We start from the raw sequence: 55,270 nt of genomic DNA on the forward strand, positions 1-55,270 counted from the left end.
CTGATACGACGTCGACCCGTTGATGATCCGGATCAGCATCGCCATTCGCTGAAACCCCGCCGACGGCATGCCGTCGCTGCTGGCGAACACCTCGAGGGAGGCGAGGTGCAGCGCGTCGTAGGCGGTGAGGTCGTCGGGCAGCCGCTCCATGGCCTCGGCGATCAGATCGTCGAGGTCGTCGGTGATGGCCGCCACGACCGACACCTTGGTGGGGAAGTATCGGCTGAACGTGCGCGGCGAGACGTCGGCCGCGGCCGCGATCTGGTCGACGGTGGTGTTGTCGTACCCCTGGGTCAGGCACAGTTCGGCGGCGGCGTCGATCAGCGTCGCCCGGGTCCGCCTCTTCTTGCGCTCGCGCAGCCCGCCGGGCACGGTTCTGCTAGCCATGGGCGGCCGCCTCACACTGCAGACCACGGGCCATCAACGCCACCTGGGCGAGCGCCTCGTTCATCCGATCCAGCACGATCGTCGGTCCGAGCCGGACGGTGTCGGTGTCGTCGACCAGGTCGCCGCATGCCTCGATCACGGCGGCCGAGAAGACGACGTCGACCAGACGCACGCGCGGATCGTCTGCGGTCGTCCCCATCCGCCGGGCGAGCAGCTCGTAGGTCAGATCGGGCCGCAACTCGAAGGCCGATTTCTTCAGCGACTCCGAGGCGTTGATCACCCGAAGCGTCAGCACGATGCGCTCGGAGGTCAGTCGGCCGGCCCGGCGGGTCGCGACGCGCGTCAACACCGACGCGTGGGCCTGGCGCAACGCCTCCAGGGGGCCGACATCGCCGTCGACCGCCGTCAATTCGATGGCGACCTCGTGAAGGTAGTCGTCGAGCAGGGTCATGAAGACCGCGTCCTTGGTCGGGAAGTAGCGGCTGAAGGTGCGCGCGGACACGTCGGCCGAGGCGGCGATCTGCTCGACGGTGGTCTGCTGGTACCCGTGCTTGAGGCAAAGGTCCACGGCGGCGTCGATGAGCACGGCGCGCGTCCGAAGCTTCTTGCGCTCACGAAGGCTGAGCGTCCCGTGCGTCACGTCGACCACCACAAGATGCTAGCCTGCCGAACTCGTGCGTTGGGTCGTAGCGAACTCAAACGCGGTAGCGAACGAACGCGGGCACCAGCAGTGCGGCGATCGCGACGCCGACCACCACGAGTGCGCCCCCGCCCGCGGCGGCCACCGTCGTGCCGACGACGGCCGCTGACGCACCGTGGACGGTGTCAGCCAACCGCGGCCCACCGGCGACGACCACGGTGAACACACCCTGCAGCCTGCCGCGCACGTCGTCGGAGGCCGCCTGCTGCAGGATCGTCGACCTGAACGCCGAGGACACCATGTCGGCGGCTCCGCCGATGGCCAGGAACGTCAAGGCAATCCACAGCAACGCACCGGCATGCCCGCCGGCCAGACCGGACGCCAACCCGAATCCGATCATCGCCACGCCCCACACCACGATGGCGACCACCACGGCCAGACCCTGTCGGCTCACCCGTGGCAACCATCCCGAGAACACACCGCCCAGCACCGCACCGACTGCGATCGCCGCCGACAGGTAGGCCATCGCGCTGCCACCCTCGACCGGACCGCCGAAGCTCTGGTGCGCCATCTCCGGGAACAGCGCGCGCGGCATTCCGAAGATCATCGCGATCAGGTCCACGACGAACGACATCAGCACGACCCGGTTTCCGGCCAGGTACCGGAAGCCGTCGAGGACGGCCGCGACACCCCACTTCGAGGCACCCTGAGCGGTGCCGGTCGGTGGCATCTTCGCCAACCGCCACGTCGCGACGATCGGGGCAATGCACGTCAGCGCGTCGATGGCATACAACGTGGACAGGTCGACGAAGTGCAGCAGCACACCCGCGAGCAGCGGCCCGACGATGGCGCCGAATTGCATCACCGTCATGTTCAGCGAGTTGGCCGCCGGCAGCTGCTCCTCGGGCACCATCCGCGGAATGGCGGCCGACCGGGTGGGGCTGTTGACCGCGAAGAACGCCTGCTGCACCGACAGCAGGCACAGCACGACCCACACGTTGTTCAGCCCGAGCGCGGCCTGCGCCCACAGCAGCACCGACGACACGGCCAGCCCGATGGAGGCGATGACGAGCAGCAGCCTGCGGTCCATCGCGTCGGCCCAGGCGCCGCCCCACAGACCGAACACGACGAGGGGAACCAGGGCGAACAACCCCGACAGCCCCACGTAGGCCGAGTTCTGCGTCAGCGCGTACAGCTGAACCGGGACGGCGAAGATCGTGAGGTTGCCGCCGATGACGGTGACGATGCCGGCGAGCCACAACCGCCGGAAGTCCGGTGAACGAAGCGGTGTGGTGTCGGCGAAGAAGTTCGCCACCCCTAGGGCTGCAGACGCTCGACGAGCGCCCCGCTCACTCGGATCCGGTTGTGTACCCGGTTCTCTCGGCCCTGCCAGAACTCCACGACCTCCGGGGCGACGAGGTATCCACCCCAGTTCGGCGGCACGGGGACCGACTCGTCCCCGGCGAAGCGTGCGGTCACCTCGGCGAGCTGGCGTCGCAGGGCTTCCCGGGAGGCGACGGGGTGGGACTGATGCGACGCCCAGGCTCCGAGCTGAGAACCCCGGGGGCGCTTGGCCCAGTAGGCGGCCGTCACTTCGGGCGCGACCTTGGCGACGGGTCCGCGCACGTGCACCTGACGTCCGAGGGCGTAGAGGGGGAAGGTCGCCGACGCGTACGCCGAGGCGGCCAACTGTTGCCCCTTGTCGGAGTCGTAGTTGGTGTAGAAGGTGATGCCGGTCTCGTCCACGCCCTTGCACAACACCGTCCGGGTGGACGGCCTTCCCCGAGCGTCGACCGTGCCGACGACGATGGCGTTGGGCTCCATGATTCCGGCCTCTTCGGCGTCGGCCAACCACCTGCGCAGCAGCACCGTCCACCCGTCGGCCAACCAGTCGGCGTCGAGGTCGGCACTGCCGTCCTTTTCGGGCGATCCGTACTCCACGCGCATGCGAGCCAGATGCTCGTCACCGTTGGCAACCACCCGTCCGACGCTACGCCCAGCGCCTCGGCACCTGGTTACCAACCGGCAGCAACCGTCGGTGGCCGTGGTGCGAGAATCTGCTCATGACCGACGCGTCCAACATTCCCGACGGTTTCGTAGAAGGCCTCGAAGGCGTCGTCGCCTTCACCACGCAGATCGCCGAGCCCGACAAGGACGGGGGCGCGCTGCGCTACCGCGGCGTCGACGTCGAGGATCTGGTGGCCAAGCGCGTCACCTTCGGCGACGTGTGGTCACTGCTGGTCGACGGCTCGTTCGGTCGCGGCCTGACGCCGGCCGAGCCGTTCCCGCTGCCCATCCACACCGGGGACGTCAGGGTCGACGTGCAGGCCGGACTGGCGATGCTCGCACCGATCTGGGGCTATCAGCCGCTGCTGGACATCGACGAGGAGACCGCCCGCAACCAGTTGGCCCGCGCCTCGGTGATGGCGCTGTCCTACGTCGCGCAGTCGGCCCGCGGCATCCATCGCCCCGCGGTCGGGCAGCGGACCATCGACGAGTGTTCCACCGTGACAGAACGTTTCATGACCCGCTGGAAGGGTGATCCCGATCCCCGGCACGTCGAGGCCATCGACGCCTACTGGGTCACCGCCGCCGAACACGGCATGAACGCGTCCACCTTCACCGCGCGGGTGATCGCGTCGACCGGCGCCGACGTCGCGGCGGCGCTGTCGGGCGCGGTTGGTGCGATGAGCGGACCGCTGCACGGCGGCGCACCGGCACGAGTGCTGCCGATGATCGAGGAGGTCGAGCGTTCCGGCGACGCCCGCGCCGTGGTCAAGGCGATCCTGGACGGCAACGAGAAGTTGATGGGCTTCGGGCACCGCGTGTACCGCGCCGAGGATCCGCGGGCCCGCGTACTGCGCGCGACCGCCGAACGACTGCAGGCACCGCGCTTCGAGGTGGCCAGCGCACTCGAGCAGGCCGCCCTCGCCGAACTGCGCGAGCGCCGCCCGGACCGCGCCATCGAGACCAACGTCGAGTTCTGGGCGGCGGTCATACTCGACTTCGCGGGGATGCCCCCGACGATGATGCCCGCGATGTTCACGTGCGGGCGTACCGCCGGGTGGTGCGCACACATCATGGAGCAGAAGCGACTCGGCAAACTGGTGCGCCCGGCCGCGATCTACGTTGGCCCGCCGCCGCGAAGCCCCGAATCGGTCGAGGGCTGGGACTCCATCACGACGTCGTGAAAACGGCCTTCCGTTCCGCGGCAACGGCCTTCGCCGCGCTGGTCCACCAGATCCCCGAATCCGCCTGGGAGGGGCCGGGTCTCGGGGAGTGGGACCTGCGGGCGTTGGTCGGCCATGCGTCGCGGTCGATGATCACCGTCAGCGCCTACCTTCGGGTACCCGCCGAGCGGGTGGACGTGACGAGCGCCGCCGACTACTACGCGATGGTGCGCGACCACCTCGCGACCGCAGACCCGTCGGCGATCGTCGAACGAGGCCGCCAGGCTGGTCGCGAACTCGGCGAGAACCCGGCCGCCGCGGTCGACGCCCTCGTCGAACGCGCGCTCGCCGACGTGGAGCACGTGGAGGATCCGCTCATCACGGTGATAGGCGGCCTGGGCATTCGACTGACCGACTATCTGCCGACGCGGGTCTTCGAGCTCGCGGTGCACGGCCTCGACGTCGCCAGGGCCGCCGGGCTGGACTTCGTCCTGCCCGAGGACGTGCTCGCCGAGGCGACCGAACTGGCGGCCCGGATCAGCGTGCGCCTCGGCACCGCCACGCCGGTGCTGCTGGCCTTGACCGGGCGCGACCACCTGCCCCCCTCGTTCTCCGTAGTGTAGCCGGGGCACGTGTCCCACCCCGCCTCCCCTCTGATGAGAAATGGGGCGACGGCTGGTCGGTAGTAGTGACCCACCCACGTCGAGAGGAACCACCATGGCAATCGAAGTACAACCGGCCGTCTCCCCGTACCTGGTCGTCGACGACGCCGCTGCGGCAATCGACTTCTACGTGGCGGCGTTCGGGGCCGAGGAGCTCGGGCGAGTGCCCCGACCGGACGGCAAGATCGTGAATGCCGCGCTGCGGATCAACGGTTCGATCGTGATGCTCAACGACGACTTCCCCGAGGCCTGCGGCGGAAAGTCCATGACCCCCAAGTCACTTGGCGGTACTCCGGTGACGATCCACCTCACCGTGACCGACGTCGAGTCTCAGTTCCGGCGGGCCGTGGACGCCGGTGGCACCGTCGTCACTCCCCTCGAGGACATGTTCTGGGGCGACCGATACGGGGTCATCCGCGATCCGTTCGGGCACGTGTGGTCACTCGGACAGCCCATGCGCGAGGTCACCAACGAGGAGATCGCCGCGGCCATGGGCGGCTGACCTTCCCGTCGCCGGCTCCCGGATCTGGTGCAGCCCGCCGAGGGCGCACCCGCTTCATCCGGCCTTCTACCGGCCCCCCGAACCGAACAGGTAAGCCGCCAACAGGGCGGTGGGAAGAGCGTTGGCCTTGGTGATCTGGCTGATCGCCGAGATGCTCGCCGGCTTCGGGGTGCGTTCGAGTTCATCGGTGGTGGGGTCGGAGCCATACAGCCCGAACTGCAGGCCGTAGCCCTCGGCCCACTCGAGGTTGTCGACGAACGACCAGTACGTATAGCCGAGGATCGGCGTGTCGTGGGCGACCATGTCCTGCACGACCGCGATGTGGTTGACGATGTAGGGCGGGCGCTTGGAGTCACCTGCGTCGGCGATGCCATTCTCGGTCACCCACAACGGCTTTCCGTATGCGGCCGCGAACTCGAGCACCTCCCGGAAGCCGCCGGGATCGGTCGGCTGGTTGAAGTCGCTGCACGTTGGCGACGGCGTGCAGCGCACCGGCAGGCCGCGAAGGAACGGGAACCCAGGGATGGGCGCGACGCCGAAACCCTGCATCGGTTGGGAACCGTAGTACTGGACGCCGATCCAGTCGGCCTTGTTCGTGAACTCGGGATGCACTTCGTCGGCGGTCTTGACGCCGTCGAAGTTGGCGTCGACCCAGCCGTCGACCACGGCGTTGGGGAACCATCCGTCGTAGAAGGCGTTCCAGGCGTCGGCGGCCTGCACGTCGAGCGGGTTGACCGGATTCGCCGGTCGCGCCGGGATCATGTTGTTGGTGAAGCCGACGAAGGCCGCCGCTTTTTGAACGGTTGCAGAGGTGTTGTCCCACATGTGAATCGCATCGTAGGCGGCCACGTGTCCCCTGGCCTCGTTGACCAGGAACGTCGATGCGAGGTCGGGTCGGATGACGCCGGGCGGCCACGCGGGTACGAGGCCGGGGATGGCGAGGAACTGGGTGAGCACCGGCGAGAACGGCTCGTTGAGGGTGGCCCAGTCGTCCACCTGGTCGCCGTACTTCCACGCGACGTAGGCGGCGAACTTCTCGAACTCGGCCGGCGTGGTGGGAGTCAGCCACCCGGCGTCCGGTGCGGGCAGGCCGAGCTGGATCAGCGGTCGCGCCGTGACCGGATCGTCGACCCACGACGGCAACGTGAAGTGGTTGACCGTGACCAACGGCTCGAGGCCGTGGGCGCGCAGAGACGCGAACACCGCTCGGTAGTGCGCCACCTCGTCCTGGTTGGCCAGCTGATCCAGGGCCTGCAGGTCGGCCAGGCTGACGGTGCCGCCCTCATCCGAGACGTTGACCACCGCAGTCGAAGTGGGGAAGATCCGACTCCACTCGATGCCCATCCGGAACGTGTTCATCCCCAGGTCGTCGCGCGCCAGCGCGGCATCGGTGTCGTAGGAGACGTAGGTCCCGGGACCGTTCTCGGGCACGCCGTGGGTGAGGCCGAGGAACTGGTTGAGCGGATCGTGCACCCACCGGTACCAGTCGGAGTTGGGGTCGACCGGCGAACCCGGCCCTCCCTCGGCCTGGAACCCGGCATGGGCGACACCCCAGCGGGCAGCGACAGGTCGACACCGTCGACCGGGGTGACGGTGACGGTGACGGTCGTAGCAACCCGATGCCCCGCACCAGGATCGAGGAAGCTGCCGAGGATCGGCACGAACTGCAACAGCCCCATCGGTCCGTGGAGGTGGAAGCCCGCGGCCTCGTCGCTGACGACGACGGTGAACTGGTCAGTCCCGCCGACGGCCGCCATCGCGTTCATGGGTCGGTAGGTGAAGTCGCCGTTCGCGTCGACGGACACGGTGCCACCGTTGAGCGGCCGACCGACGAGGGTGTAGCTCAGCGCGTCGCCGTCGGCGTCGGCGGCACCCACGTTGCCCCGGACGACGACGTCGCCGTCGAGGCCGAGGCTCTGCGTCTGCGGCCGGGTGGTGACCGTGGGCGAGGAGTCGAACAGCTCGCGGCGGACCCACGCCAGCAGCGCCCACGGCGACGGATCCGACGGCAGGGCCGGGGCACCCGCGGCGAACGGGCTGAGCAGGGCGTTGACGACGCTGGACACCAGACCGGTGACGTAGGTGACCGCCGTGATCGGGTCGAACGCGGTGGGCCACGGCCGCAGCGACGGTACGACGGGCTCCGGTGAACGCTGCGCCGCCACCGTCGCCGCCGTCGTCACGGCCGCGGACCGCTGGGTCGTCGCGACCGGTTCGTCGGTCACCCCGGTCACATCGGTGACCGACGCGGCTGACGCGGCCGTCTGCACCTCGTCGGCGCTGAGTTTGCTCCGCGGTGTCGAGCTGGGCTCGGCGACCGCCGCCGGCGACTTCTTGGTCTTGGGCGTGGCCGCCGGTTCGTCCTCGGCATTGGACTCGTCGGCGACGTCGGTGTCGGTGTCGGTCTCGGTGTCGTCCGCACGGACGGTCACGGTCGACGCGCTCACCGTCGACGTCGGGGCGTCCGTCACGGCGGACGGCGTCGCGGCGTTGGGCGAGGAGTTCGTCGTCGGGCTCGGAGTCTCGGCGTCACCCGAGTCCGACGGCGACGACGCGGAGGCCGGCGCAAAATCCGATGATTCCGAGGGCGAATCAGCCCAGGCCGTCCCCGCACTCGCGAACACCGCCGTCCCGGTGCACACCGCGGCACCGACGCCGAGCGCGACCGCCAACTCCCCGACCCGACCGACGAACGCCCCAGCTGTCATGCAATGGGCTTACGCCCGCGATGGGACGCCTGCGCCCGTTTTGGGAAAATGGTCGGGTCGTACGACCTACAGCCGCAGCCCCGACAGGAGACGCCGACCCAACGACGGGGTGGGCGCCGTGGCCGCGGCGGCCAGCATGTCGGGGACCGCGGTGAACTTGTCCCGCGGACGGTCCGGGCCGCCGCGCGCGATCTCGGCGCGGTCGATCGCCCGCCAGCCCGCCGCGTTCACCAGGTCCGGCTGCCGGTCGCGGATCAACTTCTCCAGCGCCGCGGGCCGAGCGGCGGGATCGGTCAGGAGTCCCGCGTCGTAGTCCGCGACGAGGTTGTGCACCGTCTCCGCCGCGCAGGACTTGTTGGTGCCGATGAAGCCCGTCGGGCCACGCTTGATCCAGCCGGCCACGTACACACCGGATGCCCCGGCGACGCGGCCACCGTCGTTCGGCACGACCGCGGCGTCATCGTCGAACGGCAGGTCGCGAATGGGCTTGCCGCGGTAGCCAATCGACGTCAGCACCATGGCCGCCGCGAGCTCGCGCACCTCGTCGGTGCCGGTGACGGTGAAGGCGAGGCCCTCGACCCGGTCCTGGCCCAGCACTCGCAGCGGGGTCAGGCCATATGCCAGCCGGATGCGGGGACGGCCGATCGGCGCCGACGCGTCCCCCAGCTTGGCCAGCAGTTCGAGCTTGCCAAGGGTCAGCGGGTCGGTCTCGGTCGACAGGTCTCGACGAACAAGGTCGTGGTCCTCGGCCGACAGCACCACGTCATGGGTGTTGGTCAACCCGATCAGCTCCGGCAGCGTGAACGCCGACGCGGCCGGGCCACGTCGCGCGGCCACCACGACCTCGCGCACCCGTGAGTCGCGCAACGCGGCGAGGGCGTGGTCGGAGACGTCGGTGCGGGCCAGCGCGTCGGGATCGGTGGTGAGGATCCGCGCCACGTCGAGGGCGACGTTGCCGTTGCCGACCACCACGACGCATTCGGCGCTCAGGTCCACCGGCAGGTCGACGTAGTCGGGATGACCGTTGATCCAGGCCACCATCTCCGTGGCGGTGTTGGTGCCCGGCAGGTCCATGCCCTCGACGTCGAGGCGACGATCGGTCGGGGCGCCGACGGCGTACAGCACGGCGTGGTGATGCTCGGCGAGTTCGGCCAGGGACAGATGACGCCCCACCTCCACGTTGAGGTAGAAGGTGAAGCCGCGCTGCCGCGCGATGCGGTCGAAGAGGGCGGTGACGCGCTTGGTGGTCTGATGGTCGGGCGCCACACCCGAGCGCACCAAACCGTATGGCGTGGGCAACTTCTCGAATACGTTGACCCGCACGCCCTGCTGGGTCAGCAGTTCGTCGGCGGCATACATCGCGGCGGGGCCAGAGCCGACGATGGCGACGGTGAGGGGCCCGCCGGCCCGCGGGCGGACGACCGGGGCCTCGGCCACCGGCGCCAGCTTCGACGTCGGAGGCAGCTTGCCCTCACGCTTCGGGTAGAACGCCGCGTTGAGTTCGACGAATATCTGCTGACCGTCGTCGAGCTTGGTGTCGGGCAGGATGGCGCCCACCGGGCACGCCGAGACGCACGCGCCGCAGTCGACGCACGCGACCGGGTCGATGTGAAGCATCTCGGCCGTCGCGAAGCCCGGTTCGTCGGGCGACGGATGGATGCAGTTGACCGGACAGGCGTAGACGCAGGACCCGTCGCTACAGCACGACTGGGTGATCACATGGGGCACGAGCGGCTACGCGACGGAGACCAGATGCTGACGCTGCGGCTCGCTGCGGTAGCGGCTGGCGTCGCCGTCGATGCGGCAGATGCGCCAGATCAGCTTCGCGAACGGGTTCATCAAGCCGGTCTCCTTGCACAGCATCCGGACGTCGCCGAACATGTCGCGCAACATCTTTCGCGATTCGGGAGACTTGAAGAAGATCTCCTTGCGCACCGAACGCGGAATGTCGAATTCCTTCCAGAAGGCGCGCGGCGGCACGATGATCGCCGAGCACAGCACGCGCATCACGACCGGCACGTACAGCGAGAGCCAGAAGCGCTTGGCGCGAGGAAGATTCGGCACCCGCTTGCGGAGGTACTCGTGCGCGAACGAGATGTGCCGCGCCTCCTCGGCGACGTGGATGGCCATCACGCGTTCCATGATCGGGTGCAGGGCCTTGCCCTCGCGAAGGACGCTCTTCTGAGTGTGGTCGATGGGCTCCTCGCCGGCGAGGATGCCGAACCAGAACGGGATGGGCAGCGGTCCGGCGACCAGCGGGATGACGGGCTGGACCCACTTGAGCATCTTCGGCATGCCGGGGACGTCGGCGCCGATGCGGTTGACCATCTCCTGGAACATCAGGGTGTGGTTGCACTCCTCGACCGCCTCGTGCAGGCAGTACCGGTACTCGGGTGAGTTGTTCGGCGTCCAGAACGCGTACTCCATCAGGCCGCGGATGAGGATCGACTCGAAGTGCAGGCCGACCTTCGCGACGTTGGCCTGACGCCACATGCCGATCTCGATCTGGCGTTCCTTGGACTGCGACTGATACCAGGGGTGCTTGCCGATGGGGTCGGTGGCCGGCAGGATCCAGCGCTCATCGCCCTCGGTGACGGCAAACTCCGGGGTGTCCCAGTCGATGTCGGTGTAGGGGTTGAAGTTGCGACGCACGGATCCCTCCGACAAAGTCCGCAGCGTGTCCGCGTACGAGGTGTCGTCGAGTACGTCCATGTTCTTGCGCCAGCGGCGGATGATGCGCGTGCGAGCGGTCTTGGTAGCCATTCGAAGCCTCCTATGAGGTTTACATTCGTCATCCCGGTGTCCAAGACGGTACCGAAGGTCCCACGAATTGAACAGGCCATTTTCCTGACTGTGGGCTGAACGGGTTACTTCGGTCACATGTGACGCAGATCTCTCCCGCGACCCGCGCGCACCAGTCCGCGGCTCCTGACGGACGACCAGCGGACCGCCCTCACTAGGCTGGCCTGCATGGCCGACCTCGTGATTCCCGCCGACCTCAAGCCCAAGGACGGACGCTTCGGCTCCGGCCCGTCGAAGGTGCGGCCCGAGCAACTGCAGGCATTGACCGCCGCCAGCCACCTCTTCGGCACGTCCCACCGACAGGCGCCGGTGAAGGACTTGGTCGGCCGGGTCCGCGACGGCGTCCGGCAGCTGTTCTCGGTACCGGACGGCTACGAGGTCATCCTCGGAAACGGCGGGTCGACGGCCTTCTGGGACGCCGCCGCGTTCGGCCTCATCGACCAGCGCTCGCTGCACCTGACGTTCGGCGAGTTCAGCGCCAAGTTCGCCTCGGCCGTCGCGGCCAACCCGTTCGTGGGCGACCCCATCGTCGTCAAGGCGGACCCGGGGAGCGCCCCCGAACCGCAGTCGGACCCCAGCGTCGACGTCGTCGCCTGGGCCCACAACGAGACCTCGACCGGCGTCGCCGTACCGGTCCGGCGGCCCGCCGGTGACGCACTGGTCGTCATCGACGCCACGTCGGCGGCCGGCGGTCTGCCCGTCGACGTCGCCGACACCGACGCCTACTACTTCGCCCCCCAGAAGAACTTCGCCTCCGACGGTGGTCTGTGGTTGGCGATCATGAGCCCCGCCGCGCTGGCGCGCGTCGAGAAGATCGCGGCGTCGGGTCGCTGGGTGCCGGACTTCCTCTCGCTGCCGATCGCCGTGGACAACAGCTTTAAGAACCAGACGTACAACACCCCCGCGATCGGCACGCTGGTGCTGATGGCAAACCAGCTCGACTGGCTCAACGGCAACGGCGGCCTGGACTGGGCCGTCGCCCGCACCGCCGACTCCTCGGGCCGGCTGTACGCGTGGGCCGAGTCCACCCCGTACACCACGCCGTTCGTCGCGGACCCGGCCCTGCGGTCGCAGGTCGTCGGCACGGTCGACTTCACCGACGAGGTCGACGCCGCCGCCGTGGCCAAGGTGCTGCGGGCCAACGGCGTCGTGGACACCGAGCCATATCGCAAATTGGGCCGCAACCAGCTGCGCGTCGCGATGTTCCCGGCCGTCGACCCCGACGACGTGAGCGCCCTGACCGCCTGCGTCGACTGGGTCGTCGAGCGCCTCTAGCCGAGCCGAGCGTGTCAGCGCGGTTACGGGGCGATAACGAAGTAGGGTGACCGCTGAGCTGCCCGGGAGGTCGCACATGCGAGAACTAAAGGTCGTCGGACTCGACTTCAGCGACGGTCGGGGCGGCACGCGCATCGTCTGCGAGACGGCCGAGGGCTCCGAGAAGTTCGTCCTTCGCCCCGACGATCGCCTTCGAGCCGCCCTCAATGGCGACGCCTTACCCCCTCAAGCCGATTCCGAGGTATCGAACGTGCTGACGCCCAAGGAGATTCAGTCCAGGATCCGCGCCGGGGCGTCCGTCGAACAGGTGGCCGGAGCGGCCGGTGACGACGTCGCCCGGGTCGAACGGTTCGCCCACCCCGTGCTGCTGGAACGCTCCCGCGCCGCCGAGCTCGCGACGGCGGCCCACCCGGTGCTCGCCGACGGCCCCGCGGTGCTGACGCTGTTGGAGACGGTCACCACGGCGCTCGTCGCCCGCGGGCTCGATCCGGATGCCACCGCCTGGGACGCGTGGCGCAACGAGGACGGCCGCTGGACGGTTCAGCTGACGTGGAAGGCGGGACGTTCGGACAACGCCGCCCACTTCCGCTTCACCCCCGGCGCGCACGGCGGCACGGCCACCGCGTTCGACGACGCCGCGGCCGAACTCATCGACCCCCACTACGACCGTCCGGCGCTGCGCTCGGTGGCACCCGTCCCGACGCTCGACCTCTCGCTGCCCGAGCCCACACCCGAGCCGGCGCCCGCACCAGCCCAGGAGCCCGCCAAGGCCGCCGCCCCGGCGAAGCCACGCACGCGCAAGCGCCGCCCGGAGGTGCCCGGCTGGGAGGACGTCCTGCTGGGCGTCCGGTCGGCCAACCAGCCCTGAGCTAGGCGATCGTCGCCTGGATCGCCATGCCCAGCAGGGCCAGCCACCCGGCGACCACTCCGACGGCACTGCCGAGCACGAACCACCGCCACACCGGGCGGCGTCGCCAACCCCACACCGTCGGGGCGAGTCCGCCGACGGCGACCAGGTTGAGTCCGACCGCAAGTATCGGCTGCACCCGGGTCAGCCCCAGGCTGAGCACCACGATCGCGCCTGCCGTCACGGCCGCGACGAACGCGGCCACGGTGAGGCCGGTCCCCCACGGCGTCGTCGCATCCTCGCTCATGGGGCGAGCCTAGCTCGCTCGTAGAAGGCCATCGCCGCAGCGGTGGCGACGTTCAGAGAGTCCGTTCCCCGAGCCATCGGGATCCGCACCCGGACGTCGCTGGCCCGCATCGTCCGCTCGTGCAGACCGGGCCCTTCGGCGCCCACGAGGATCGCCACCTTCGCGTCCTGCAGCGTCGGCATCGCCTCGGCCAGCGTGTGGGAGGCCGGGTTCGGCGTCATCGCCAGCACCCGGAAACCGTTGTCGCGCAACGTGTCCAACTCGCGGGGCCAGTCACCGGACCAGGCGTAGGGCACCAGCAGCGCGTGACCCATCGACACCCGCACCGCCCTTCGGTACAGCGGGTCGGCGCAGCCGAGACCGAAGACCACCGCGTCCACGCCCAGACCGGCGGCGTTGCGGAACACCGAGCCGAGATTCTCGTGGTCGTTGACGCCTTCGAGCACCGCGATGGTCCGTGCCCCGTCGAGCACCTGCGGTATCGACAGCTCGGCCGGACGTGGCGCCGCCGCCAACACGCCGCGGTTGAGGTGAAAGCCCACCACCTCGGCCATCACGTCGGCGGTGGCCAGGTAGAAGGGGGCGTCGGACACGACGAGGTCGTCGGCGAGTTCGGTCAGCCTGCGTTCGGTGCCCAGGAACGCCCGCGGCGTAAAGCGCGAGGCCAGCATGCGCTGCACCACCAGCACGCCCTCGGCGATCACCAGACCCTTGCCGCTGGGCAGGTCGGGTCTGCGGTCGATGCTGTTGAGATCGCGGAAGTCGTCGAGCCGGGGATCGGCGGGATCGTCGACCGCCACGACGTTGGGCTCGCTCAAGCGCCGCCGTCGTCCACGATCGCCAACATCAGGTCGGCCGCGGCCAGCAGGGTCTTGCGTTCTTCGGGCTGCAGTTCATTCAACCGCTGCTGCAGCCACTCCTGGCTGGCGCGGCGCTCGACGTCGAGCAGCTCCCGACCCGCGGCCGACGCCGACACCAACACCTGGCGCCCGTCGTCGGGATGGGCGACGCGGTCGACGAAACCGAGTTCGGCGAGCGAGGCGATCACCCGCGTCATCGACGGCGGGCGCACCCGCTCGCGGATGGCCAGCGCACCCGGGGTGATGGGGCCCTCCTTGGCCAGCGTGGACAGCGCCGAGAGCTGGGACAACGAGACCGGGGAGTCTGGGCGACGGAACCGCAACTGCCGGGCCAACCGCAAGACGGCCAGCCCAAGGTCGCTGGCCAGGCGGGCATCGGGGTCGGTCACGACGCAAAGAGTACCGACATCACGAGGACGGGTCGGCCGGGTTGGTCGGCTAGGTTCATCGGAATGGACGCCACGCCCACCGAACCCCAGCCGGCCCCTCCGCCGCTGCCGGAGATGCTGCTGCGGCCGTGGCCCGTGATCTACGTGATCGCGACCGGCTGGCTCGTCGCGGCCGTGCTGGCGTTCACCGTGCCCGGTCTGCACGACTGGCGCCCGGTGACCGTGGCCGGCCTCGGAGTGGGAGTGTTGGGCACGTCGATCTTCCTGTGGCAACGTAACGCCGTCCGACGCGGCGCCCGAGGAGCGCAGCGCGGCCTCGACTGACCCGCGGAGGAACACCCATGGCGCAACCCTTGCTTCACGCCCAGGTCGACGTCGACGCCCCACCGGCGAAGGTGTGGGCGCTGGTCTCCGACCTTCGGCTGATGCCTCGGTGGAGCCCTCAGTGCAGGCTGATGAAGCCGCTCGGGCCGCTGCGCCCCGGCACGAGGACCGTCAACGTCAACCGGCGCAACTTGCTGTTCTGGCCGACGACCAGCCGCATCACCGAAGTCGTCGCGGAGCGCAAGCTCGCGTTCCGCGTCAACGAGAACAACACCGTCTGGAGTTTCGAGCTCGAGCCGACGGCCACCGGAACCCGGCTGACCGAGACCCGGCACGCAGAGAACGGCGTCAAGCCGGTATCGAACTTGCTGGTCAACGCCGTGCTGGGCGGCGTGCCCAGCTTCGAACGCGAGCTGGTCGAGGGGATGAACGAGTCGCTGGGCCGCATCAAGGCCGCCGCAGAGGCTTAGCCCTCGGCGGGCTCGGGCTCGACGACCGGTTGGGTGAGGTCGATGACGCCGTCGTCGAACGGCTCGAACATCGGCGACCCGATCGTCGCCGGCTGCGGGGTGTCGGAGTGCGCGCCGCAGCCGTACTCGCTGGCGACGACGTGCCCGTCGGCAGACATCTCGTTGGCGCAGACACCAAACAGCGTGCCGAGCGAGCCGGTCAGCGGTAGGTAGTAGGCGCAGTCGCGGCACACCTTGCGGGTGGCCCGCGCCATCGCCGAGTCCGGGCCGTAGTCACCGTCGTTCCACCGTTCGGCGGCGTCGATGCGGCCCCACTGGCTGAGCACCTGGCGACGGCCGAAGCCGACCTCGGCCGCCAGCTCGTCGAGTTCCTCGTCGCCCGAGGACGCGTAGCCCGGCACCAGCCGTGGATCGTCGGTGGGGGTGGCCAGCAGGTCACCGGGGCTCAGGTCGCCCGGTTGGATGCGTTCCTGCCACGGCACCCACTGCGGCGCCAGCAGAGCCGTCGGGCCGGGCACCAGCACGACCTCGCTGATCGTGGCGTGATCGGCACCCGGGGAGGCGGCGACCACCACGGCCCACTGCCAGCCCTGGTAGCCGGGCATCGCGGCCAGGAATCGGTGCGTCGCAGCATTGGAATCCTCGAGCGCACCACCCAGGTACTCGCCCACCACGCCTACGGCCGTCTCGTTGCCTTCGAACTCGACGATCGCCGAGCGCGCGGCGTCGACCGCGCCCATGAGCACGGCGGTGAGTTCCGCCGACGGCTCCGGCCGTTCGGTCTCGAGGTCCTGAGCGGCCTGCTCGGCCGGTTCGATCATGCTGTCCATCGTGGTCAATACTGCCTGACGACCCCGGAGCAAAGCCACACCGGCTGCCCTGCGGGCGGCGCCCCCGTGCATGGGGAACAATCAATGGCGTGGATGACTCGCGAGACCCCCGCTACCATCCGCCGCGTCCACCCGGCGGTCATCGCGGTGAGCATCCCGGCATGGCGAACTACCCGAGCAGCCCCTCCACCCCCCGCCAGTCGAGCGCCAACAGGTGGCTGCCGCCCATCGAGGAGAGCCACCGTTCGCACGGCCGCGACGCCTACGAGCCCGGGCTCGGTCCGTCGGCGGACCGGCCGCGCGGCGCCGCCGGCCGCGGACGCGAGATGGGCTCGAAGATGTACGGCCTGTTCCAGAAGGCGGCCACCGCCGACGGCGCCGACAAGTCGGGACTCACGGCGCTGACCTATCCGGTGATGGCCAACTTCGCCGCGGACTCCGCGATGGCCGTGGCGCTGGCCAACACCCTGTTCTTCGCGGCCGCTTCCGGGGAGAGCAAGAGCAAGGTGGCGCTCTACCTCGTCATCACCATCGCGCCGTTCGCGGTCATCGCGCCGCTGATCGGTCCCGCGATCGATCGGCTGCAACACGGCCGCCGCGTCGCGCTGGCCGCCTCGTTCGCGATCCGTACCGCGCTCGCGGTCGTGCTCATCGCCAACTACGACCCCGCCACCGGCAGCTTCCCACCGTGGGTGCTCTACCCCTGCGCACTCGGAATGATGGTGCTGTCCAAGTCCTTCAGCGTGCTGCGCAGCGCCGTGACCCCGCGCGTGTTGCCGCCGAGCATCGACCTCGTCCGGGTCAACTCGCGGCTGACCATGTTCGGCCTGCTCGGCGGCACCATCGCCGGCGGCGCGGCCGCAGCGGGCGTCGAGTACCTGTTCGGCCTGTTCCGGCTGCCCGGCGCGCTGTACGTCATCGTCGCCGTCACGGTGGTGGGAGCGGTGCTGTCGATGCGGATCCCGAAGTGGGTCGAGGTGACCGAGGGTGAAGTGCCGACCACGCTGAGCTACCACGGTCCCACCGAGCAGTTCGACCGGATGCCGCCTGCGGCCGTCACCGGCAAGACCCGACAACCGTTGGGCCGCAACATCATCACCTCACTGTGGGGCAACTGCACCATCAAGGTGATGGTCGGCTTCCTGTTCCTCTACCCCGCCTTCGTCGCCAAGTCCCATGACGCCAGCGGCTGGGAGCAGCTACGCATCCTCGGCCTCATCGGCGCCGCCGCGGGCATCGGAAACTTCGCCGGAAACTTCACCGCGGCGCGTCTTCAACTCGGCAACCCCTCCCGTTTGGTGGTGCGGGCGGCGACCGCAGTGACGGTGATGTCGCTGGCGACGGCCGTGCTCGGCAACCTGTACGTCGCGGCCCTGGCCACGCTGGTCACCTCGGGCGCCAGCGCGATCGCGAAGGCCTCGCTCGATGCGTCCCTGCAGGACGACCTGCCCGAGCAGTCCCGGGCGTCGGCGTTCGGGCGTTCGGAGTCACTACTGCAATTGGCCTGGGTGGCCGGTGGCGCCATGGGCGTGCTTATCTACACCGACCTGTGGGTGGGGTTCACCGCGATCACCGCCCTGCTGATCCTCGGGTTGGCCCAGACGCTGGTGAGCAACGGGGGCGACTCCCTGATCCCCGGACTCGGCGGCAACCGGCCGGTGTTCGCCGAGCAGGAGAGCCGCGGCACGGCGTCGGCGGTGCGCGAATGAAGCGCGTCGCCGTCGTGCTCGCCTGCGTCACGCTGGTGGCCTCGGTGCTCACCGGCGCCCTGGTGTGGCATCTCAGCCGCACCCCCGCGCCCAAGCACCCGGAGATCAGCGCCTACACGCGCGAACAACTCGTGCGGGTGGGCCCCTATCGCTACTGCGACGTCTTCGTCATCACCGAATGCGACGTCCCGAAGACCGTCGGCACCCTGAAGGTGAGCTGGCGCAATCCCATTCAGCTGTCGGTGCCGCCTGCCATCGCTCGCGCGCCCTGGGTGCTGATCCGCGCGTACGACGACGGCGGCGATCCGGTCGTCTCGGAGTTCCGGCCCAACAGCACGCTCGCCGTCACCATTCCGACGGTCGACGCCCGCCGCGGGCGGCTGACCGGGTTCGCGGTGCAGTTGCCGACGCTCGTCCGCGACGCGCAGAACAACGAGTTCCCGTGGCCGCACGCGGAGTGGTCGATCGCGACGATCTGGCCCTAGCCGGCCCCGTGCCCGGCGGGAACCGTCTCGCCGTCGCGCGTCGGGCCGGGCGCCGTACCGTCGCCGAACGGCCTGCCGCCGAGTTCCTCGCGACCGTGGGGGGTGGCCCAGTTTGACAGGTCGGGCCCCTTGGGCACCACCTTGGTCGGGTTGATGTCCTCGTGCACCACGTAGTAGTGCCGCTTGATCTGGACGAAGTCGACCGTGTCGCCGAAGCCGGGGGTCTGGAACAGATCGCGCGCGTAGGCCCACAGCACCGGCATCTCGGCGAGCTTCTGCCGGTTGCACTTGAAGTGCCCGTGGTACACGGGGTCGAACCGGGCGAGCGTGGTGAACAGCCGGACGTCGGCCTCGGTGATGGTGTCGCCCACCAGGAACCGCTGCGTGGCAAGACGTTCAGACAGCCAGTCGAGTGCGGTGAACAGCCGGTCGTAGGCCTTCTCGTAGGCGTCCTGCGAGCCGGCGAACCCGCAGCGGTACACCCCGTTGTTCACCTCGGTGTAGATGCGTTGTGCGACCTCGTCGATCTCGGCGCGCAACGGCTCGGGGTACAGCTGCGGGGCGCCGCGGCGGTGGTACTCGGTCCACTGCATCGACAGGTCCAGCGTCATCTGCGGGAAGTCGTTGGTGACCACCTCGCCGGTGGGGACGTCGACGATGGCGGGCACGGTGATGCCCTTCTCGTAGTCCGGGAACCTCGCCAGGTAGGCGTCCCGTAGCCGCGGGATCTTCAGGACGGGGTCGACGCCGCCGGGGTCGAGGTCGAAGGTCCAGCTGCGCTCGTCGTGCGTCGGCCCGCAGAAGCCAATGGAGAGAACGTCTTCCAAGCCCAGCAGCCGCCGGACGATGATCGCGCGGTTGGCCCACGGGCACGCGCGGGCGACCACCAGCCGGTAGCGCCCCGGCTCCACCGGGTATCCGTCGCGGCCGTCGGCGGTGATCCGCGTCTCGATGTACTTGGTGTCGCGGTTGAATTCGCCGTCTTGGGCGGTATAGGAGGGCACGCTCGCGAGTTCCCCGTCGAGAGTGAAGTCATGCGCGAGATCCGGCCGGGAATTCGCCCACGAGTTCACTCTCGGCGCCGTCGACGGAACCGTCGGCGCCGTCCACCGCGTCGAACGGTGATGCGACCGTTCATCGGCACCGAGGCGCTGGCGGCCGGCACCGTCAACCGCTACCAATTGGCCACCCACCACGTGGCACTGCACCGCAACGTGTACGTGCCCAAGGGTGTGGAGCCGACGGCGGCGGACCGGGCGATCGCCGCCTGGCTGTGGTCGGGCCGCGTGGCGACCACCGCCGGCCTGTCCGCCGCGGCCCTGCACGGCTCGAAGTGGGTCGAGGCGAAGAAGCCCGCCGAACTCGTCCACACCAGCCGTCACCACACGCCGGGGATCGTGCTTCATTCCGATCGATTGGCCGACGACGAACGTTGCCGGATCGGCGGCATCGCGGCGACCACCCCGGTGCGCACCGCCTATGACGTGGGTCGACGCCCGGGCCTCACCGAGGCCGTCATCCACCTCGACGCATTGATCCAGGCAACGGGTCTCGCGGCGTCCGACCTGGCGCTGCTGGCCGACCGTCATCCCGGCGCCCGCGGCATCCGGCAACTGCGGCGCGCGATCACCCTGGCCGACACCGGCGCCGAATCACCGCAGGAGACCCGGACGCGCCTGATCCTCACCGCCGCGGGGCTACGCCCGACGCACACCCAGATCGAGGTTCACGATGCCTACGGCTGCTTCGTCGGCCGGATCGACGCGGGGTGGCGCGACTGGCTGGTCGGAGTGGAGTACGACGGCGCGCAGCACTGGACCGACCCGCGTCAGCGCCGACGCGACATCGACCGGATCGCCGAACTGGAGGCCCTGGGTTGGCGGATCGTGCGCGTCGGCTCCGACATGGTCCGGAATCGGCCGCACGTCATCGTCGACCGCACCCTGGCCGCGCTGCGAACCGCTGGCTACGACCCGCCGAACGTGAAGTCGTGCATGACTTTTCGCTGAACTGTCGCCCACGAGTTCACTCTCGGCGCAGGGAGACTAGGCGTCGAGCTCCTGCGCAACGGCCTTGACCACCTCGGAGATACGACGCGCGGTCTTGCGATCGGGATACTTTCCCTTGCGCAGCTCCGGCTGAACCGAACCCTCGAGCAGGGTGATCATGTCCTCGACCATGCCGTGCAACTCGTCGGGGGTGTGCTTGTGCTCGGGAGCGGCCGACTCGCGGCGGGCGCGAGCCACGCTGGGGGGCGGTTCGACGACCTTGAGGCTCAACGCCTGCGGGCCGCGGCGTCCGGCGGCGATGCCGAACTCGACCTTCTGCCCGGCCTTGAGCTCCTGTACCCCAGCCGGAAGCGCGGAGGACCCCACGTAGACGTCCTCACCCTCCTCCTGGGACACGAAGCCGAAGCCCTTCTCGGCGCTGTACCACTTCACCTTGCCGGTCGGCACTGGTCTCACCCGCTCGTTTCGCAATGAACGCGTCCCACTCGTGCGGGACGCGAATGACATGATCCTACAAGCAGGCCGCCTACGGCCGTCACTGCTCGACTCCGACCTGGCCGGCGCCGGTAGGCTGAGAGCCACCGCTGGAGGAGACATGCGCCTAATACTGAACGTCGTCTGGTTGATCTTCGGTGGCCTGTGGCTGGCGTTGGGCTACTTCCTCGCCGGCATCCTGTGCTTCATCCTCATCGTCACCATTCCGTTCGGCTTCGCGGCCTTCCGCATCGGGGTGTACGCCCTGTGGCCCTTCGGTCAGACCGTCGTCGACAAGCCCGGGGCAGGCGCGGGCGCGATGATCGGCAACGTCATCTGGGTCGTGCTCTGCGGCATCTGGCTGGCGATCGGCCACGTCATCACCGCGATCGCGATGGCGATCACCATCATCGGCATCCCCCTGGCGCTGGCCAACCTCAAGCTCATCCCGGTGTCGCTGTTCCCCCTCGGCAAGGAGATCGTGCCAACGAATCAGGGCGTCCTCGCGTGACCGTGACGCCGTTGGGCGTGCCACGGGTCCGACCGGTGGCGCGGCCCGGTGCACCCGCGCCCATCAGCGGACCTCTGCTGGACACCTTCGGCCGGGCCGCCACGGATCTGCGGGTGTCCCTCACCGACCGATGCAATCTGCGCTGTACGTATTGCATGCCCGCCGAAGGCTTGGACTGGCTGCCGGGCGACGACCTGCTGCGGCCCGAGGAACTCAGCCGTCTACTGGCCATCGCCGTCACCCGCCTGGGCATCACCGACGTCCGGTTCACCGGTGGTGAGCCGCTGCTGTCGCGCAACCTCGAGGGCGCCATCTCGGCGGCCACCTCGCTGCGACCGCGCCCGAAGACCGCCGTCACCACCAACGGCATCGGGTTGGTCCGCCGGGCGGCCGCGCTCAAGGCCGCCGGTCTGGACCGCGTCAACGTCTCCCTCGACACGGTGAACCCCGAGCACTTCGCGCGCATCACCCGCCGCGACCGCCTCGACGACGTGCTCGCCGGTTTGGCCGCGGCGGCCGACGCCGGGTTGTCACCGGTGAAGGTGAACGCCGTCCTGGATCCGGTCACCGGGCTCGACGACGCCGTGGCGCTGCTGCGGTTCTGTCTGGCCCACGACTACCAACTGCGGATCATCGAGCAGATGCCGCTGGACGCCGGTCACCAGTGGCAGCGCGACGAGACGATCAGCGCCGACCTCATCCTCTCGACGCTGCGACGCGAGTTCGACCTGGTGCCAGATCCCGCCCCGCGCGGTTCCGCACCCGCCCAGCTGTGGCGCGTCGACGGCGGTGTCGGCACGGTCGGGGTGATTGCGTCGGTGTCGGATGCCTTCTGCGGTGACTGCGACCGCACTCGGCTCACTGCCGACGGTCAGGTCCGCAGCTGTCTGTTCTCCAGTGAGGAGACCGACCTGCGACTGCTGATGCGTCGCGGCGCCGACGACGACGCCGTGGAGGCCGCCTGGCGCGCGGCGATGTGGGCCAAGCCGGCCGGGCACGGAATCAACGAACCCGGCTTCCGGCAGCCGGAGCGCCCCATGAGCGCCATCGGGGGCTGAGGAGTGGACGTGACGGTGCGCTACTTCGCCGCGGCGAGGGCCGCCGCGGGGGTGGACTCCGAGACGGTGTCGCTGGCACCGGGGTCGACGATCTCCGATCTGCTCGGCACCCTCCGCACGCGCGACGCGAAGTTGTCGGCCGTGCTGGACCGCTGCTCGTTCCTGTGTGACGAAATGGCCGTGCGCGACACCTCCAAGGCGCTCGCAACAAACCAGACCGTCGATGTATTACCGCCCTTCGCGGGCGGATGAGCGTGATTTGCATCACATCACGAAACGGTTACGAAGTGTCACACGCGCTGTTCACCGCACGAATTCCCTGGGTAAACGTGACGCCGTGCTGCCGTTTTAACGTTCTCACAAGATTTGCTGGGCAGGGAAACACCGACACCTGCCGAGGGTGCTGAAAGACGAAGTACCCGTTACCGTCCTATTCCAAGCCATTCGACCCCAATCGTGGCCCGCCATGCCCAGTTACGCCGAGCTCCATCCGTTGGGCATGGTCAAGACCTACCTCAGGGATGGAGGCGGGGGACCCACCGGTCCACCGATACACAAGGACTCCGGAATGTCGTGCGTCAGCGCGAGATTCCTTGGGGTGAAGCCAAGGCCGCGAGGCCGAGGCCGGGCGACCTCTCTAGCCCGAACCCGACAGCTGACCTCGTAGGCGTGGACGAGAGGACTTTCTACACCCATGAGTGGACGGCATCGCAAAACCCCCAGCTCGACCGTGAACGTCGCCAAGATCGCCTTCACCGGCGCCGTGCTCGGTACGGGCGGCCTCGCCCTTGCCGGTCACGCCAGTGCTGCGACCGACGGAGAGTGGGATCGAGTCGCCGGTTGTGAGTCCGGTGGAAACTGGGCCATCAACACCGGCAACGGGTACCAGGGCGGGCTTCAGTTCTCCCCGAGCACCTGGGCCGGCCACGGTGGTACCGAGTACGCCCCCGCTGCCTACCTCGCGTCCAAGGATGAGCAGATCGCCGTCGCCGAGCGCGTGTTGGCGGGTCAGGGCCGCGGGGCATGGCCCGTGTGCGGCACCGGGCTCTCCAGCGCCACCCCGCGCAACGTGGTCGCCGACGCCGCCCCGCTGGACAACCCCGACCTCGGCGGCGACGTCCCTCCGCCCCCGGCCGATGCCGCACCCCTGCCGCCCGCGCCGGACGCCGCTCCGCTCGACGCACCGCTTCCTCCCCCGCCGCCGGCCGACGAGCTTCCCCCGCCGCCGCCCGCACCCGACCAGGCCGTCCCGCTCGACGCCCCCCTGCCTCCCGCGCCGCCGGCCGACCAGCTGCCGCCGCCCCCTGCGCCGGACCAGACCGTGACGGTCGGATTCGACTCCCCGGCACCGCCCGCGCCCGCCGACGACGCCCCGCCGCCACCGCCGGTGGACGCCGCACCGCTTGACGCACCGATGCCTCCTCCGCTTCCGCCGGGTCTCGGCCCCCTCAAGCTCGACGAGGCGACCCCCGCCGTGACCGTCGCCGACTGGGACGTCGCTCCCGGTGGCGCCGCGCCCGCGACCGAGCCGCAGGCCTGGGCCCTGCACGGGGCACCGCTGCCGCAGGATCCGGTGCTGCCGGTTCCCGCGCCGCTCCCCCCGGCACCGGACGCCGGCGCACCCGCGCCCGACGCCCCCGTGCCCGGTGCGCCCGATGCACTCGCCGCCCCGGCTCCCGATCCAGAGGTGCTCCCGCCCAACGGCATTCCGCACCTCGCCAGCCCGGACGCCCCGCCGCCCGGGTCGACGATGGATCCCACCGCCGCCGGTCCCGTCGACAGCCCCAACGCCAGCTACCTCAAGGACCTCTGGCAAGCGGTCCAGAACCACGAGATCAGCGGCAAGGAAGCTCTCATCGTCGGTCTCTCGCAGCGCGGGATGAACACGCCGATCCCCGCTCAGGCGCCGGGACCGAACGTGCCTACCGGCCCCGCGCCAGTCGACCCGGCCGCGCCGGCTCCCGCACCGGCCCCGGCTCCTGGCGATCCCGCCCTGCTGGTGCCCGCCGCCGCACCGGTCAGCTAGACACCGGATCCCCCGAACGGGGATCTAGGCCGAGCCCACCCATTCGTCGGATCCGTCGACGAACAGTTGGTGCTTCCACACGGGTAAGCGCGCCTTGACGGTGTCCACCAGCAGCGCGCACGTCTCGAATGCGGCCTTGCGGTGGTCGGCTGCGACGGCGGCGACCAACGCCGCGTCGCCGATGTCCAGGATGCCCACGCGATGGCTGACGGCGATGGCCCGCACGCCCTGGCTGGCCTCGGCGATCTCGGCGGCCACCTCGGCAAGCGTCTGCGCCGCGGTGGGGTGCGCCGAGTACTCGAGCCTGGTGACCGATCGGCCGCCGTCGTGGTCGCGGACCGCACCCACGAAGCCGACGACGGCCCCGGCCGCGCGGTGGACCACCAGCGCTTCGTGCTCGGCGAGGTCGATCGCCCGGTCGCTCAGTTCGGCCCGCAGCACGATCGCACTCATGGGGTGTGGTCTCCTCCGCCAAGTTGATCGAGGGCGTGCTCGAGCACGTCGGCCAGCACCCCGAGTCCGTCCTTCACGCCGCCGGGGGATCCCGGCAGGTTGACGATGAGCGTGCCGTCGCGAACCCCGCAGACGCCGCGGGACAGCACCGAGGTCGGCACGTGTGGCAGACCCGATCGCCGAATCGCGTCGGCCAGTCCGGGAATCTGGAAGTCGACGATGGCGGCCGTCGCGTCGGCGGTCCCGTCGGTCGGCGAGATGCCGGTGCCCCCGGAGGTCAGAATGAGGTCGACGCCGTCACCGAGGGCATTCCAGAGCGCGCGGCTGACCGCCAGTCCGTCGGCCACCACCACCGGCGGGGCGACGTCGTAACCGCGAGCGCTCAGCCAGTCCACGATCACCGGCCCGGTGCGGTCCTCGTAGACCCCGTTGGCCGCCCGGGTGGACGCGATGATCACGCGGGCCGACCGCGTCACGTGCCGCCCTCGGCACCGGCAGGCGCCGGCGGCTCCCAGATTCCCGTCTTGCCGCCCTCCTTGCGCACGACGGCGAGGCCGTCGATGATCGCGGCCGGGTCGACGGCCTTGAGCATGTCGTAGAGCGTGAGCGCCGCGACGCTGACCGCGGTAAGCGCCTCCATCTCCACGCCGGTTCGATCGGTGGTCCGGACGGTGGCGGTGATCGCGACTTCCGTTGCCCCCACCTCGAATTCGACGTCCACACCGGTCAGCGCCAGCTGGTGGCACAGGGGGATCAGGTCGCTGGTGCGCTTGGCGGCGAGGATTCCGGCGATGCGGGCGGTCGCCAACGCGTCGCCCTTGGGCAGACCGCCCGTGGCGATGAGGTCGACGACGTCGGCGCGCGTGCGCAGCACACCGCTGGCGACGGCCGTGCGCGTGGTCGCGTCCTTCGCGGTCACGTCGACCATGCGGGCCGCGCCCGAGTCGTCCAGGTGCGACAGTCGACCAGCCGTCACGTCTACTTGTTGATGACGGTGACCGGGTGCGTGTACGGCAGATCTTCGACCGGCAGCGGGAACGTCAGTTCTCCGAAGGGCGACAGGGCGCCGGTGCGGTCGGCGGCGAGCTCGCTGACCGGGTGGTCACCGTCCTCGCTCACGGGCCAGCCGTTGTCGACGTAGTGGTTCTTCTGCGGTTTCTTGTCAGCCACGCCTCACATTGTGGCAGGCCGGGCGGGTGCTGGCGAGACCGGCGCTGGCCTACGCTGGTAAGCAATGTCCGAAACAGCTCCCGTCGTGCCGTTGGGCACCTGGCTGGCCGAGCTGACCGACGATCAGCTGGTCCGTCTGTTCGAGCTGCGCCCGGATCTCGCGCAACCGCCGCCCGGGTCGATCTCCGCCCTGGCCGCCAGGGCGCAGGCCAGGCAATCGGTGAAGGCTGCGACCGACGGCCTCGACTTCCTGGCGCTGGCCACGCTCGACGCGTTGCTCGTCCTGCACGCCGACGGCGCGGGCGTGCCACTGACCGCACTCGTGGAACGGCTCGGCGACCGGGTCGACCGCGACGACCTGGACGCCGCCCTGGACTCGCTGCGTGCTCGCGCCCTGGCCTGGGGGCAGGACGCTCTGCGGATCGCCCCGGAATCGGCGGCGGGCCTGCCGTGGCATCCGGGCCAGGTCACCCTGGAGGCCGACGGTCCCGACGCCGCCCGCGTCACGGAGTTGGTCGACCGCGTGGACGGACCGCAGCGCGACCTTCTGGAGCGGCTCGTCGACGGGTCCCCGATCGGACGCACCAGGGACGCGGCGACCGGCACTCCCGCCGACCGACCCGTTCAGCGACTTCTGGCCGACGGGCTGCTGCGCCGGGTCGACGAGGACACCGTGATCCTGCCGCGCCTCGTCGGACAGGTGATGCGCGGCGAGGCGCCGGGGCCGGTCGGGCTGGCACCACCCCACCCGGCGTCGACGACGACGTCGGTGGCCGACGTCGACGCGGCCGCGGCCGGGTCCGCGATGGATCTGCTTCGCGAGGTCGACGTGGTGCTTGACGCGCTGTCGGCCGCGCCGATCCCCGAACTGCGCAGCGGCGGGCTGGGGGTGCGCGAACTCAAGCGCCTGGCCAAGACGACCGGGATCGACGACGACCGCCTCGGTCTGATCCTCGAGGTGGCCTCGGCGGCGGGACTGATCGCCGCGGGCATCCCCGAGCCCGATCCCCTCGACGGCGCCGGACCGTACTGGGCGCCGACGCTGGGCGCCGACCGATTCGTCGAATCCTCCAATGCGGTGCGCTGGCATCTGATCGCCTCGGCGTGGCTGGACCTCCCGGCCCGGCCCGGCCTCGTCGGTGAACGCGGGCCCGACGGCAAACCCTATGCGGTGCTGTCGGATTCGCTGTACTCGACGGCGGCTCCGCTGGACCGACGACTGTTGCTCACCACCCTCGCCGACCTGCCCGCCGGCACGGGAGTAGACGCCGCGGGCGCGTCGGCCGCGATGACGTGGCGGCGGCCGCGCTGGGCGGCCCGCCTACAGGTCAAGCCGGTGGCCGACCTGCTCGCCGAGGCCCACGCGGTGGGTGCGATCGGCCGGGGTGCGATCGCCACCCCGAGCCGCGGCTTGCTCTCGGGCGAACCGGAGGACGCCGTCGTCGCGGCGATGACCAAGGTGCTGCCGGCGCCGATCGACTACTTCCTGCTGCAGGCCGACCTGACGGTCGTGGTGCCCGGACCGCTAAATCGTGGCCTGGCCGAACAACTCTCGATGGTGGCCGCCGTCGAGTCGGCCGGCGCGGCGATGGTGTACCGCATCAGCGAACAGTCCGTCCGCAGGGCACTGGACACCGGGCTCAGCGCCAGCGAATTGCACGCCTTGTTCGCCCGGCATTCGAAGACGCCGGTGCCGCAGGGCTTGACGTACTTGATCGACGACGTGGCGCGCCGCCACGGCCAGCTCAGGGTCGGCATGGCGGCGTCGTTCGTGCGGTGCGAGGACCCGGCGCTGCTGACGCAGGCCATCTCGGCGCCGGCGATGGAGAAGCTGGACGTGCGGGCCCTGGCCCCGACCGTGGCCGTGTCGATGTCACCGATCAACGAACTGCTCGCCGCGTTGCGATCCGCGGGCTTCGCACCGGCCGCGGAGGACTCGTCGGGCACGATCGTGGACGTCAAGTCGCGCGGCGCTCGGGTGCCGACGCCGGGCCGGCGCCGCGGGTACCGGCCGCCTCAGGGACCGACGGCGCAGACCCTGGGCGCCATCGTCGCGGTGCTACGCAAGGTGACGGGCTCCCCCGCCGACGGCAGCCGCCTGGACCCGGCCGAGGCGATGGCGCAACTGCACGGCGCGGCGCATCGGCAGGAGTCGGTGGTCATCGGTTACGTCGACCCGGCGGGGGTGGCGACCCAGCGCGTCGTCGCCCCGATCAACGTTCGAGGCGGTCAACTGACCGCCTACGATCCGGCCGCCGGACGGGTCCGTGACTTCGCCATCCACCGCGTGACGTCGGTGGTGTCGGCGGAGCAGGGATAATGGGTGGGATGGAGTCCACGCATGACTGACGGCCCCTTGATCGTGCAGTCCGACAAGACGGTGCTGCTCGAGGTCGACCACGAACTGGCGGGTGCCGCGCGCGCGGCGATCGCGCCATTCGCCGAACTCGAGCGGGCGCCCGAACACATCCACACCTATCGCATCACCCCGTTGGCACTGTGGAACGCCCGCGCCGCCGGGCACGACGCCGAGCAGGTCGTCGACGCGCTGGTGTCGTTCTCGCGATACTCGGTGCCGCAGCCGCTGCTGGTCGACATCGTCGACACCATGGCCCGCTACGGCCGCCTGCAGCTGGTGAAGAGCCCCGTGCACGGCCTGGTGCTGGTCAGCCTGGACCGTGCCGTGCTCGAAGAGGTGCTGCGCAACAAGAAGATCGCCCCCATGTTGGGCGCGCGCCTCGACGACGACACGATCATCGTCCACGCCAGCGAGCGCGGCCACATCAAGCAGATGCTGCTCAAGATCGGCTGGCCCGCCGAGGATCTCGCGGGCTACGTCGACGGCGAGGCGCACCCCATCGAGCTGGCGCAGGACGGCTGGGTGCTCCGCGACTACCAGCAGATGGCCACCGACTCGTTCTGGGCGGGCGGTTCGGGCGTCGTGGTGCTCCCCTGCGGCGCGGGCAAGACGATCGTCGGCGCCGCGGCGATGGCCAAGGCCGGGGCGACGACGCTGATCCTGGTCACCAACACCGTCGCCGGCCGGCAGTGGAAGCGCGAACTGATCGCCCGCACCTCGCTGACCGAGGAGGAGATCGGCGAGTACTCGGGCGAGCGCAAGGAGGTGCGCCCGGTCACGATCGCGACCTACCAGGTGATCACGCGTCGCACCAAGGGCGAGTACAAGCACCTGGAGCTGTTCGACAGCCGTGACTGGGGCCTGATCATCTACGACGAGGTGCACCTGCTGCCCGCGCCGGTCTTCCGGATGACGGCCGACCTGCAGTCCCGTCGCCGGCTCGGGCTGACCGCGACGCTCATCCGCGAGGACGGCCGCGAGGGCGACGTCTTCAGCCTCATCGGCCCCAAGCGCTACGACGCGCCGTGGAAGGACATCGAAGCCCAGGGCTGGATCGCGCCGGCCGAGTGCATCGAGGTGCGCGTCACGATGACCGAGAACGAGCGGATGATCTACGCGACGGCCGAACCCGAGGAACGCTACAAGCTGTGCTCCACGGCGCACACCAAGGTGGCGGTGGTGAAGTCGATCCTGGCGCGTCATCCCGGCGAACCGACACTGGTGATCGGCGCCTACCTGGACCAGTTGGAGGAGTTGGGCCGCGAGCTCGACGCGCCGGTGATCCAGGGGTCGACGAAGAACGCCGAACGCGAAGTGCTCTTCGAGGCGTTCCGCACCGGTGAGATCCAGACGCTGGTGGTGTCCAAGGTCGCCAACTTCTCCATCGACCTGCCCGAAGCCAGTGTGGCCGTGCAGGTTTCGGGTACCTTCGGATCGCGACAGGAGGAGGCGCAGCGACTGGGCCGACTGCTGCGACCCAAGGCCGACGGCGGTGGCGCGATCTTCTACTCGGTGGTGTCACGCGACAGCCTCGACGCCGAGTACGCCGCGCACCGGCAGCGGTTCCTCGCCGAACAGGGCTACGGGTACGTCATCAAGGACGCCGACGACCTGCTGGGTCCGGCGATCTGAGGTGACGGTGCGGCGCGTGGTGCCCAATCTGACCGTCGCCGACCTCGACGTCGCACGCGACGCCTACGCCGCGACACTGGGTCTCGCCGAGGTGATGAACCACGGCTGGATCCTCACCCTCGCCGACGACACGGGCCGCCAAATCAGCCTGATGACGAGAGATCTCACCGCACCCGTCAACCCCGACGTCTCGGTGGAGGTCGACGACGTCGACTCCGCGCACGCTGAGGCGGTGTCGGCCGGCCTGACCATCGTCCACCCGTTGACCGACGAGGAGTGGGGTGTGCGGCGGTTCTTCTTCGAGGATCCGTCGGGCAACGTCGTCAACGTGCTGAGCCACCGCTAGGTCAGCGCGGGAATGACCTCTCGTTCGAACAGCTCGATGCCCGACCGGTCATAGGCCGCCTCCGGGAAGTAGAGGATCGCGTACTCACAGCCCAGATCGCGCAACCGGGTGAGCCGTTCGACGACCTGCTCGGGGGTTCCGGTGGCCGCGTCGGGGGACGTGGCGTTGGCGAGCATCGCGTCGACCGCCTCCGGGTTCGCCTTGGTGACCTGCCGGGCGCGAATGCGTTCGACGCGCTCGGCGACGTCGGCGTTCGACGTGCCGACGATCGCGTTGAAGTTCGCCGACCGGACGATCGCGCCGTAGTCGGTTCCGACGTTCGCGCAGTGCTCCTCGAGCACCTTGGACTTGTGCGTGAAGCCCTCTGGCTCAGAGGTGAAGTTGGTGTACTGCGCGTACTTCGCCGCGATCTTCAACGTGACCTTCTCACCGCCGCCGGCGATCCACAGCGGAATCCCGTTCTCCTGCAACGGTCTTGGCGCAACGATGGCGCCGTCGACCTGGTAGTGCTTGCCCTTGAAGGACACCTGGCCGTCGCGCCATGCGTCGCGCATGATCTGCACGCCCTCGTCGAGCTGACCCAGCCGCCCTCCGGCGGTGGGAAATCCGTAACCGTAGGCACGCCATTCGTGTTCGTACCAGCCGCCGCCGATGCCCATCTGCACCCGGCCGCCGGAGATGGTGTCCACGGTCGCGGCCACCTTCGCGAGATAGGCCGGGTTGCGGTAGCCCATCGCGGTACACATCTGCCCAAGCTTGATGCGCGTGGTGCTGGCCGCGTACGCCGCCATCAACGACCACGCCTCGTGCGTCGCCTCGCCGGTCGGCACCGGCACGGTGTGAAAGTGGTCGTAGACCCACAGGGAGTCCCACGCCCCGCCGTCGGCGTGGGCGGCGAGGTCGCGCATCACCTCCCAGTGCCGTGCGGTGGGAATGTCCACCAGATCGAGTCGCCAACCCTGCGGGATGAAGAGTCCGAATCGCATGCATCCGACTGTAGGCGGTCCCACCCGCCCCAGGTGCGCCGTAGTGTCGACGCAGAGCAATGGAAGGACGTGGAGTGCGATGGATCGCTACGAGCGGCTGGCGAGTGCGTTCGTCGGCCTGGCAGACACGCTGGTCGCCGACTATGACGCGATAGAGCTGGCGCAGCAGCTCATCGACAGCAGCATGGACCTGCTGCCGATCACCGCGGCGGGCATCCTGCTCGGTGACGCCGCTGGGACCCTGCATCTGTTCGCCTCGAGCAGTGAGCAGAGCCGACTACTCGAATTGCTCCAGGTCGAGGCCAACGTCGGACCGTGCTTGGACGCCTACCGCAGCGGCAAGCCCGTTCTGGTCGAGGATCTCGCGGCGAACTCCACGTCATGGCCCGCCTTCTCCGAGCGCGCCGCCGAATACGGATACCAGGCCGTCATTGCGCTGCCCCTGCGGTTGCGCGCCGATCGCATCGGCGCCTTGAATCTGTTCCTCGCGACCACCGGTCCGATGACACCGGCCGACGTGTTGGTCGGCCAGGCCCTCGCCGACGTCGCGGCGATCGGCATCGCCCATCAGCGGATCCTGAGCCGCTCCGAGCTGGTCAACCAGCAGCTGCAGACGGCACTGAACACCCGGGTGGTCATCGAGCAGGCCAAGGGCGTGCTGGCCGAGCGAGCAATGATCGACATGGACCGCGCCTTCAATCTGCTGCGACAACACGCCCGCCGGACCAATCGCCGTCTCGCGGACCTGGCGGCCGACGTCGTCGCCGGAGCATCGACCCACGAGATCATCGGCACCCAGCCCGGCTGAGCGTGCTGCGCCCAACGCACTCAGGGCCGTGACCCGGAGGATCACGGCCCTGAGCTCGAACTGATTGGCTAGCTGGTCAGCGACGCCGGCGGTGTGAACCGCTCGCCGTACCGCTCGGCCAGTTCCTTGGCGCGGGCGACGAAGGCCGCCTTGCCGACGCCGTGCGGGCCCTCGTAGCCGACGATGAACTGCGCCGAGCCACCGGTCCACGGCGGGAATCCGATGCCCATGATCGAGCCGATGTTGGCGTCCGCCGTGGTCGTCAGGACGTTCTCGTCGATGCACTTCTGCGTCTCGAGCGCCTCGGCGAAGAGCATCCGGTCGATCATGTCCTGCAGCGGGAGGTCGGTGGTGCCGGACGTGAACGTGTCCTTCAAACCCGACCACAACCCGACGCGCTTGCCGTCGGCGTACTCGTAGAAGCCCGCACCCTTGAGCCGCGACGGACGACCGATCTCGATCATCTTCTCCACGACCGCCTCGGCCGGGTGCGCCTCGTAGGTGCCGCCGGCGTCCTCCACGCCCTTGCGTGAGGCCACGGCGATCTTGTGCATCAGCTCGAGGTTGAGCTCGTCGGAGAGCTGCAGTGGCGGTGCGGGGTAGCCGGCCTGGCTGCCCGCCTGCTCGATGCTGGCCGGGGCGACCCCCTCGCCGAGCATGGCGAGCGCCTCGTTGACGAACGTGCCGATGACGCGGCTGGTGAAGAAGCCACGGCTGTCGTTGACCACGATCGGGGTCTTGCCGATGGCGAGCGTGTAGTCGAACACCCGGGCCAATGCCTCGTCGGAGGTCTTCTCGCCCTTGATGATCTCCACCAGCGGCATCTTGTCGACCGGGGAGAAGAAGTGGATGCCGATGAAGTCCTCTTGCCGCTTCACCCCGGTCGCCAGCTCGGTGATGGGCAGCGTGGAGGTGTTCGACCCCAGCAGCGCGTTGGGCTCGACGACGTCCTCGATCTCCTGGAACACCTTGTGCTTCAGCTCGACCGATTCGAACACCGCCTCGATGACGAAGTCGACGCCGGCGAAGTCGGCCACGTCCGCGGTCGGCGTGATGCGCGCCAGCAGTGCGTCGGACTTCTCCTGCGTGGTCCGACCACGCTCGAGCGCCTTGGCCTCGATCTTCTCCGAGTAACCCTTGCCGCGTTGTGCGGCTTCGAGTTCGACGTCCTTGAGGACGACCTCGAAGCCGGCCTTGGCCGAGACGTAGGCGATGCCCGCGCCCATCATGCCGGCGCCGAGCACGCCGATCTTGCGGATCTCCTGCTTGGCGATGCCGTCGGGGCGTGAGCCGCCGCCGTTGATGGACTGCAGGTCCAGGAAGAACGCCTGGATCATGTTCTTCGCGACCTGGCCGGTGACCAGGTGGGTGAAGTAGCGGCTCTCGATGCGGGTGGCGGTGTCGAAGTCGACCTGCGCACCTTCCACGGCCGCGTCCAGGATCGCACGCGGGGCCGGCATCGGCGCGCCCTTGAGCTGCTTCTTGAGCAGCGCCGGGAAGGACGGCAGGATGCCTGCCAGGGCCGGATGCGACGGCGTGCCACCGGGCATCTTGTAGCCCTTGGCGTCCCACGGCTGCGTGTGCGACTCCGGGTTGGCCTTGATCCATGCCTTGGCGGCGGGGACGAGCTCGTCCACGGACTGGACGAGCTCATCCACGAGCCCAGTTTCGAGGGCCTTGCCGGGCTTGAAGCGCGTGCCCTGGCTCAGGATCTCCATGAAGGCCTTCTGGATGCCGAACATGCGAACCGTGCGGGCGACGCCGCCGCCGCCGGGGAGCAGGCCGAGGGTGACCTCGGGCAGACCGATCGCCACGCCCTTCACGTCGGCGGCGATGCGGTGGTGGGTGGCCAGCGCGATCTCCAGGCCACCGCCGAGGGCGGCGCCGTTGATGGCGGCGACCACGGGCTTGCCGAGGGTCTCCAGCTTCCGCAGGTCGGCCTTGATGAATTCGACCTCTTCGAACGCCTGCGCGGCGTCGTCGGGTCCGATCTTCATCATGCCCTTGAGGTCACCGCCGGCGAAGAAGGTCTTCTTCGCGCTGGCGATCACCACACCGGTGATCGAATCCTTCTCTGCGACAAGCCGGTCCACGGCGTTGTGCATGGACTCCTTGTAGTGCTCGTTCATCACGTTGGCCGACCCGGTCGGGTCGTCCAGCGTCAGGGTGACGATGCCGTCGGCATCCTTGTCCCACTGAATGGTGTTCTCTGCCATGGTCCTACACCCTCTCGATGATGGTCGCGACACCCATGCCGCCGCCGATGCACAGCGTGATCAACGCGCGCTGAGCGCCGCGGCGCTCCAACTCGTCGACCATGGTGCCGGTGATCATGGCGCCGGTGGCGCCCAGCGGGTGGCCCATCGCTATGGCGCCACCGTTCACGTTGAGCTTCTCGTCGGGGATGTTGAGGTCCTTCTGGAACTTCAGCACCACCGAGGCGAAGGCCTCGTTGAGTTCGAAGAGGTCGATGTCCTCGGTCGACATGCCGGCGCGGTCGAGCACCTTGCGGGTGGCCGGCGTCGGGCCGGTCAGCATGATGACGGGATCGGCGCCGCTGGTGGCGGTGGCCACGATGCGGGCCCGCGGGGTCAGACCGTTGGCCTTGCCGGCGCTCTCGGAGCCGACGAGCACCAGGGCGGCGCCGTCGACGATGCCGGAGCTGTTGCCGCCGGTGTGGACGTGGTCGATCTTCTCCACCGCGTGGTACTTCTGTAGCGCGACGTCGTCGAAGCCGCCCATGGCGCCGAGGCCCTCGAAGGCGGACTTCAGCTTGCCGAGGCTCTCCAGCGTGGTACCCGGACGCATGTGCTCGTCCTGGTCGAGGATGACCAGACCGTTCTGGTCCTTCACCGGGATCACGGACTTGGCGAAGTATCCGCCCGACCATGCTGCGGCGGCCTTCTCCTGGGAGCGCACGGCGTATGCGTCGACGTCCTCACGCGAGAAGCCCTCGATGGTGGCGATCAGGTCGGCGCCGATGCCCTGCGGGACGAAGCCGATGCGGTAGTTGGTCTCGGGGTCACTCGCCCACGCGCCGCCGTCGGAGCCCATGGGCACGCGGCTCATCGACTCGACGCCGCCGGCGAGCACCAGGTCGTCCCAGCCGGAGCGCACCTTCTGTGCCGCGGTGTTGACGGCTTCCAGGCCCGAGGCGCAGAAGCGGTTGAGCTGGAATCCACCGGTGGTCTCGGGCAGCTTGGCCACCAGCGCCGCGGTACGGGCGATGTCGCCGCCCTGGTCGCCAACTGGGGAGACGACGCCCAGGATCAGGTCGCTGATCATGTTCTCGTCAAGGTCGGGATGACGGGTGCGCAGCTCGTCGATCAGTCCGACGACGAGGTTGACGGGCTTGACCTCGTTGAGGGCGCCGTTGCGTTGTTTGCCGCGAGGTGTGCGGATCGCCTCGTAGATGAAGGCTTCTTCGGACATGTGTTGACTCTCCAAGTCCATGTTGAGGTTGGGGGATCGCGATCCGGTGATGAACAGACGCGTACCCGCGTGGAGGTTAGTCCTCGCGATGCGAGCGTAGCAGCCTCGCCCAACCGCTTGGTTGGTGGTTGCTGCTACTCCCCTCCTCGGTCAGGCCTTCTCGAGTCGCGCGTCCTCCGTCAGGGTCGGGTAGTCCACGTAACCGACGGGCCCCGGCGCGTAGAAGGTCGCGACGTCGGGTTCGTTCAGCTCGGCACCCAGGACCAACCGGTCGATCAGGTCGGGGTTGGCGAGGAACGCCCGCCCGACCGCGGCGGCACTGATGACACCCCATTCGGCGAGCTCCTCGAGCTGGCAGAACCGGGTGTCGACCTCGCGACCGGTGTTGAGCACCAGCGGGCCGGCCCACAGCCCGCGCAACGTCCCGAACGCGGGCACGTCGGGATCGATGAGGACGTGCAGGTACGCAATGTCCAGGGGCGCGATCCGGGTGATCAGCGCCTCGTAGGCGGCGACCTCGTCGACCTCGCGCATGTCACCGGCGCCGTTCCCGGGAGAGATGCGCAGCCCGACCCGATCGGGGCCGATCTCCGCGGCGACGGCCTCCACGATCTCAGCGGCCAGCCGGGCCCGATTCTCCGGCGATCCGCCGTACCGGTCGGTGCGCCGGTTGACGACGTCGGAGAGGAACTCGTGCAGCAGGTAACCGTTGGCGCCGTGGATCTCGACGCCGTCCATGCCGGCGTCGACGGCGCGGCGGGCGGCCGCCCGGAAGTCCTCGACGATGGCCGGGATCTCGTTGGTCTCGAGGGCGCGCGGCACCGGCAGGGGCTGCTTGCCCGTTGGCGTGTGGGTAGTCATGTCGGCGGCGACGGCCGACGGTGCGACGGGGTGCACGCCGCTGATGTCGGGGTGACCCATCCGCCCGACGTGCCACAGCTGGACGAACATCCGGCCGTCGGCCTCGTGGACGGCCTCGGCGATCTCCGCCCACTTCGCCTCGTGCCCGTCGGTGTAGATGCCGGGGGTGTTCAGGTAGGCACCGTTGGCGGCGGCCGAGACCGCAGTGGCCTCGGAGATGATCAGCCCCGCCGCCGCGCGCTGGGAGTAGTACTGGGCGGCCAACTCCGACGGCGTGCCGTCGGCTTGGGCCCGAGAACGGGTGAGCGGTGCCATGAACAACCGGTTGCGCACGTCGAGATAGCCGACCCGGACGGGTCGAAGGAGTGCGGCGTCGGTCGGGAGAGCGTAGGTCATGCCGCCGTCAGCGTCACGAACGCGCGATTCATTCCCCGTGACCAACGCATAGGCTTTGGACGTGACGGTTTCCCGACTCCAGCCCTACGCCGTGACGATCTTCGCCGAGATGTCCGCGCTCGCCGCGCGCATCGGTGCGGTGAACCTGGGCCAGGGATTCCCCGACGAGGACGGCCCCGCCGGGATGCTCAAGACGGCCGAGAACGCGATCGCCGAAGGCGTCAACCAGTACCCGCCCGGGCCGGGCATCCCCGCCCTGCGGCAGGCGATCGCGGCGCAGCGGCACCGTCACTACGGCATCACCCATGATCCCGACACCGAGGTGCTCGTCACCGTCGGCGCCACCGAGGCGATCGCGGCCGCCGTCATCGGACTGGTGGAACCCGGCTCGGAAGTCCTTCTCATCGAGCCCTTCTACGACTCCTACTCCCCCGTCATCGCCATGGCCGGCTGCCATCGGGTCGCCGTTCCACTGGTCGCCGACGGCCGCGGGTTCGCGATCGACGTGGATGCGCTGCGGGCGGCGGTCACGCCGCGCACCCGCGCGCTCATCGTCAACTCGCCGCACAATCCGACCGGCATGGTCGCCACCGACGCGGAACTCTCGGCGATCGCCGAACTCGCGGTCCAGCACGATCTGCTCGTCATCACCGACGAGGTGTACGAGCAGCTGGTCTTCGACGGCCGACGGCATCTGCCGCTCGCCGGCTATCCCGGCATGGCCGAGCGCACGATCACCATCTCGAGTGCGGCGAAGATGTTCAACGTCACCGGCTGGAAGATCGGCTGGGCCTGTGGGCCGGCGGACCTCATTGCCGGAGTCCGTGCGGCCAAGCAATTCCTCACCTACGTCGGCGGTGCGCCGTTCCAGCCGGCGGTCGCCGAGGCCCTGAACGACGAGGACGACTGGAGCCGCTCGCTGCGGGAGTCGTTCCAGGCCAAGCGCTCCCGACTCGCAGGTGCCCTCTCCGACATCGGCTTCGACGTGCTCGACAGCTTCGGGACGTACTTCCTGTGCGCTGATCCACGTCCCCTCGGTCATGACGACGGCACGACCTTCTGCGCCGAACTGCCCGAGCGGGCGGGCGTGGCGGCCATCCCGATGTCGGCCTTCTGCGATCCGGACTCCGACCACTTTGGTCAGTGGAGACACCTGGTGCGCTTCGCGTTCTGCAAGCGCGACGACACCATGGAGGAAGCCATCCGACGGTTGCAGGTGCTCAAGACCTGATCAGACTTCGATGGGCGGGTGAAGCCGTTCCATCGTGTAGTGGCGGTTGCGTCTGGCAGCCAAGGCGCTGGCCAGCAGCGATGCGGCCAGGACCCCGACCAAAACGACGATCGACACCCACAGCCTGGACTCCACCCCACCCACCGTGAGCTCACGCAATCCGTTGACCGCGTGCGTCATCGGATCGAACGGGTGGATGATCTGAAACGGCTTGGCGGTGGTCTCCACCGGATAGATGCCGCCGGAGGACACCAGCTGGAACATCAGGAACGCCAGAGTCAGCACCCTGCCGACGGCGACGCCGAACACCGCGTTGAACGCCTGGATCATCGCGAGGAACGTCGCGGCCACCAGGAACAGGAAGGCGACGGTCGCGGGCGCGTACTTCGCGTGCAGACCCACCCCGAAGTGCACGACGACGTACATGACGGCGACCTGACAGGCCACCACCGCCAGGGCCGGCCAGTAGGACGCCAGCACCACGCGCAGCGAGCCGAGCCCCGCAATGATTGGACGAGATTGCAACGGCGTCAACAGCATCCAGACGATCAACGTGCCGATGAACAACGCCAACGGCAGGAAGAACGGTGCGAAACCGGTGCCGAAGGTGGGCGCCTCGTTGGCCACGTGCTGCTGCACGCCCACCGGGCTCGCCACCGTGCGGGCCACGGCTTCGCGTTGCGACGGGGTCCACGACGGAACCTGCGCGGCGCCCTCGTCGAGCCCGTCGGCGAGTTGGCGGGATCCGTCCGCCAACTTCGCGGTGCCGGCGGCCAGTTGGTCGGCACCACCCGCCAGCTGACCGCCGCCATCGGCCAACTTCATCAGTCCGGCGTCGAGTTTGGCTGCGCCACTGTCGAGTTGGGCGGCACCGTCACGCAGTCGGATCACATCGGATTTCAACTGACCGTTCAGCGACTGCGTGAGCAGCTGCCGGGCCTGGCTGTGCGGGTCACCGAACTCGTCCTGAAGTCGTTGAGCACCGTCGCGCAACCGAATCAGCCCGTCATCGGTCGTCGGGTCGAGGCCCTGGGAATTCAGCAGCTTCTGCGCTCCGCCCAGCACCTCACCGAGGCCGCGCGCCGACGGATCCGGATTGGCCTGCAAGCCACCGACCACCTGGTCGACGATCCCGGCCGCCAGCTGGTGGTCCACGTTCAGCGCGGCGATGCGATCGCTCGCCGTGGCCACGCCTCCGCTGATCTGCGCCGCCAGAGCGGCGACGTCGTCGGGATTCAGCCCGAGCCGCTGCACCCGGTCCAACGCGTCGATCAGAGGGGTGGTGGCCTGACCGATGCCCGCCGACAGCTGATGTGCTCCCGATGCGAGCGCCGCGGATCCGTTGCGCGCCGTCACGAGGCCACTGGCGAGCGTGTGTGCGCCCGTGGCCAATTGGCGGGCCCCGTCGTCGGCACTGGCTAGCCCGGCGGAGAGCTGGTCGGCGCCGTTGGCCGCCTTCTTGATGCCCGCCCCGGCGTCGGTCAGGCCGATCAGCACCTTCCCGACCACCTGCTCGCCGATTGCGGCGCTCACCTGGTTGAGGATCTCCCGCGACGCGTTCTGCCCGATCACCGACGCGAGGTAGTTGTTGGCGTCGTTGAAGTCGAACTGCAGCTCGGCCTGACGAGGATCGGGAGTAGCCGCCGACGCGATCGCTTCGCTGAAGTCCGCGGGCAAGGTGATCGAGAAGTAGGTCGTCCCGGCCTTGACGGCCCTGGCCGCATCCTCGGCCGACATGACGTGCAGGTCGAGCTGACCGGACTTGAGCAGGGCGTCGCTCACCTGGTCACCCGCCCGCAGTTCCTGCCCCTGCACCACGGCACCCCGATCGGTGTTCACAAGCGCGACGGGAACCTTGTCCACCGCATTGAACGGATTCCAAAAGGCCCAGAGGTACATCGCGCCGTAGAGCAGCGGAAGCAAGATGATGGTGACCAGTGCCACCCGCGGCATCACGCCACGGAAGTAGCGCTTGAGGTCGGTACCCAGCGACAGTCCGGCAAGCATCTTCACACCCCGTCCTCGACGTCATCCCGAGAGTTCGTAAGCACGACCGGCAGCTGGACGCCCACCCCTAGCCCCTCGGGCAGCGGATTGGCCGAGGCGGTGAGGACCGTTTGGCGTCCACCGAGGTCGACGAGACGGCCCACCAGGTCGGCCCGACTCTCGTCGTGGGCCACCTGGTCGAGCGGACCCACCACCAGCAGCGGCGGCGTCGTGGTGTTGGCCAGCGCCACGCGCAGCAGCAGAGCGTCCAGCTCGCCGAGTTCGTCGACGTAGGAATGCAATCGAGGCAGCGGCAGCGCACCGAAGACCGGGGCGCACACGCGGGTCAGATCGGCGGCGCCGGCGCGCCGCACCACGCGGTACCACGGCGCGTCCCAGCGCAACTTCTCGGTGAGCAGGTCGCCCACGGTGACAGACTCGTACACGGCGTCGACCTCCTCGACCCCGGCGAGCGCGCTGGCACCGAAGATGGTCCGAACGTTGCTCTCGCCGAACACCTCCAGCGTCCCGCCCGTGGGCTTCATCCGACCGGCGAGCGTCATCAACAGTGCGGTGCGCCCAGCTCCGGGGGGCGCCAAGAGCACGGTGAGACCGCCCCGCGGGATCTCGCACGTGAGCGGTCCGTACACCGGGCCCCGGGGGCCGGACACCGAGATGTCCGTGGCCACGATCGCGGGCGGCTGCTCGTCTTCGGTGTCCGGCTCAACCACCGTGTCATCCAAACACGCGCGGCTCAGATCGACGCGGCGAGTTCCCAAAGGCGTTCGGGATCAGTCGAGTCCGACCGCAACGGGCTCAGCACCAGGTCGGTTGCCCCCGCGTCCAGGTAGCGACGAAGCTGCGCACGCACCGCCTCCTCTTGGCCTACGGCCGCAACGTCCGCCGCCCGGGTGACGCCCTCGCGCTCGATGACTCGGGCATACGACGGAATCGACTCGTAGAACGCGAGTTCCGCCGACGCCAGCTCGTAGGCCGCGTCGGCGTCATCGGACAGCATGACCGGGACGGCGGCGATGATCTTCGGCGCCGCCCGGCCCGCCGCGGCGGCCGCCTCGGAGATGGTGGGCACGATGAACTCGGTCAGGGTCCGCGGACCCGCGAGGTAGGGCAGCGTACCGTCGGCCAGCTCACCGGTGACGCGAAGTGCCCTGGGACCCATGGCCGCAACGTAGAGGGGCACCGGCGCGCCGCCGGGGGTCGCGACCGGCCATTCGGGCGCGGCGGTCAGTTCGTCGCCGTGGTAGTCGACCGCGCCGGTGGTGAAGATCGACTGCAGCACCTCGAGGTGCTCGCGGAGTCGTCCGGCCGGATTGGCCCACGACGTACCGAACGCCTGCTGCTCGACGGCCTTCGCGCCAAGTCCGAGGCCCAGACTGAAGTTGCCGTGCGAAGCCGCCTGCGCGGTCTGCGCGAGCATTGCGACGATCAGCGGGTGCCGCGGATTGATGGGGACGACGAAGGTCCCCACTCCAAGTCCCGGTACCGCGGCGCCGACGTGGCCCGCGAGCGAGATGGCGTCGTAGTCGAAGCGCTGGGGCAGCCAGATGCGGCGGACCCCCATCTCGAAGGCGCGCCGGGCCTGCTCGACGACGTCGTCGACGGCGTTCGTGGCGGTCGATCGGGGGTTGAGGACGACTCCTGTGGGCATGATGCGTTGAACCGGGTGCCCGGAGCCTTCATTCCCGTCCCCGGCGCGCAGTCACCATCCGAGGTCGTCGACGGCCGTGGTGGTACGCGGGGATCTGCCGACTCGCCCGGAGGGGGTCCGGGAGAATCGCGGTGCGGGGGCGGCCTGCGCCACGCCGTCGGCGGTGACGATCGTCGAACGCGCGAGCAGATGGTCGTCGGCGGCGGCTTCGGTCCAGGTCAGCACCGGCGTCACGCAGGCGTCGGTGCCGGCGAAGACCGTTGCCCATTCGTCGCGGGTGCGGGTGGCGAAGCGCTCGGCGAAGACGGCGCGCATCAGGTCGTAGCCTTCGCGGTCGCCTTGGGCGGGCACCTCCTCGGCGGTGAGCCCGAGCCCCTCGAGCAGCCGGGCGAAGAACTGCGGCTCGATCGCACCCACCGCCACGTGCTTGCCGTCGGCGGTCTCGTAGACCCGATAGAAGGGTGCACCGCCGTCGAGCAGGAACGACTCTCGCTCGTCCCTCAGCGCTCCGGTCGCCTTCATCGTCCACATCATCTGGGAGAGCACGCTGACCCCGTCGACCATGGCGGCGTCGACCACCTGCCCCTCACCGGAGCGCTCCCGTTCGTAGAGGGCGGCGACGATGCCGACGACGGCGAACATCGATCCGCCACCGAAGTCCGCGACCAGATTCAGCGGCGCCACGGGCGGCCGGTCGCGGTAGCCGATGGCGCCGAGCGCACCGGTACGCGCCAGATAATTCACGTCGTGCCCCGCGGTCGTCGCCAGCGGCCCGTCCTGTCCCCACCCCGTGATGCGGGCGAAGATCAGCCGCGGGTTGACCCGTGCGCACTCCTCGGGCCCGACGCCCAGACGCTCGCACGTCCCCGGTCGGAAGCAGTCCACCAGCACGTCGGCCTTGGCAGCCAGGTCGAGCAGCCGCTCGGGCTGAGCCTTGACGTCCAGGTCGACGACGCGCTTGCCGCGGTGCAACAGGTCGGCGTCCTCCGCCGGCATCGTCAGCCCGCCGCTCGGCCGTCGCACCCGAACCACGTCGGCACCCATGTCGGCCAACATCATCCCGGCGTGCGGGCCTGGGCCGATGCCGCCGAGCTCGATCACCCGGACCCCGGCCAACGGCCCGGCGCTCACCCCTTCTTGACCTTCAGGACCTGTTTGCGCAGACCGTCGGTCGCCGTCTCCATGCCACCCTTGAGAGTGCGCTTGAGCAGGAATCCCGGCATCGGGATCGACAGGTCGATCGCCATGTCGAACCGAACCTTGGTGCCGTCCCCGGACGGGGTCAGCGTGTAACCGGCGTCCTGCGCCTTGAGCTGGCTCGACGAGACCAGCGTCCACGTCACGCCGCTGTCGGTCCAGGTGTACTCGATGACCATCTTGTCGGTCAGGCCGGCGGCCTTCACCGTCATCTCGACCTGCTTGGGCCGCCCGTCCGGATGGGTCTCGAGGATCACGGCCTTCTGGTACTGCGGCGACCAGGTCGGCGTCGACTCGACGTCGGCGATGACGTCCAGGATTTCACCCGGGGTTGCCTCGATGACCACTTCACGCGAATCGCTGGTTGCCATGCCCGCGACCTTAACCAGGAGTGTCCTGCGCCGTTCACGTATGGGTGGAAACATCGACGCCGTGTCCACCCCAGATCTTGCGCAGACCATCGCCTACCCGGCCGCGGGTGCCCGCCCCAACCGCCGTGACGAGGAGGCTCTCGCACCCCACGTCGTCGTCTTGTTCGGCGCGACGGGTGACCTCGCCAAGCGCAAGCTGCTGCCCGGCATGGCGTATCTGGTCCAGTCGTCGCTGGCACCCAAGATCCGAGTCGTCGGCACCTCGCTGGAGGACTTGACCGACGAGCAGTTCCGAGCGCTGACCAAGGAGGCGGTCGACGCGTTCGGCACGCACAAGCTGACCAAGGAACAGTGGGAACACTTCGCCAGCCACATCACCTACGTCCCGCAGGGCGCCGGACCGGAGGCCCTGGCCGCAGCCGTCGCCGCAGCCGAGACGGAACTGGGGCCGGAAGTCCGCCGGCTGCACTATCTTTCGGTACCACCCAAGGCGGCCCGTGCCGTCATCACGATGCTCAAGGACGCAGATCTGGTCGAGCGGTCCCGGGTGGTGATGGAGAAGCCGTTCGGCACCGACCTGGCGAGCGCCATCGAGCTCAACGACTTCGTCCACGAGACGTTCCGCGAACGACAGATCTTCCGCATCGACCACTTCCTCGGCAAGGAAGCGGCTCAGAACATCCTGGCGTTCCGCTTCGCCAACGGGCTCTTCGAGCCGATCTGGAACCGCAACTTCATCGACCACATCCAGATCGACATTCCCGAGACCCTCGGACTGGACCAGCGCGCCAACTTCTACGAGAGCACCGGCGCCTACAAGGACATGGTCGTGACACACCTGCTCCAGGTGATGGCGTTCGTGGTGATGGAGCCGCCGACGGCGCTGGAGCCTCGCGCGATCAGCGAGGAGAAGAACAAGGTGTTTCGGTCGATGCTCCCGATCCGGTGCAACGACGTGGTGCGCGGCCAGTACGCCGGATATCGCAACGAGCACGGCGTGGCCCGCGACTCCGACACCGAGACGTTCATCGCGCTCAAGGTGGGCATCGACAACTGGCGATGGGCCGGCGTGCCCATCTACCTGCGCACCGGCAAGAAGATGGCCGAGGGCATGCGAATCATCTCGATCGCGTTCAAGGAAGCGCCGCGCACCATGTTCCCGGCCGGCTCCGGGGTCGGTTCCCAAGGGCCAGACCACTTGACGTTCGACCTCGCCGACGCGTCGAAGGTGTCGCTGTCGTTCTACGGCAAGCGGCCCGGCCCCGGCATGAAGCTCGACAAGATGTCGATGCAGTTCTCCACCCAGGAGACCGACTCCCTCGGTGACGTCCTGGAGGCCTACGAGCGGCTGATCTTGGATGCCATGCGCGGTGACCACACCCTGTTCACCACTGCCGAGGGCATCGAATCCCTATGGGAGCGTTCAGATCAACTGCTGCAGGACCCGCCGCCGGTGAAGTCCTATCAACCGGGGACCTGGGGTCCCAACGCGATCCACCAGCTCATCGCACCCAACGCGTGGCGACTGCCGTTCGAACGTGCGTGGCGCGAGAAGAAGTAGGGTGATCGCATGACCGACGCGGTGAATCCCACGATCCCTCCGAGCGGTACGGGCTGCGTCGAATGCACGGCCGTCGAGGGATGGTGGGTGCACCTACGGCGATGCACCGCATGCGGCCACATCGGCTGCTGTGATGATTCGCTGGCCCGGCACGCGTCGGCCCACTGGCGCGAGACGGGGCACCCGATCATCCGGTCCTTCGAGCCCGGTGAGGATTGGTTCTGGAACTTCGACACCAATCAGTACTACGACGGGCCCGAACTCGCGCCGCCGGAGAGCCATCCGGTCGACCAGACCGCACCCGGGCCCAGCGATCGCGTCCCGAAGGACTGGATGACGCAGCTGCAGCGCAGGGGTGACTGACCCCCGGTGGTGAAGGCCGGAGGCGACAGCACCCTCACCGTCCTCGTCGCATTCGGAGCGAACCTCGTGGTCGCCGTGGCGAAGTCGTTCGCCGCCGTGGTGTCCGGGTCGGCGTCGATGACTGCAGAGGCCGCGCACTCGTGGGCGGATACCGGCAACGAAGTGTTCCTCCTCATCGCCGACCGGCGCAGCGTCCACGAACGCGACGCCCGCCGACCCCTGGGATACGGTCGCGAGGCCTACGTCTGGTCGCTGCTCGCCGCGGTCGGGCTGTTCGTCGTCGGGGCCGCCGTGTCGATCTGGCGGGGGGTGACCGAGCTCCTGCACGGCGAGGAGGCCGCCGAGGACTACCGGGTGGCCTATCTGGTGCTGGCGGTCGCCTTCGTGCTGGAGGGTGCGTCGTTGCTGCAGTCGCTGCGCCAACTTCGAAGGGACGCAAACACATACGAGAGCGACGTGCTGCAATACGCCTTCGAGACCTCCGATCCGACGGTACGAGCGGTATTCGCCGAGGACAGCGCCGCACTGGTCGGCATCGTGATCGCCTTCCTCGGAATTCTGTTGCACCAGCTCACCGGCGAGGTGCTCTGGGACGCAATCGGATCCATTCTCGTCGGCGGCGTACTGGGCGTCGTCGCGGTCATCCTGATCAATCGCAACAGGGTGTTCCTCACCGGGGAGCCCGGACCACCGCGCCTGCAGCAGGCGCTGCGGGAGAAGTTGAACGGCTTTCCCGAGGTCGCCTCGGTGCGATTCCTGCGGCCCGAATTCATCGGCCCCAAGCAGATCTTCGTGATCGCAAGCGTCGACCTGGTGGGTGACGCCGTCGAATCGTCGATCGCGCGCACGTTGCGCGTACTAGAGCATCGGTTCGAAGACGAGGTGCCCTACGTAGTGGAGGCGGTGCTCACCGTTTCCGAGCCCGACGACCCGGGTATCTCGCACGGGTGACCACAGAACCCGCGACCAGCGATTCGGACTCCGGACCCGAAGGCGCCCCCAAGGACGTCCAGAGCGATCCCGCCAAGGGCGCCGAGGGCCAATCGGACTGGTCCGACGAGGGTGGCGCCACCCCGACGGGACCCGCCGACGGCTAGCCAACGGGCGTCGGAGACCAAAATCTGAAACGCGCGTTAATTTTTGCTGGGCAGCCTCCCTTCCCGTCCCTGCGCGCCTATCATCAACGGGTGAGTGACCCGACCCCGGAGGCGGACACCGGAGCCGGTGGCTACCTCGACCGCGAGACCGCCCGACGGCTGGTCGCCGGGACCGTGTCGGTCAACCCGGCGGTCCGGGAGCTGATGGGACAGATCACCAAGGACCACGGCGGCGTCGCTCGGCTATTACGACTCGTCCTGGCCGACCCCGACCGACTGACTGCCTTGAATGCCGCGGGCCTGCTCGACGGCGCGCCGAGGCTCGCTCTCGACCAGTTCGCAGAGCTCACCGCCGAAGCCCTGGGCGTGCCGTATGCCGCGGTGTCGATCCTCGCCGAAGACCGCCAGATCCGCTTGGGCTGCAACGACCCCGGTGCCACCCCGAACAGATCGATCCCGCTGGACGAGTCGATCTGCAAGTACGCCGTGGTCAGCGGCCAGCCGCTGATCATCGACGACATCGTCCGCCACCCGGTGCTGGCCGACCACCCCATGGCGCTCTGTGGGGCCATCCGCGCCTACGCCGCCTTCCCCCTTCACGACGAGCGGGGCAATCCCGCGGGGACGCTGTGCGCCTGGGACGACCAGCCGAGGCGGTGGACGAGCGGTCAGGTGCAGATTCTCGAGGATCTCGCGGCGGCCGCACACGCGAAGGTGTTCGGAGCGTGAGGTCATGACGAGCGTCGTCGACGAGACAGCGGAATCCGGGGGTCGAATGATCACGTTGCAAGGTCGCAAGACGTCGGCGCCGGCACCCTCGACACCCCCGGTTCGGCCGCGGCGGCGGACCCTCGACGAGATGGCCAGAACCAACCCGCTCAGCACGATCATCACCATGAGCATCGACGTGGCGGCCGGCTCCGCCGGGGTGGCCCTGGGCTCGTGGTGGGCCTTCTCCACCGAGCCGACGAGTCCGCCCGTGTGGATGTGCTGGCTCTACACCCCGCTGGTCGTCGCGACGCTCGCCGCACGAAAGGTCTACGCCCGCAGGCTGAACCGACGGTTTCTCGACGAGATTGGTCCCGTACTCGCCGGCACGGCGCTTGCCGCGGTGTTGCTGCTGAGCCTGATGGAGTTCGACAACGCGCCGGGACACATCGGCGGCATGGTCGCCAAGATCTGGGTGTGCGTCGTAGCGGTGATGATGCTGTGCCGGCTGATCCGTGCGGAGTACCAACGACGTCTGCGACGGCGCAATCTCCTGCTGTCGCCCGTCATCGTCGTGGGCAACGGACGCGTCGCCTATCAGATCGTCGAACGGCTGCGCGCCAGCCCACAGCATGGTTTGTCGGTCGTGGGCTTGGTCGACGCCGAACCCCCCTGGGCGGGAATCGATTCCGAGGGCGCCACGCCGCCGGTGCCGTATCTGGGCTCGCCCGACGACGTCGACCGGTTGATACGCGAAACCGGTGCCGAGGGAATCGTCATCGCCTTCTCCCTCACCCAGGACCAACTGCTCACCCCGGTCATCCGCATCGCCCACCGACACGGACTGCGGGTGTGGGTGGTGCCGAGGATGTTCGACTCGGTCGGCGCGAGCGTCCGGGTGGAGCACGTCGGCGGACTCCCGCTGCTCGCCGTGCCCCACACCGATCCGCAGGGCTGGCAGTTCACGCTGATGAAGCACTTTGGCGATCGAGTCGTCGCCGCCCTCGGATTGCTGCTGGTCTCTCCGGTCTTCGTGACGCTCATGCTGCTCGTGCGGCTCAGTTCCCCAGGCCCGATTCTGTTCCGGCAACCACGCGTGGGACGAGACGGACAGGTGTTCGACTGTCTGAAGTTCCGGTCGATGCGCGATCCGCTGCCTTCGGACGCCGACTTCGAGGTCGCGTCGGGACGTGCGCCCGGTGGCGTCGAGGGCGTGGACCGGCGCACCACGATCGGCAAGATCATGCGCCGGACGTCGTTGGACGAACTCCCCCAGCTGCTCAACGTGGTCAAGGGCGACATGAGCCTGGTCGGACCGCGGCCGGAGCGGCCGGAGTTCGTCGCCCTGTTCGACGCTCAGATCCGCCGCTACGGCGAGAGGCACCGGGTCAAGGCCGGCGTGACCGGCTGGGCACAGGTCCACGGACTGCGCGGCCAAACCTCGATCGCCGACCGCGCCGAATGGGACAACTACTACATCGAGAACTGGTCCTGGGGGCTCGACGCGAAGATCTTGTTGCTCACGGTGCTTGCCGTGATGCGCCGGTCGGAGTGAATCGGGGTCTCGACCTCACGACGCGGGCACCAGCTCGGTGCTCACCCAGTCCGGGAACGACTGCCACCCGACTTCCGGGTGACGGGCGTGCAGGTCGGCGACGCCGTCTCGCGTCGACGGCCTCAGACCACGACGCTAGACCGCGATCCGCGGATGCGGCTTGGCCTTCTTGTCTGCGTACATCAGCTCGTCGGCCTCGGCGACCAGCACTTGGAGCGTCTTGAGGTCGTCGGCGCCGACGCGCACCAGACCCACGCTCACCGACAGGGAGTACCGACGATCGGCGGATTCGTTGAGGGCGACGAACGATTCCAAGAGCCGCGACTTGAAGGTCTCCGAGCACTCGTCGGTCTCGGTGACGAGAACGCAGAATTCGTCGCCGCCGGTACGCGCAAGCACGTCGGCCGGGCCCAGGGCCGAGCGCAACGTCCGGGCGACGTCGGCGATCAAGGCGTCGCCTGCGTCATGCCCCTCTTCGTCGTTCACCCTCTTGAGTCCGTCGACGTCGAGGAACGCCAGCAGGCACGCCCGGCCGCGGTCACGGGCTGCGCTCAGGGCCGCTTGGCCGAGCACGTTGAAACCGCGGAGGTTGTACAACCCGGTCAGCTCGTCGGTCAGGGACAACCGCCGAATCTCGTCGTTGGCCTTCCGCAGTTCGGCCGTCCGATCGCGGACCCTTTGCTCCAGTTGGGAGATGGTCTGGACGTGCGCCATGGCGACCGACGTCGAGTCAGCCAGCCCCTGGAGCAGCGAGACTTCATTCTCGGAGGGCATCCGTTCGCGGGCCCAGTAGGCGCCGATCGCCCCGACCGGTTCCAGCCGGCGGATGGGAACCATCACGAGGCTCTTGACGAACGTCGTGCGGTACACGGCATGCGGTATGCGGTCGTCCTGGTAGACGTCGGGAATGACCACTGGCTGCCGGTGAAGCATGGACCATCCGCCAATGCAGGTGTCCATCGGGAATCGGCCGCCCTTCCACAGGGCGGCGACGGCGTCCTCGTCGGCGTAGAAGCACATGCCGGCATCACGCAGGACGAAGGTGGCTCCGTCACACCCGAGGATTTCGCGAGCTGCCGTGCGCACGATGCGCTGTACGTCGGCCAACTCCTGAGCCAGCGAGAGTTCCTGAACGGCTACCAGAAGACGTTCCATACCGCGGACGTAGTCGACGGTCGTCGAGCTCACGGGCGTCGCGCCTGCGCCAAGAACTCCGACGGGGCGAGCGAGCCCACCATGCCTACCTCCGCCGGGCCAGTTGCGTCGATGACGGATCCAATCGACCAAATTGTCGGAAGCGTAACACCGAATTCTACCCCCGGCGGATCATCTGGCTGGCCTTGACGCTGAGGACCGCCAGCCCACGGGGACGGTCGTGATGTGGTGGCCAGGGCCGGGATCGAACCGGCGACCTTCCGCTTTTCAGGCGGACGCTCGTACCAACTGAGCTACCTGGCCGGGACGGCACGCACTTCCTTGCCTCGCCGTATGGCGACCCTGACGGGACTCGAACCCGCGACCTCCGCCGTGACAGGGCGGCGCGCTAACCAACTGCGCCACAGGGCCTTGCTCCTACTGCTGCTCCGGCGTTTCCGCCGTTGCGTCGTACCCCCAACGGGATTCGAACCCGTGCTACCGCCGTGAAAGGGCGGCGTCCTAGGCCGCTAAACGATGGGGGCCAAAGCCGAATCTCTTCGGGGACTCTCAACGCCGGAGCGTTGGGAGCTTCGATAGCTTAGGTTACCGACCCCCAATTCCTCAAACGCGGGTCCCCGTCGCGCCCGCGGCAATCGGCCCGGGTACGCCAAGTATCCTTTGTCACCACGCCCCTATAGCTCAGTTGGTAGAGCTACGGACTTTTAATCCGCAGGTCCCAGGTTCGAGCCCTGGTGGGGGCACCACGTTCTCTCCAGTCGGTGGGCCGCGGTGCCGACACCGCTCACGGGACGACGGAGGAAACCTGATGACGACCACCCCGACCTCGCGCATGGGACTGGGGCTCGCCGCGCTGGGGCGGCCGGCCTACATCACCAGCGGCCGTTACCGCGACGTCGGTGCGGCGCGGTCGGTGGACGAGATGCGGGCCCGTACCGCCGACGTCCTCGACGCCGCCTACTCGGGCGGCCTCCGATACGTCGACGTCGCTCGTTCCTACGGCCTGGCCGAGCAGTTCTTGGCCGATTGGCTGGACTCGCGGCCCGAGATCGAGGACGTCGAGGTCGCCTCCAAGTGGGGCTACCGCTACGTGGGTGACTGGCAGATGACGGCCGACGTGCACGAGGTCAAGGACCATTCCCTGGCCGCCTTCCACCGGCAACTGGCCGAGACGACGAAGATCCTGGGCGGCCGACTCGACCTGTATCAAGTGCACTCGGTGACGCCGGACAGCCCGGTGCTCACCGACGGTGAGCTTCACCGCGCGCTCGCCGACGCCCGTGACGCCGGACTTCGCCTCGGACTGTCCACCTCCGGCCCACGCCAGGCCGACGTCATCCGCGCGGCCCTGACGATCGACGTCGGCGGACGGCGCTTGTTCACCTCCGTCCAGTCGACCTGGAATCTGCTCGAGACCTCCTCTGCCGCAGCGCTTTCCGAAGCGCACGCCGACGGTGTGGCCATCGTGGTCAAGGAGGTCTTCGCCAACGGTCGGTTGGCCCCCGGCACCACCGACGTCTCACCCGGGGTTGAATTGGCGTCCCGCGTAGCCGCCGATCTCGGGGTCGGCCTCGACCAACTCGCCGTCGCGGCCGCCTACCGCCAGCCCTGGTCACCTCGGGTGCTCTCCGGCGCGGCGACGTCGTCGCACGTCCGGTCCCACGTCGCGGGGGCCGACATCGCCTTGCCGACGGCGGTGGCGGATGCGCTGAAGACGGCGGCAGAGGATCCGGCCGACTATTGGGCGGCGCGCAGCCGCCGGGAGTGGACCTAGTTCGCTCGACGAGGTCGGCGCTTGGGCCCCCGCCCGCGCCCCGATCCGGATACCCTTTTCGCCATGAAGTCGGTGGCGACCTTCGGGGCGGCGGTGATCGTCTCGTTCGCGTGCGCGGCGTGCGGTCCCGCACACGGCGCCTCCGGGTCCTCGGTCGTTCGACCCGCCACCTCCGCCTCGGCGGCGCAGGGCACCGACGTGCCCGAGACGCTGGGCGCCGCCACTGCGGCGGCGCAGGCCAACATCGACCGCTTCACCGCAGGGGACTATGCGGGCGTGTGGGAACACATGGAGTCCGACGTCCGAGCCGGCATCACCCAACGGGACTTCGTGACGTTCTACGAGACCTGCAAGAAGCCTGGTGCGCCGATCAGCGTCCGTGGGCTGCGCCTGGAGGGTGGCGAAGCGATCGTCGTCATGAAGATCCAGGGCGTGGAGAAGTCACGCGGGATGGTCTACGAGGACGGCAGCTGGAACATGCAGGCAACCGACGACTTCGCCTCCCGGCTGGGTCAGCCGCTCCCCCAGCTCATCGCCGAGGAGACCGCCGCCGGGCTCTGCTCGCACTGAGCGGCCTCCGGGCGCTCACACCACCGGGCAGTAGTGCATCGGGTTGTCCCGCTCGTCGAGCGGGGGCAGGTTGCGGGCCGGTGTCTCCGGCAGTGGCGCATCCGCAGCGCTGCGCCCCGTGACGCGGTCCCACCCCGCGCGTGCCCTGGGGTGCATGCGAGTCCGCTTGGGCAGCAACGAGAATGCGACGTGGACGAGTTGTCCGAGCCGGCGATGCACCCACTCGTCGCGGTCGGACCAGGTGTAGCCCATCAGGTCTCGGATCGGCGGGTCGTACAGACCGACGGTGAACCACACGAAGAACGGCGCCACCAGTTTGCGTTGCCGGCGCCACATCCAGTCGGGCATCTTCTCGGCCCACGGCGGCTTGGGCAGGTCGGTGAGGTCGAGCACCGCCCGCGCGGCGTAGTTGTTCTCCAACACGTTGCGGCACATGTCATCCCAGTACGCCTGAAAGTCCTCCCAGGTCTTGGGCACCGGCCGCATGCTCATCCCGTACATCCGATACCACTCGACGTGTTCGTCGAACAGTTGGCGCTTCTCGTCCTCGCTGATGCCGCCGCAGAGTCGCTGCGCGACGATCAGCGTCCCAACGAAGAAGGTGGAGTGCGCCCAGTAGAAGACGTCGGGATTGAGCGCGTGATACCGACGGCCCTGGGCGTCAACGCCTTTGACGTCGACGTGGTAGTCGCGAACCTCGGCGCCCGTGCGGGGCGCACGGTCGGTGTCGAATACGACGCCGCCGATTGGATAGAGCGACCTCAACAGGCGGGGCCACCGCTCGCGAAAGAACGTCGAATGCTCCTCGACCGCGGCACCGAGCTGGGGGTGCATGTTCTGCATCGACCCGGCCCACGGCCCCTGCAACAGCCCGCGCCAGTCACCGAAGTACTTCCACGTCAGCGAATCGGGACCGAGCGGCATCGGTGGAGCGTCGTAGCCACCGGGTGACACCGGGCAGCCCATGGCCTGCCCGCTGGTCACTGGACACGTCTCAGACGTATCTTGGGTCACTGGCGACCTTTCCTGGAGCCGACGAAATTCTGACTACGTGCGTTGTCATAGTGAGTTTAGGAGTGATGTGCCTTCCGGTCAACGACGGGGCCGCTGGTCCGGTGTCCCCCTGCAGGACCGGCAGACGCTTCGGCGCGACGAGCTCATCGCCGCCGGCGTGCAGGCGCTCGGCGGCGAGGGCGGTGGTGCGTTGACCGTGCGCGGCGTGTGCCGCGCGGCCGGCCTGACCGAGCGCTACTTCTACGAGAGCTTCGACGACCGCGACGATTTCGTCCGCGCGGTCTACGACCACGTGTGCAGCACGGCGATGACGACGTTGACGTCCTCGACGACGCCGCGCGACGCCGTCGAGAGATTCGTCGCCCTGATGGTCGACGATCCGATCCGGGGACGGGTTCTGCTGATCGCACCCGAACGGGAACCCGTGCTCACCAAGTCGGGCGCGGAGTGGATGCCGAGCTTCATCGAACTGCTCCAGCACAAGCTGACGCGCATCACCGACTCTGCAGTGCAGGCCATGGTGGCCACCGGCCTGGTCGGCGCGCTCACGGCACTGTTCACGGCTTATCTGAACGGCCGGCTGGAGGCCACCCGGGAGCAGTTCATCGACTATTGCGTCGACATGCTGCTCAGCCGGGCGTCAACCCACTAGGTCACTCGCCGGGAGCGCCGGGGGTCTGGCCGTCGCCGGCCAGCTCGTCGGTCGCGCTCTGCGCCGCCTGAGCCTGGGCCTCCGCCTTGGCCTCTTCCTCGTCGGCCGCCGACTTGGCCGCGCGCCCCTCTTCACTTCCCTGCGACAGGCCGGGCGTCGTCGCAGTGGCGTAGCCGCCGTTGCAGTTGAGGTAGAACTGCACGGTGTTCGACACGTGGGCACCGTCGTTCGCGCTGGCGAACGGTGCGGTCTGGGATCGTTCGACGATGCAGTCGTCCTGGGAGAGCTTGTCGCCGGTGCGAGCGGCTACGACGACCGTCTGGCCGGCGCCGCTGGCCGCAGAGGACGCATCCGAATACTTCTGGCCCGCGTAGGAATCGGCCGAAGCCACCCCACCGCCGAGAAGCGCCGACACAGTCAACGCACCTAGTGCGCCAGAACCAACAACGATGAGCTTCTTCACTTCTAGCCCTATCTTTCCGCGGAGTCACAGCCTGCTCGCGGGGATATTACAGCCGCGTGTGCCGCAGCGCAGCGCCTTGCCGGCCGACAGACACGATCAATAGGGCACCGATTTCACCGCTTCGCCGCGGATCGCCGTCGGCGAGGTCCGGATATGGCGCTGGTGCAGCGATCAAACGGTTGGCCGCCGGCCTACTTTCCGCCACAGTCGAGATTCACGAGCATCGTCCCGGGTCTGGAATTGCCGAAGCCATCGACGGTCGAGCCCGCGTGCGCGCTGGTGACGATGCAGTCGTCCTGGGCCCTACGACCGCCGATGGTCGAGGCGATCTGCGTGCTGATACGCCTGGCGCTGAGCGCCGCCTTCATCTCGGAGTACTTCCGGCCGACGACATCGTCGGAAGAGGCAACGCCGCCTCCAACTGTGACCGACAGCGCTGCGGTCAAGCAGATAGCCGCACCACCGAGAGAAAGGGTTTTGATCAACGCATGTGACCTTTCGTCGTCAGCGGGCATGAGTTCCCGGTTGCGTCGTTGCCAGCGTGGATGATTCTTCCTCGGATACTTCCCTTGCCTCGGGATTGCCTGTGAGTCATCGGTAACGACGCGGTGACACCTGCGACGGAGAACTTGATGTCACCGGGGGACACAGATATATTGAGTGCAACCAACGGGTACAGATAACTGGGAGGGTTCATGTCGACCGAGTTGACCGACCTGCAGCTGCTGCACGAACTCGAGCCTGTGGTGGAACAGAACATCAACCGCCACATGCGCATGCGCAAGGACTGGAACCCCCACGACTACATTCCGTGGTCCGACGGCAAGAATTTCTACGCGCTCGGTGGGCAGGACTGGGATCCCGAGCAGTCGAAGCTCTCCGAGGTTGCCCAGGTGTCCATGCTGCAGAACCTCCTGACCGAGGACAACCTGCCGTCCTACCATCGCGAAATCGCGATGAACTTCAGCATGGACGGCCCGTGGGGCTACTGGGTCAACCGGTGGACCGCCGAGGAG

At 68.8% G+C, this 55,270-nt stretch carries 58 protein-coding genes, 4 tRNA genes, 2 pseudogenes and 1 riboswitch (2 of these 65 running past the window's edge); of the genes and pseudogenes, 30 read left to right on the plus strand and 34 right to left on the minus strand.

Going from position 1 to position 55,270, the window contains the following annotated elements:
* The 4 genes in view from ABZ195_RS05050 to pdxH are tightly spaced (at most 46 nt apart) and all read right to left on the minus strand, a layout consistent with a single transcriptional unit that may run on beyond the window.
* A protein-coding gene (locus tag ABZ195_RS05050) for a TetR family transcriptional regulator (protein ID WP_355215462.1) crosses the window boundary here: on the minus strand, nt 1-387 show its 5' portion. The gene continues 288 nt to the left of window position 1, outside the view; 387 of the gene's 675 nt are visible here — the first part of the coding sequence; it begins with the start codon at nt 385-387; its stop codon lies off the left edge, out of view.
* Entirely contained in the window at nt 380-1,036 is a 657-nt protein-coding gene (locus ABZ195_RS05055; RefSeq protein ID WP_355215463.1) for a TetR family transcriptional regulator, read from the minus strand. Before ABZ195_RS05055 ends, ABZ195_RS05050 begins: the two co-directional genes overlap by 8 nt.
* Nucleotides 1,037-1,082: 46 nt before the next feature.
* Entirely contained in the window at nt 1,083-2,342 is a 1,260-nt protein-coding gene (locus tag ABZ195_RS05060; RefSeq protein ID WP_355215465.1) for an MFS transporter, read from the minus strand.
* 2 nt (nt 2,343-2,344) lie between these two features.
* Nucleotides 2,345-2,974, minus strand: a complete 630-nt coding sequence (gene pdxH / locus ABZ195_RS05065; protein WP_355216072.1) for a pyridoxamine 5'-phosphate oxidase — start codon at nt 2,972-2,974, stop codon at nt 2,345-2,347.
* A gap of 116 nt (nt 2,975-3,090) precedes the next feature.
* Here pdxH and ABZ195_RS05070 point away from each other — a divergent pair, with 116 nt between their 5' ends.
* From ABZ195_RS05070 to ABZ195_RS05080, 3 genes are all read left to right on the plus strand, one after another.
* Nucleotides 3,091-4,218 carry a citrate synthase 2 gene (locus ABZ195_RS05070; RefSeq protein ID WP_355215467.1) on the plus strand — a complete coding sequence of 376 codons (1,128 nt, stop codon included), beginning with the start codon at nt 3,091-3,093 and terminating at the stop codon, nt 4,216-4,218.
* Nucleotides 4,215-4,820, plus strand: coding sequence for a maleylpyruvate isomerase N-terminal domain-containing protein (locus ABZ195_RS05075; protein WP_355215469.1), 606 nt, complete (start codon nt 4,215-4,217; stop codon nt 4,818-4,820). The genes ABZ195_RS05070 and ABZ195_RS05075 overlap by 4 nt, the downstream gene beginning before the upstream one ends.
* A gap of 94 nt (nt 4,821-4,914) precedes the next feature.
* Complete coding sequence (locus ABZ195_RS05080; protein ID WP_355215471.1) at nt 4,915-5,361, plus strand: VOC family protein; 447 nt, start codon at nt 4,915-4,917, stop codon at nt 5,359-5,361.
* 66 nt (nt 5,362-5,427) lie between these two features.
* On the opposite strand, the pseudogene ABZ195_RS05085 reads toward ABZ195_RS05080, so the two are convergent.
* The 4 genes and pseudogenes from ABZ195_RS05085 to ABZ195_RS05100 all read right to left on the minus strand — a co-directional run.
* Nucleotides 5,428-6,855, minus strand: a pseudogene (locus ABZ195_RS05085) (family 1 glycosylhydrolase); the annotation flags it as partial.
* A 338-nt stretch (nt 6,856-7,193) separates the two neighbouring features.
* Nucleotides 7,194-8,069: pseudogene (locus tag ABZ195_RS05090) on the minus strand (glycoside hydrolase family 1 protein); the annotation flags it as partial.
* Nucleotides 8,070-8,135: 66 nt separating this feature from the next.
* Nucleotides 8,136-9,797 carry an FAD-dependent oxidoreductase gene (locus tag ABZ195_RS05095; protein ID WP_355215473.1) on the minus strand — a complete coding sequence of 554 codons (1,662 nt, stop codon included), beginning with the start codon at nt 9,795-9,797 and terminating at the stop codon, nt 8,136-8,138.
* A gap of 6 nt (nt 9,798-9,803) precedes the next feature.
* Nucleotides 9,804-10,832, minus strand: coding sequence for a diiron oxygenase (locus ABZ195_RS05100; RefSeq protein WP_355215475.1), 1,029 nt, complete (start codon nt 10,830-10,832; stop codon nt 9,804-9,806).
* 207 nt (nt 10,833-11,039) lie between these two features.
* Between ABZ195_RS05100 and serC the strand changes: the two genes are divergently transcribed.
* Together serC and sepH are read left to right on the plus strand one after the other, a co-directional pair.
* Nucleotides 11,040-12,146 (plus strand): phosphoserine transaminase, encoded by a 1,107-nt coding sequence (gene serC / locus ABZ195_RS05105; protein WP_355215476.1) that lies wholly within the window; start codon nt 11,040-11,042, stop codon nt 12,144-12,146.
* Nucleotides 12,147-12,222: 76 nt separating this feature from the next.
* Nucleotides 12,223-13,014 (plus strand): septation protein SepH, encoded by a 792-nt coding sequence (gene sepH, locus ABZ195_RS05110; RefSeq protein WP_355215477.1) that lies wholly within the window; start codon nt 12,223-12,225, stop codon nt 13,012-13,014.
* Between the two features lies 1 nt (nt 13,015).
* Here the strand turns inward: sepH and ABZ195_RS05115 are convergent, their stop codons facing one another.
* From ABZ195_RS05115 to ABZ195_RS05125, 3 genes are read right to left on the minus strand one after another with little or no spacing between them, the layout of a single operon-like run.
* Nucleotides 13,016-13,300 carry a DUF2537 domain-containing protein gene (locus ABZ195_RS05115; RefSeq protein ID WP_355215479.1) on the minus strand — a complete coding sequence of 95 codons (285 nt, stop codon included), beginning with the start codon at nt 13,298-13,300 and terminating at the stop codon, nt 13,016-13,018.
* Nucleotides 13,297-14,118 (minus strand): RNA methyltransferase, encoded by an 822-nt coding sequence (locus tag ABZ195_RS05120; RefSeq protein WP_355215481.1) that lies wholly within the window; start codon nt 14,116-14,118, stop codon nt 13,297-13,299. Before ABZ195_RS05120 ends, ABZ195_RS05115 begins: the two co-directional genes overlap by 4 nt.
* A complete protein-coding gene (locus ABZ195_RS05125) occupies nt 14,115-14,549 on the minus strand; it encodes a MarR family transcriptional regulator (RefSeq protein ID WP_355215483.1) in 435 nt (144 codons plus the stop codon). Before ABZ195_RS05125 ends, ABZ195_RS05120 begins: the two co-directional genes overlap by 4 nt.
* Before the next feature lie 63 nt (nt 14,550-14,612).
* On the opposite strand from ABZ195_RS05125, the gene ABZ195_RS05130 reads away from it, so the two are divergent.
* Nucleotides 14,613-14,873 carry a DUF2530 domain-containing protein gene (locus ABZ195_RS05130; RefSeq protein WP_355215485.1) on the plus strand — a complete coding sequence of 87 codons (261 nt, stop codon included), beginning with the start codon at nt 14,613-14,615 and terminating at the stop codon, nt 14,871-14,873.
* A gap of 17 nt (nt 14,874-14,890) precedes the next feature.
* Nucleotides 14,891-15,343 carry an SRPBCC family protein gene (locus ABZ195_RS05135; protein WP_355215487.1) on the plus strand — a complete coding sequence of 151 codons (453 nt, stop codon included), beginning with the start codon at nt 14,891-14,893 and terminating at the stop codon, nt 15,341-15,343.
* On the opposite strand, the gene ABZ195_RS05140 is transcribed toward ABZ195_RS05135, so the two are convergent.
* A complete protein-coding gene (locus tag ABZ195_RS05140) occupies nt 15,340-16,173 on the minus strand; it encodes a DUF3027 domain-containing protein (protein ID WP_355215489.1) in 834 nt (277 codons plus the stop codon). The genes ABZ195_RS05135 and ABZ195_RS05140 overlap by 4 nt on opposite strands.
* 161 nt (nt 16,174-16,334) lie before the next feature.
* Here ABZ195_RS05140 and ABZ195_RS05145 point away from each other — a divergent pair, with 161 nt between their 5' ends.
* Nucleotides 16,335-17,882: an MFS transporter gene (locus ABZ195_RS05145; RefSeq protein ID WP_355216074.1), complete on the plus strand. Its 1,548-nt coding sequence runs from the start codon at nt 16,335-16,337 to the stop codon at nt 17,880-17,882.
* Nucleotides 17,879-18,367, plus strand: a complete 489-nt coding sequence (locus ABZ195_RS05150) for a DUF2771 domain-containing protein (RefSeq protein ID WP_355215491.1) — start codon at nt 17,879-17,881, stop codon at nt 18,365-18,367. Before ABZ195_RS05145 ends, ABZ195_RS05150 begins: the two co-directional genes overlap by 4 nt.
* Here ABZ195_RS05150 and ABZ195_RS05155 read toward each other — a convergent pair.
* Nucleotides 18,364-19,371 carry a glutathione S-transferase C-terminal domain-containing protein gene (locus ABZ195_RS05155; RefSeq protein WP_355216075.1) on the minus strand — a complete coding sequence of 336 codons (1,008 nt, stop codon included), beginning with the start codon at nt 19,369-19,371 and terminating at the stop codon, nt 18,364-18,366. The two genes, ABZ195_RS05150 and ABZ195_RS05155, sit on opposite strands and share 4 nt — an antisense overlap.
* 120 nt (nt 19,372-19,491) lie before the next feature.
* Between ABZ195_RS05155 and ABZ195_RS05160 the strand changes: the two genes are divergently transcribed.
* On the plus strand, nt 19,492-20,376 hold the full coding sequence (locus tag ABZ195_RS05160; protein WP_355216076.1) for a DUF559 domain-containing protein: 885 nt from the start codon (nt 19,492-19,494) through the stop codon (nt 20,374-20,376).
* A gap of 36 nt (nt 20,377-20,412) precedes the next feature.
* Here the strand turns inward: ABZ195_RS05160 and ABZ195_RS05165 are convergent, their stop codons facing one another.
* Nucleotides 20,413-20,823, minus strand: a complete 411-nt coding sequence (locus tag ABZ195_RS05165) for a cold-shock protein (RefSeq protein WP_355216077.1) — start codon at nt 20,821-20,823, stop codon at nt 20,413-20,415.
* A 148-nt stretch (nt 20,824-20,971) separates the two neighbouring features.
* Here ABZ195_RS05165 and ABZ195_RS05170 point away from each other — a divergent pair, with 148 nt between their 5' ends.
* From ABZ195_RS05170 to ABZ195_RS05185, 4 genes are all read left to right on the plus strand, one after another.
* Nucleotides 20,972-21,361, plus strand: coding sequence for a YccF domain-containing protein (locus ABZ195_RS05170; RefSeq protein ID WP_355215493.1), 390 nt, complete (start codon nt 20,972-20,974; stop codon nt 21,359-21,361).
* Complete coding sequence (gene moaA / locus ABZ195_RS05175; RefSeq protein WP_355215495.1) at nt 21,358-22,419, plus strand: GTP 3',8-cyclase MoaA; 1,062 nt, start codon at nt 21,358-21,360, stop codon at nt 22,417-22,419. The genes ABZ195_RS05170 and moaA overlap by 4 nt, the downstream gene beginning before the upstream one ends.
* 3 nt (nt 22,420-22,422) lie before the next feature.
* The gene (locus ABZ195_RS05180; protein ID WP_355215497.1) at nt 22,423-22,671 is read left to right on the plus strand and encodes a MoaD/ThiS family protein; all 249 of its coding nucleotides are present in this window, start codon (nt 22,423-22,425) and stop codon (nt 22,669-22,671) included.
* 245 nt (nt 22,672-22,916) lie between these two features.
* Nucleotides 22,917-23,104: riboswitch (cyclic di-AMP (ydaO/yuaA leader) on the plus strand.
* A gap of 9 nt (nt 23,105-23,113) precedes the next feature.
* A complete protein-coding gene (locus ABZ195_RS05185) occupies nt 23,114-24,445 on the plus strand; it encodes a transglycosylase family protein (protein WP_355215499.1) in 1,332 nt (443 codons plus the stop codon).
* A gap of 24 nt (nt 24,446-24,469) precedes the next feature.
* Here ABZ195_RS05185 and ABZ195_RS05190 read toward each other — a convergent pair whose 3' ends face one another.
* From ABZ195_RS05190 to ABZ195_RS05205, 4 genes are read right to left on the minus strand one after another with little or no spacing between them, the layout of a single operon-like run.
* Complete coding sequence (locus ABZ195_RS05190) at nt 24,470-24,898, minus strand: molybdenum cofactor biosynthesis protein MoaE (protein WP_355215500.1); 429 nt, start codon at nt 24,896-24,898, stop codon at nt 24,470-24,472.
* Nucleotides 24,895-25,374 (minus strand): MogA/MoaB family molybdenum cofactor biosynthesis protein, encoded by a 480-nt coding sequence (locus ABZ195_RS05195; RefSeq protein ID WP_355215502.1) that lies wholly within the window; start codon nt 25,372-25,374, stop codon nt 24,895-24,897. The genes ABZ195_RS05190 and ABZ195_RS05195 overlap by 4 nt, the downstream gene beginning before the upstream one ends.
* On the minus strand, nt 25,371-25,826 hold the full coding sequence (gene moaC / locus ABZ195_RS05200) for a cyclic pyranopterin monophosphate synthase MoaC (RefSeq protein WP_355216078.1): 456 nt from the start codon (nt 25,824-25,826) through the stop codon (nt 25,371-25,373). Before moaC ends, ABZ195_RS05195 begins: the two co-directional genes overlap by 4 nt.
* A gap of 50 nt (nt 25,827-25,876) precedes the next feature.
* Nucleotides 25,877-26,068 carry a hypothetical protein gene (locus ABZ195_RS05205; RefSeq protein ID WP_264040283.1) on the minus strand — a complete coding sequence of 64 codons (192 nt, stop codon included), beginning with the start codon at nt 26,066-26,068 and terminating at the stop codon, nt 25,877-25,879.
* A 64-nt stretch (nt 26,069-26,132) separates the two neighbouring features.
* Here ABZ195_RS05205 and ABZ195_RS05210 point away from each other — a divergent pair, with 64 nt between their 5' ends.
* The 3 genes from ABZ195_RS05210 to ABZ195_RS05220 are packed head-to-tail and all read left to right on the plus strand — an operon-like array spanning nt 26,133 to nt 30,405.
* Entirely contained in the window at nt 26,133-28,388 is a 2,256-nt protein-coding gene (locus ABZ195_RS05210) for a helicase-associated domain-containing protein (protein ID WP_355215504.1), read from the plus strand.
* A 21-nt stretch (nt 28,389-28,409) separates the two neighbouring features.
* Nucleotides 28,410-30,059 (plus strand): DNA repair helicase XPB, encoded by a 1,650-nt coding sequence (locus ABZ195_RS05215; protein ID WP_355215506.1) that lies wholly within the window; start codon nt 28,410-28,412, stop codon nt 30,057-30,059.
* Nucleotide 30,060: 1 nt separating this feature from the next.
* A complete protein-coding gene (locus tag ABZ195_RS05220) occupies nt 30,061-30,405 on the plus strand; it encodes a VOC family protein (protein WP_355215508.1) in 345 nt (114 codons plus the stop codon).
* Here ABZ195_RS05220 and ABZ195_RS05225 read toward each other — a convergent pair.
* Nucleotides 30,402-31,391 carry an LLM class F420-dependent oxidoreductase gene (locus ABZ195_RS05225; protein WP_355215510.1) on the minus strand — a complete coding sequence of 330 codons (990 nt, stop codon included), beginning with the start codon at nt 31,389-31,391 and terminating at the stop codon, nt 30,402-30,404. The two genes, ABZ195_RS05220 and ABZ195_RS05225, sit on opposite strands and share 4 nt — an antisense overlap.
* A 79-nt stretch (nt 31,392-31,470) precedes the next feature.
* On the opposite strand from ABZ195_RS05225, the gene ABZ195_RS05230 reads away from it, so the two are divergent.
* A complete protein-coding gene (locus ABZ195_RS05230) occupies nt 31,471-32,199 on the plus strand; it encodes a GAF and ANTAR domain-containing protein (protein ID WP_355215512.1) in 729 nt (242 codons plus the stop codon).
* A 68-nt stretch (nt 32,200-32,267) separates the two neighbouring features.
* Here the strand turns inward: ABZ195_RS05230 and ABZ195_RS05235 are convergent, their stop codons facing one another.
* From ABZ195_RS05235 to ABZ195_RS05245, 3 genes are all read right to left on the minus strand, one after another.
* Complete coding sequence (locus ABZ195_RS05235; RefSeq protein WP_355215514.1) at nt 32,268-34,415, minus strand: 3-hydroxyacyl-CoA dehydrogenase NAD-binding domain-containing protein; 2,148 nt, start codon at nt 34,413-34,415, stop codon at nt 32,268-32,270.
* Nucleotides 34,416-34,419: 4 nt separating this feature from the next.
* Nucleotides 34,420-35,631 (minus strand): acetyl-CoA C-acetyltransferase, encoded by a 1,212-nt coding sequence (locus ABZ195_RS05240; protein WP_355215516.1) that lies wholly within the window; start codon nt 35,629-35,631, stop codon nt 34,420-34,422.
* A 150-nt stretch (nt 35,632-35,781) separates the two neighbouring features.
* Nucleotides 35,782-36,888, minus strand: coding sequence for an alkene reductase (locus ABZ195_RS05245; protein ID WP_355215518.1), 1,107 nt, complete (start codon nt 36,886-36,888; stop codon nt 35,782-35,784).
* Between the two features lie 61 nt (nt 36,889-36,949).
* Here ABZ195_RS05245 and ABZ195_RS05250 point away from each other — a divergent pair, with 61 nt between their 5' ends.
* A complete protein-coding gene (locus ABZ195_RS05250; protein ID WP_355215520.1) occupies nt 36,950-38,119 on the plus strand; it encodes a pyridoxal phosphate-dependent aminotransferase in 1,170 nt (389 codons plus the stop codon).
* Here the strand turns inward: ABZ195_RS05250 and ABZ195_RS05255 are convergent, their stop codons facing one another.
* From ABZ195_RS05255 to ABZ195_RS05275, 5 genes are read right to left on the minus strand one after another with little or no spacing between them, the layout of a single operon-like run.
* Nucleotides 38,120-40,126, minus strand: a complete 2,007-nt coding sequence (locus ABZ195_RS05255) for a YhgE/Pip domain-containing protein (RefSeq protein WP_355216080.1) — start codon at nt 40,124-40,126, stop codon at nt 38,120-38,122.
* 2 nt (nt 40,127-40,128) lie between these two features.
* Entirely contained in the window at nt 40,129-40,836 is a 708-nt protein-coding gene (locus ABZ195_RS05260) for a hypothetical protein (RefSeq protein WP_355215521.1), read from the minus strand.
* A gap of 23 nt (nt 40,837-40,859) precedes the next feature.
* Nucleotides 40,860-41,774, minus strand: a complete 915-nt coding sequence (locus ABZ195_RS05265; protein WP_355215523.1) for an LLM class F420-dependent oxidoreductase — start codon at nt 41,772-41,774, stop codon at nt 40,860-40,862.
* Between the two features lie 51 nt (nt 41,775-41,825).
* Nucleotides 41,826-42,905: a CaiB/BaiF CoA-transferase family protein gene (locus ABZ195_RS05270; RefSeq protein WP_355215524.1), complete on the minus strand. Its 1,080-nt coding sequence runs from the start codon at nt 42,903-42,905 to the stop codon at nt 41,826-41,828.
* Complete coding sequence (locus ABZ195_RS05275) at nt 42,902-43,342, minus strand: SRPBCC family protein (protein WP_355215526.1); 441 nt, start codon at nt 43,340-43,342, stop codon at nt 42,902-42,904. Before ABZ195_RS05275 ends, ABZ195_RS05270 begins: the two co-directional genes overlap by 4 nt.
* 40 nt (nt 43,343-43,382) lie before the next feature.
* Here ABZ195_RS05275 and zwf point away from each other — a divergent pair, with 40 nt between their 5' ends.
* From zwf to ABZ195_RS05305, 6 genes are all read left to right on the plus strand, one after another.
* Complete coding sequence (gene zwf / locus ABZ195_RS05280; protein WP_355215528.1) at nt 43,383-44,903, plus strand: glucose-6-phosphate dehydrogenase; 1,521 nt, start codon at nt 43,383-43,385, stop codon at nt 44,901-44,903.
* A 9-nt stretch (nt 44,904-44,912) separates the two neighbouring features.
* On the plus strand, nt 44,913-45,266 hold the full coding sequence (locus tag ABZ195_RS05285) for a UBP-type zinc finger domain-containing protein (RefSeq protein WP_355215529.1): 354 nt from the start codon (nt 44,913-44,915) through the stop codon (nt 45,264-45,266).
* A gap of 6 nt (nt 45,267-45,272) precedes the next feature.
* The gene (locus tag ABZ195_RS05290; protein WP_355215531.1) at nt 45,273-46,217 is read left to right on the plus strand and encodes a cation transporter; all 945 of its coding nucleotides are present in this window, start codon (nt 45,273-45,275) and stop codon (nt 46,215-46,217) included.
* Entirely contained in the window at nt 46,214-46,363 is a 150-nt protein-coding gene (locus tag ABZ195_RS05295) for a hypothetical protein (RefSeq protein ID WP_355215533.1), read from the plus strand. Before ABZ195_RS05290 ends, ABZ195_RS05295 begins: the two co-directional genes overlap by 4 nt.
* Before the next feature lie 90 nt (nt 46,364-46,453).
* Complete coding sequence (locus ABZ195_RS05300; protein ID WP_355215535.1) at nt 46,454-47,092, plus strand: GAF domain-containing protein; 639 nt, start codon at nt 46,454-46,456, stop codon at nt 47,090-47,092.
* 4 nt (nt 47,093-47,096) lie between these two features.
* Nucleotides 47,097-48,626, plus strand: coding sequence for a sugar transferase (locus ABZ195_RS05305; protein WP_355215537.1), 1,530 nt, complete (start codon nt 47,097-47,099; stop codon nt 48,624-48,626).
* A gap of 135 nt (nt 48,627-48,761) precedes the next feature.
* Here the strand turns inward: ABZ195_RS05305 and ABZ195_RS05310 are convergent, their stop codons facing one another.
* The 4 genes from ABZ195_RS05310 to ABZ195_RS05325 all read right to left on the minus strand — a co-directional run bounded on the left by ABZ195_RS05310 (nt 48,762) and on the right by ABZ195_RS05325 (nt 50,305).
* Nucleotides 48,762-49,781, minus strand: coding sequence for a sensor domain-containing diguanylate cyclase (locus ABZ195_RS05310; RefSeq protein ID WP_355216082.1), 1,020 nt, complete (start codon nt 49,779-49,781; stop codon nt 48,762-48,764).
* A gap of 226 nt (nt 49,782-50,007) precedes the next feature.
* A tRNA-Phe gene (locus ABZ195_RS05315) sits at nt 50,008-50,084 on the minus strand.
* Nucleotides 50,085-50,115: 31 nt separating this feature from the next.
* Nucleotides 50,116-50,192, minus strand: a tRNA-Asp gene (locus tag ABZ195_RS05320).
* A gap of 40 nt (nt 50,193-50,232) precedes the next feature.
* Nucleotides 50,233-50,305, minus strand: a tRNA-Glu gene (locus tag ABZ195_RS05325).
* 146 nt (nt 50,306-50,451) lie between these two features.
* Here ABZ195_RS05325 and ABZ195_RS05330 point away from each other — a divergent pair.
* The 3 genes from ABZ195_RS05330 (at nt 50,452) to ABZ195_RS05340 (ending at nt 52,125) form a co-directional block, all read left to right on the plus strand.
* A tRNA-Lys gene (locus ABZ195_RS05330) sits at nt 50,452-50,527 on the plus strand.
* Nucleotides 50,528-50,589: 62 nt separating this feature from the next.
* Nucleotides 50,590-51,555: an aldo/keto reductase gene (locus ABZ195_RS05335; RefSeq protein ID WP_355215539.1), complete on the plus strand. Its 966-nt coding sequence runs from the start codon at nt 50,590-50,592 to the stop codon at nt 51,553-51,555.
* 63 nt (nt 51,556-51,618) lie between these two features.
* Nucleotides 51,619-52,125, plus strand: a complete 507-nt coding sequence (locus tag ABZ195_RS05340; RefSeq protein ID WP_355215540.1) for a hypothetical protein — start codon at nt 51,619-51,621, stop codon at nt 52,123-52,125.
* Between the two features lie 15 nt (nt 52,126-52,140).
* On the opposite strand, the gene ABZ195_RS05345 is transcribed toward ABZ195_RS05340, so the two are convergent.
* Nucleotides 52,141-53,091 carry an oxygenase MpaB family protein gene (locus ABZ195_RS05345; protein ID WP_355216084.1) on the minus strand — a complete coding sequence of 317 codons (951 nt, stop codon included), beginning with the start codon at nt 53,089-53,091 and terminating at the stop codon, nt 52,141-52,143.
* A 115-nt stretch (nt 53,092-53,206) separates the two neighbouring features.
* Between ABZ195_RS05345 and ABZ195_RS05350 the strand changes: the two genes are divergently transcribed.
* Nucleotides 53,207-53,791 (plus strand): TetR/AcrR family transcriptional regulator, encoded by a 585-nt coding sequence (locus ABZ195_RS05350; protein ID WP_355215542.1) that lies wholly within the window; start codon nt 53,207-53,209, stop codon nt 53,789-53,791.
* Between the two features lies 1 nt (nt 53,792).
* On the opposite strand, the gene ABZ195_RS05355 is transcribed toward ABZ195_RS05350, so the two are convergent.
* Entirely contained in the window at nt 53,793-54,206 is a 414-nt protein-coding gene (locus ABZ195_RS05355) for a hypothetical protein (protein WP_355215544.1), read from the minus strand.
* A gap of 239 nt (nt 54,207-54,445) precedes the next feature.
* The gene (locus ABZ195_RS05360) at nt 54,446-54,769 is read right to left on the minus strand and encodes a hypothetical protein (protein WP_355215546.1); all 324 of its coding nucleotides are present in this window, start codon (nt 54,767-54,769) and stop codon (nt 54,446-54,448) included.
* 180 nt (nt 54,770-54,949) lie between these two features.
* Here ABZ195_RS05360 and ABZ195_RS05365 point away from each other — a divergent pair, with 180 nt between their 5' ends.
* Nucleotides 54,950-55,270, plus strand: partial view of an acyl-ACP desaturase gene (locus ABZ195_RS05365; RefSeq protein ID WP_355215547.1) — the start only. Its footprint extends 687 nt past the window's final position; only the first 321 of its 1,008 coding nucleotides appear in the window; its start codon is at nt 54,950-54,952; its stop codon lies beyond the right edge, outside the window.

Origin of the sequence: Mycobacterium sp. NPDC006124, assembly GCF_040614235.1 — a bacterium.
Classification (GTDB): Bacteria; Actinomycetota; Actinomycetes; order Mycobacteriales; family Mycobacteriaceae; genus Mycobacterium.

Coding starts and splice junctions, on each gene's coding strand:
- moaC (WP_355216078.1), bottom strand. CDS start 25,826: ATGGTCGACGTGACCGCGAAGGACGCGACCACGCGCACGGCCGTCGCC.
- ABZ195_RS05070 (WP_355215467.1), top strand. CDS start 3,091: ATGACCGACGCGTCCAACATTCCCGACGGTTTCGTAGAAGGCCTCGAA.
- ABZ195_RS05190 (WP_355215500.1), bottom strand. CDS start 24,898: ATGAGTGCGATCGTGCTGCGGGCCGAACTGAGCGACCGGGCGATCGAC.
- ABZ195_RS05135 (WP_355215487.1), top strand. CDS start 14,891: ATGGCGCAACCCTTGCTTCACGCCCAGGTCGACGTCGACGCCCCACCG.
- ABZ195_RS05285 (WP_355215529.1), top strand. CDS start 44,913: ATGACCGACGCGGTGAATCCCACGATCCCTCCGAGCGGTACGGGCTGC.
- ABZ195_RS05215 (WP_355215506.1), top strand. CDS start 28,410: ATGACTGACGGCCCCTTGATCGTGCAGTCCGACAAGACGGTGCTGCTC.
- ABZ195_RS05170 (WP_355215493.1), top strand. CDS start 20,972: ATGCGCCTAATACTGAACGTCGTCTGGTTGATCTTCGGTGGCCTGTGG.
- ABZ195_RS05275 (WP_355215526.1), bottom strand. CDS start 43,342: ATGGCAACCAGCGATTCGCGTGAAGTGGTCATCGAGGCAACCCCGGGT.
- ABZ195_RS05235 (WP_355215514.1), bottom strand. CDS start 34,415: ATGGCAGAGAACACCATTCAGTGGGACAAGGATGCCGACGGCATCGTC.
- ABZ195_RS05140 (WP_355215489.1), bottom strand. CDS start 16,173: ATGGACAGCATGATCGAACCGGCCGAGCAGGCCGCTCAGGACCTCGAG.
- ABZ195_RS05335 (WP_355215539.1), top strand. CDS start 50,590: ATGACGACCACCCCGACCTCGCGCATGGGACTGGGGCTCGCCGCGCTG.
- ABZ195_RS05115 (WP_355215479.1), bottom strand. CDS start 13,300: ATGAGCGAGGATGCGACGACGCCGTGGGGGACCGGCCTCACCGTGGCC.
- ABZ195_RS05150 (WP_355215491.1), top strand. CDS start 17,879: ATGAAGCGCGTCGCCGTCGTGCTCGCCTGCGTCACGCTGGTGGCCTCG.
- ABZ195_RS05340 (WP_355215540.1), top strand. CDS start 51,619: ATGAAGTCGGTGGCGACCTTCGGGGCGGCGGTGATCGTCTCGTTCGCG.
- ABZ195_RS05310 (WP_355216082.1), bottom strand. CDS start 49,781: ATGGAACGTCTTCTGGTAGCCGTTCAGGAACTCTCGCTGGCTCAGGAG.
- ABZ195_RS05240 (WP_355215516.1), bottom strand. CDS start 35,631: ATGTCCGAAGAAGCCTTCATCTACGAGGCGATCCGCACACCTCGCGGC.
- ABZ195_RS05160 (WP_355216076.1), top strand. CDS start 19,492: ATGCGACCGTTCATCGGCACCGAGGCGCTGGCGGCCGGCACCGTCAAC.
- ABZ195_RS05210 (WP_355215504.1), top strand. CDS start 26,133: ATGTCCGAAACAGCTCCCGTCGTGCCGTTGGGCACCTGGCTGGCCGAG.
- serC (WP_355215476.1), top strand. CDS start 11,040: ATGGCCGACCTCGTGATTCCCGCCGACCTCAAGCCCAAGGACGGACGC.
- ABZ195_RS05080 (WP_355215471.1), top strand. CDS start 4,915: ATGGCAATCGAAGTACAACCGGCCGTCTCCCCGTACCTGGTCGTCGAC.
- ABZ195_RS05360 (WP_355215546.1), bottom strand. CDS start 54,769: ATGCCCGCTGACGACGAAAGGTCACATGCGTTGATCAAAACCCTTTCT.
- pdxH (WP_355216072.1), bottom strand. CDS start 2,974: ATGCGCGTGGAGTACGGATCGCCCGAAAAGGACGGCAGTGCCGACCTC.
- ABZ195_RS05245 (WP_355215518.1), bottom strand. CDS start 36,888: ATGACCTACGCTCTCCCGACCGACGCCGCACTCCTTCGACCCGTCCGG.
- ABZ195_RS05185 (WP_355215499.1), top strand. CDS start 23,114: ATGAGTGGACGGCATCGCAAAACCCCCAGCTCGACCGTGAACGTCGCC.
- ABZ195_RS05130 (WP_355215485.1), top strand. CDS start 14,613: ATGGACGCCACGCCCACCGAACCCCAGCCGGCCCCTCCGCCGCTGCCG.
- ABZ195_RS05225 (WP_355215510.1), bottom strand. CDS start 31,391: ATGCGATTCGGACTCTTCATCCCGCAGGGTTGGCGACTCGATCTGGTG.
- ABZ195_RS05345 (WP_355216084.1), bottom strand. CDS start 53,091: ATGGGCTGCCCGGTGTCACCCGGTGGCTACGACGCTCCACCGATGCCG.
- zwf (WP_355215528.1), top strand. CDS start 43,383: ATGGGTGGAAACATCGACGCCGTGTCCACCCCAGATCTTGCGCAGACC.
- sepH (WP_355215477.1), top strand. CDS start 12,223: ATGCGAGAACTAAAGGTCGTCGGACTCGACTTCAGCGACGGTCGGGGC.
- ABZ195_RS05265 (WP_355215523.1), bottom strand. CDS start 41,774: ATGCCCACAGGAGTCGTCCTCAACCCCCGATCGACCGCCACGAACGCC.
- ABZ195_RS05255 (WP_355216080.1), bottom strand. CDS start 40,126: ATGCTTGCCGGACTGTCGCTGGGTACCGACCTCAAGCGCTACTTCCGT.
- ABZ195_RS05230 (WP_355215512.1), top strand. CDS start 31,471: ATGGATCGCTACGAGCGGCTGGCGAGTGCGTTCGTCGGCCTGGCAGAC.
- ABZ195_RS05145 (WP_355216074.1), top strand. CDS start 16,335: ATGGCGAACTACCCGAGCAGCCCCTCCACCCCCCGCCAGTCGAGCGCC.
- ABZ195_RS05305 (WP_355215537.1), top strand. CDS start 47,097: ATGACGAGCGTCGTCGACGAGACAGCGGAATCCGGGGGTCGAATGATC.
- ABZ195_RS05100 (WP_355215475.1), bottom strand. CDS start 10,832: ATGGCTACCAAGACCGCTCGCACGCGCATCATCCGCCGCTGGCGCAAG.